The organism is Paracoccus panacisoli (genome assembly GCF_042435015.1).
Classification (GTDB): Bacteria; Pseudomonadota; Alphaproteobacteria; order Rhodobacterales; family Rhodobacteraceae; genus Paracoccus; species Paracoccus panacisoli.
In genome coordinates, this window is the sequence record NZ_JBHMQU010000015.1 from 1 (window position 1) to 55,106 (window position 55,106).

General features: G+C 70.9%; 54 protein-coding genes (1 of these 54 running past the window's edge). 19 read left to right on the forward strand and 35 right to left on the reverse strand.

Annotated features, from left to right (window positions below; translation table 11 throughout):
* Nucleotides 1-1,189, reverse strand: a 1,189-nt coding sequence (locus ACFHYO_RS03505) for a prolipoprotein diacylglyceryl transferase (protein ID WP_512700645.1), incomplete at its 3' end; no start/stop codon positions are given.
* Between the two features lie 224 nt (nucleotides 1,190-1,413).
* Here ACFHYO_RS03505 and ACFHYO_RS03510 point away from each other — a divergent pair.
* Nucleotides 1,414-2,217, forward strand: coding sequence for an SIMPL domain-containing protein (locus tag ACFHYO_RS03510; protein WP_394318422.1), 804 nt, complete (start codon nucleotides 1,414-1,416; stop codon nucleotides 2,215-2,217).
* Nucleotides 2,218-2,287: 70 nt separating this feature from the next.
* On the opposite strand, the gene ACFHYO_RS03515 is transcribed toward ACFHYO_RS03510, so the two are convergent.
* A complete protein-coding gene (locus ACFHYO_RS03515) occupies nucleotides 2,288-3,592 on the reverse strand; it encodes an O-acetylhomoserine aminocarboxypropyltransferase/cysteine synthase family protein (RefSeq protein ID WP_394318424.1) in 1,305 nt (434 codons plus the stop codon).
* A 337-nt stretch (nucleotides 3,593-3,929) separates the two neighbouring features.
* Here ACFHYO_RS03515 and ACFHYO_RS03520 point away from each other — a divergent pair, with 337 nt between their 5' ends.
* The 3 genes from ACFHYO_RS03520 (at nucleotide 3,930) to ACFHYO_RS03530 (ending at nucleotide 8,128) form a co-directional block, all read left to right on the forward strand.
* Nucleotides 3,930-4,994, forward strand: a complete 1,065-nt coding sequence (locus tag ACFHYO_RS03520) for an alkane 1-monooxygenase (RefSeq protein ID WP_394318426.1) — start codon at nucleotides 3,930-3,932, stop codon at nucleotides 4,992-4,994.
* 103 nt (nucleotides 4,995-5,097) lie between these two features.
* Nucleotides 5,098-6,918, forward strand: coding sequence for a M3 family oligoendopeptidase (locus ACFHYO_RS03525; protein ID WP_394318428.1), 1,821 nt, complete (start codon nucleotides 5,098-5,100; stop codon nucleotides 6,916-6,918).
* A gap of 4 nt (nucleotides 6,919-6,922) precedes the next feature.
* A complete protein-coding gene (locus ACFHYO_RS03530; RefSeq protein WP_394318430.1) occupies nucleotides 6,923-8,128 on the forward strand; it encodes a dipeptidase in 1,206 nt (401 codons plus the stop codon).
* A 63-nt stretch (nucleotides 8,129-8,191) separates the two neighbouring features.
* Here ACFHYO_RS03530 and ACFHYO_RS03535 read toward each other — a convergent pair whose 3' ends face one another.
* From ACFHYO_RS03535 to ACFHYO_RS03545, 3 genes are all read right to left on the reverse strand, one after another.
* Entirely contained in the window at nucleotides 8,192-9,253 is a 1,062-nt protein-coding gene (locus ACFHYO_RS03535; RefSeq protein WP_394318432.1) for a 5-(carboxyamino)imidazole ribonucleotide synthase, read from the reverse strand.
* Nucleotides 9,246-9,731, reverse strand: coding sequence for a 5-(carboxyamino)imidazole ribonucleotide mutase (gene purE / locus ACFHYO_RS03540; protein ID WP_036711395.1), 486 nt, complete (start codon nucleotides 9,729-9,731; stop codon nucleotides 9,246-9,248). Before purE ends, ACFHYO_RS03535 begins: the two co-directional genes overlap by 8 nt.
* 93 nt (nucleotides 9,732-9,824) lie before the next feature.
* Nucleotides 9,825-10,043 (reverse strand): YdcH family protein, encoded by a 219-nt coding sequence (locus ACFHYO_RS03545; RefSeq protein ID WP_036703390.1) that lies wholly within the window; start codon nucleotides 10,041-10,043, stop codon nucleotides 9,825-9,827.
* A 184-nt stretch (nucleotides 10,044-10,227) separates the two neighbouring features.
* On the opposite strand from ACFHYO_RS03545, the gene ACFHYO_RS03550 reads away from it, so the two are divergent.
* Complete coding sequence (locus tag ACFHYO_RS03550; RefSeq protein ID WP_036703389.1) at nucleotides 10,228-10,638, forward strand: Hsp20 family protein; 411 nt, start codon at nucleotides 10,228-10,230, stop codon at nucleotides 10,636-10,638.
* 15 nt (nucleotides 10,639-10,653) lie between these two features.
* Complete coding sequence (locus tag ACFHYO_RS03555) at nucleotides 10,654-10,881, forward strand: DUF1150 family protein (protein ID WP_036703387.1); 228 nt, start codon at nucleotides 10,654-10,656, stop codon at nucleotides 10,879-10,881.
* Here ACFHYO_RS03555 and ACFHYO_RS03560 read toward each other — a convergent pair.
* The 4 genes from ACFHYO_RS03560 to trxB all read right to left on the reverse strand — a co-directional run bounded on the left by ACFHYO_RS03560 (nucleotide 10,868) and on the right by trxB (nucleotide 15,680).
* A complete protein-coding gene (locus ACFHYO_RS03560; RefSeq protein ID WP_394318435.1) occupies nucleotides 10,868-11,824 on the reverse strand; it encodes a glycosyltransferase family 8 protein in 957 nt (318 codons plus the stop codon). The genes ACFHYO_RS03555 and ACFHYO_RS03560 overlap by 14 nt on opposite strands.
* Complete coding sequence (locus ACFHYO_RS03565) at nucleotides 11,821-12,621, reverse strand: hypothetical protein (protein WP_394318437.1); 801 nt, start codon at nucleotides 12,619-12,621, stop codon at nucleotides 11,821-11,823. The genes ACFHYO_RS03560 and ACFHYO_RS03565 overlap by 4 nt, the downstream gene beginning before the upstream one ends.
* Nucleotides 12,622-12,758: 137 nt before the next feature.
* Entirely contained in the window at nucleotides 12,759-14,477 is a 1,719-nt protein-coding gene (locus tag ACFHYO_RS03570; RefSeq protein WP_036735178.1) for a bifunctional sulfate adenylyltransferase/adenylylsulfate kinase, read from the reverse strand.
* Nucleotides 14,478-14,645: 168 nt separating this feature from the next.
* The gene (trxB, locus tag ACFHYO_RS03575) at nucleotides 14,646-15,680 is read right to left on the reverse strand and encodes a thioredoxin-disulfide reductase (RefSeq protein ID WP_394318439.1); all 1,035 of its coding nucleotides are present in this window, start codon (nucleotides 15,678-15,680) and stop codon (nucleotides 14,646-14,648) included.
* Between the two features lie 184 nt (nucleotides 15,681-15,864).
* On the opposite strand from trxB, the gene ACFHYO_RS03580 reads away from it, so the two are divergent.
* Complete coding sequence (locus ACFHYO_RS03580; RefSeq protein WP_394318441.1) at nucleotides 15,865-16,356, forward strand: Lrp/AsnC family transcriptional regulator; 492 nt, start codon at nucleotides 15,865-15,867, stop codon at nucleotides 16,354-16,356.
* A 6-nt stretch (nucleotides 16,357-16,362) separates the two neighbouring features.
* Here ACFHYO_RS03580 and pgeF read toward each other — a convergent pair whose 3' ends face one another.
* From pgeF to lgt, 3 genes are all read right to left on the reverse strand, one after another.
* Nucleotides 16,363-17,121, reverse strand: a complete 759-nt coding sequence (gene pgeF / locus ACFHYO_RS03585; protein WP_394318443.1) for a peptidoglycan editing factor PgeF — start codon at nucleotides 17,119-17,121, stop codon at nucleotides 16,363-16,365.
* Between the two features lie 95 nt (nucleotides 17,122-17,216).
* On the reverse strand, nucleotides 17,217-18,299 hold the full coding sequence (locus ACFHYO_RS03590; protein WP_394318577.1) for a class I SAM-dependent methyltransferase: 1,083 nt from the start codon (nucleotides 18,297-18,299) through the stop codon (nucleotides 17,217-17,219).
* 8 nt (nucleotides 18,300-18,307) lie between these two features.
* Nucleotides 18,308-19,195, reverse strand: coding sequence for a prolipoprotein diacylglyceryl transferase (gene lgt / locus ACFHYO_RS03595; protein ID WP_394318445.1), 888 nt, complete (start codon nucleotides 19,193-19,195; stop codon nucleotides 18,308-18,310).
* Between the two features lie 187 nt (nucleotides 19,196-19,382).
* Here lgt and ACFHYO_RS03600 point away from each other — a divergent pair, with 187 nt between their 5' ends.
* Nucleotides 19,383-19,709: an accessory factor UbiK family protein gene (locus tag ACFHYO_RS03600; protein WP_168782260.1), complete on the forward strand. Its 327-nt coding sequence runs from the start codon at nucleotides 19,383-19,385 to the stop codon at nucleotides 19,707-19,709.
* Between the two features lie 823 nt (nucleotides 19,710-20,532).
* Here ACFHYO_RS03600 and rpoH read toward each other — a convergent pair.
* Both rpoH and ACFHYO_RS03610 read right to left on the reverse strand, forming a co-directional pair.
* Nucleotides 20,533-21,435, reverse strand: coding sequence for an RNA polymerase sigma factor RpoH (rpoH, locus tag ACFHYO_RS03605; protein WP_036707169.1), 903 nt, complete (start codon nucleotides 21,433-21,435; stop codon nucleotides 20,533-20,535).
* Nucleotides 21,436-21,541: 106 nt separating this feature from the next.
* A complete protein-coding gene (locus ACFHYO_RS03610; protein ID WP_394318447.1) occupies nucleotides 21,542-22,609 on the reverse strand; it encodes an RluA family pseudouridine synthase in 1,068 nt (355 codons plus the stop codon).
* On the opposite strand from ACFHYO_RS03610, the gene ACFHYO_RS03615 reads away from it, so the two are divergent.
* From ACFHYO_RS03615 to ACFHYO_RS03625, 3 genes are all read left to right on the forward strand, one after another.
* On the forward strand, nucleotides 22,608-22,913 hold the full coding sequence (locus tag ACFHYO_RS03615; protein ID WP_394318449.1) for a DUF6476 family protein: 306 nt from the start codon (nucleotides 22,608-22,610) through the stop codon (nucleotides 22,911-22,913). The genes ACFHYO_RS03610 and ACFHYO_RS03615 overlap by 2 nt on opposite strands.
* 164 nt (nucleotides 22,914-23,077) lie before the next feature.
* Complete coding sequence (gene hemE, locus ACFHYO_RS03620; protein WP_394318451.1) at nucleotides 23,078-24,142, forward strand: uroporphyrinogen decarboxylase; 1,065 nt, start codon at nucleotides 23,078-23,080, stop codon at nucleotides 24,140-24,142.
* 3 nt (nucleotides 24,143-24,145) lie between these two features.
* Entirely contained in the window at nucleotides 24,146-25,012 is an 867-nt protein-coding gene (locus ACFHYO_RS03625; protein WP_394318453.1) for an EamA family transporter, read from the forward strand.
* Between the two features lie 14 nt (nucleotides 25,013-25,026).
* On the opposite strand, the gene hemF is transcribed toward ACFHYO_RS03625, so the two are convergent.
* A complete protein-coding gene (gene hemF / locus ACFHYO_RS03630) occupies nucleotides 25,027-25,881 on the reverse strand; it encodes an oxygen-dependent coproporphyrinogen oxidase (RefSeq protein ID WP_394318579.1) in 855 nt (284 codons plus the stop codon).
* Nucleotides 25,882-25,997: 116 nt separating this feature from the next.
* On the opposite strand from hemF, the gene ACFHYO_RS03635 reads away from it, so the two are divergent.
* Entirely contained in the window at nucleotides 25,998-26,420 is a 423-nt protein-coding gene (locus ACFHYO_RS03635) for a hypothetical protein (RefSeq protein WP_394318455.1), read from the forward strand.
* Between the two features lie 3 nt (nucleotides 26,421-26,423).
* Here the strand turns inward: ACFHYO_RS03635 and ACFHYO_RS03640 are convergent, their stop codons facing one another.
* Together ACFHYO_RS03640 and clpS are read right to left on the reverse strand one after the other, a co-directional pair.
* Nucleotides 26,424-27,440, reverse strand: coding sequence for a class I SAM-dependent methyltransferase (locus ACFHYO_RS03640; RefSeq protein ID WP_394318457.1), 1,017 nt, complete (start codon nucleotides 27,438-27,440; stop codon nucleotides 26,424-26,426).
* Nucleotide 27,441: 1 nt separating this feature from the next.
* A complete protein-coding gene (gene clpS / locus ACFHYO_RS03645) occupies nucleotides 27,442-27,789 on the reverse strand; it encodes an ATP-dependent Clp protease adapter ClpS (protein WP_394318459.1) in 348 nt (115 codons plus the stop codon).
* A gap of 216 nt (nucleotides 27,790-28,005) precedes the next feature.
* Here clpS and ACFHYO_RS03650 point away from each other — a divergent pair, with 216 nt between their 5' ends.
* Entirely contained in the window at nucleotides 28,006-29,709 is a 1,704-nt protein-coding gene (locus ACFHYO_RS03650) for a D-alanyl-D-alanine carboxypeptidase family protein (protein WP_394318461.1), read from the forward strand.
* An 838-nt stretch (nucleotides 29,710-30,547) separates the two neighbouring features.
* On the opposite strand, the gene ccoS is transcribed toward ACFHYO_RS03650, so the two are convergent.
* From ccoS to ccoN, 8 genes are all read right to left on the reverse strand, one after another.
* The gene (ccoS, locus tag ACFHYO_RS03655) at nucleotides 30,548-30,706 is read right to left on the reverse strand and encodes a cbb3-type cytochrome oxidase assembly protein CcoS (RefSeq protein ID WP_036699659.1); all 159 of its coding nucleotides are present in this window, start codon (nucleotides 30,704-30,706) and stop codon (nucleotides 30,548-30,550) included.
* Nucleotides 30,706-32,889 carry a heavy metal translocating P-type ATPase gene (locus ACFHYO_RS03660; protein ID WP_394318463.1) on the reverse strand — a complete coding sequence of 728 codons (2,184 nt, stop codon included), beginning with the start codon at nucleotides 32,887-32,889 and terminating at the stop codon, nucleotides 30,706-30,708. Before ACFHYO_RS03660 ends, ccoS begins: the two co-directional genes overlap by 1 nt.
* Complete coding sequence (locus ACFHYO_RS03665; RefSeq protein WP_081962493.1) at nucleotides 32,889-33,440, reverse strand: FixH family protein; 552 nt, start codon at nucleotides 33,438-33,440, stop codon at nucleotides 32,889-32,891. Before ACFHYO_RS03665 ends, ACFHYO_RS03660 begins: the two co-directional genes overlap by 1 nt.
* The gene (ccoG, locus tag ACFHYO_RS03670; RefSeq protein WP_394318465.1) at nucleotides 33,440-34,900 is read right to left on the reverse strand and encodes a cytochrome c oxidase accessory protein CcoG; all 1,461 of its coding nucleotides are present in this window, start codon (nucleotides 34,898-34,900) and stop codon (nucleotides 33,440-33,442) included. The genes ACFHYO_RS03665 and ccoG overlap by 1 nt, the downstream gene beginning before the upstream one ends.
* A gap of 444 nt (nucleotides 34,901-35,344) precedes the next feature.
* Entirely contained in the window at nucleotides 35,345-36,202 is an 858-nt protein-coding gene (gene ccoP / locus ACFHYO_RS03675; RefSeq protein ID WP_036731054.1) for a cytochrome-c oxidase, cbb3-type subunit III, read from the reverse strand.
* Nucleotides 36,203-36,456: 254 nt separating this feature from the next.
* Entirely contained in the window at nucleotides 36,457-36,654 is a 198-nt protein-coding gene (locus ACFHYO_RS03680) for a CcoQ/FixQ family Cbb3-type cytochrome c oxidase assembly chaperone (RefSeq protein WP_036699651.1), read from the reverse strand.
* 13 nt (nucleotides 36,655-36,667) lie between these two features.
* Nucleotides 36,668-37,393: a cytochrome-c oxidase, cbb3-type subunit II gene (gene ccoO, locus ACFHYO_RS03685; RefSeq protein ID WP_036699648.1), complete on the reverse strand. Its 726-nt coding sequence runs from the start codon at nucleotides 37,391-37,393 to the stop codon at nucleotides 36,668-36,670.
* 11 nt (nucleotides 37,394-37,404) lie between these two features.
* Complete coding sequence (ccoN, locus tag ACFHYO_RS03690; RefSeq protein WP_036707156.1) at nucleotides 37,405-39,021, reverse strand: cytochrome-c oxidase, cbb3-type subunit I; 1,617 nt, start codon at nucleotides 39,019-39,021, stop codon at nucleotides 37,405-37,407.
* Between the two features lie 178 nt (nucleotides 39,022-39,199).
* Between ccoN and ACFHYO_RS03695 the strand changes: the two genes are divergently transcribed.
* Complete coding sequence (locus ACFHYO_RS03695; protein ID WP_036699642.1) at nucleotides 39,200-40,039, forward strand: universal stress protein; 840 nt, start codon at nucleotides 39,200-39,202, stop codon at nucleotides 40,037-40,039.
* Nucleotides 40,040-40,111: 72 nt separating this feature from the next.
* Here ACFHYO_RS03695 and fnrL read toward each other — a convergent pair whose 3' ends face one another.
* Entirely contained in the window at nucleotides 40,112-40,858 is a 747-nt protein-coding gene (fnrL, locus tag ACFHYO_RS03700) for a transcriptional regulator FnrL (RefSeq protein ID WP_052171611.1), read from the reverse strand.
* 54 nt (nucleotides 40,859-40,912) lie between these two features.
* Between fnrL and hemN the strand changes: the two genes are divergently transcribed.
* On the forward strand, nucleotides 40,913-42,268 hold the full coding sequence (gene hemN, locus ACFHYO_RS03705) for an oxygen-independent coproporphyrinogen III oxidase (protein ID WP_394318468.1): 1,356 nt from the start codon (nucleotides 40,913-40,915) through the stop codon (nucleotides 42,266-42,268).
* A 135-nt stretch (nucleotides 42,269-42,403) separates the two neighbouring features.
* Here hemN and ACFHYO_RS03710 read toward each other — a convergent pair whose 3' ends face one another.
* Complete coding sequence (locus ACFHYO_RS03710) at nucleotides 42,404-43,222, reverse strand: sulfotransferase family protein (protein ID WP_394318470.1); 819 nt, start codon at nucleotides 43,220-43,222, stop codon at nucleotides 42,404-42,406.
* 154 nt (nucleotides 43,223-43,376) lie between these two features.
* Between ACFHYO_RS03710 and ACFHYO_RS03715 the strand changes: the two genes are divergently transcribed.
* From ACFHYO_RS03715 to ACFHYO_RS03725, 3 genes are read left to right on the forward strand one after another with little or no spacing between them, the layout of a single operon-like run.
* Complete coding sequence (locus ACFHYO_RS03715; RefSeq protein ID WP_394318472.1) at nucleotides 43,377-44,954, forward strand: DUF5928 domain-containing protein; 1,578 nt, start codon at nucleotides 43,377-43,379, stop codon at nucleotides 44,952-44,954.
* Between the two features lie 49 nt (nucleotides 44,955-45,003).
* Entirely contained in the window at nucleotides 45,004-45,378 is a 375-nt protein-coding gene (locus ACFHYO_RS03720; protein WP_036707188.1) for an HIT domain-containing protein, read from the forward strand.
* Nucleotides 45,379-45,412: 34 nt separating this feature from the next.
* Entirely contained in the window at nucleotides 45,413-46,372 is a 960-nt protein-coding gene (locus tag ACFHYO_RS03725; RefSeq protein ID WP_036699633.1) for a magnesium transporter CorA family protein, read from the forward strand.
* On the opposite strand, the gene ACFHYO_RS03730 is transcribed toward ACFHYO_RS03725, so the two are convergent.
* Nucleotides 46,369-47,319: an ABC transporter ATP-binding protein gene (locus ACFHYO_RS03730; RefSeq protein WP_036731024.1), complete on the reverse strand. Its 951-nt coding sequence runs from the start codon at nucleotides 47,317-47,319 to the stop codon at nucleotides 46,369-46,371. The two genes, ACFHYO_RS03725 and ACFHYO_RS03730, sit on opposite strands and share 4 nt — an antisense overlap.
* 129 nt (nucleotides 47,320-47,448) lie before the next feature.
* Between ACFHYO_RS03730 and ACFHYO_RS03735 the strand changes: the two genes are divergently transcribed.
* Nucleotides 47,449-47,691 (forward strand): zinc-finger domain-containing protein, encoded by a 243-nt coding sequence (locus ACFHYO_RS03735; protein ID WP_081962491.1) that lies wholly within the window; start codon nucleotides 47,449-47,451, stop codon nucleotides 47,689-47,691.
* 10 nt (nucleotides 47,692-47,701) lie between these two features.
* On the opposite strand, the gene ACFHYO_RS03740 is transcribed toward ACFHYO_RS03735, so the two are convergent.
* The 7 genes in view from ACFHYO_RS03740 to nuoL are tightly spaced (at most 10 nt apart) and all read right to left on the reverse strand, a layout consistent with a single transcriptional unit that may run on beyond the window.
* The gene (locus tag ACFHYO_RS03740) at nucleotides 47,702-48,499 is read right to left on the reverse strand and encodes a hypothetical protein (RefSeq protein ID WP_394318475.1); all 798 of its coding nucleotides are present in this window, start codon (nucleotides 48,497-48,499) and stop codon (nucleotides 47,702-47,704) included.
* A complete protein-coding gene (locus ACFHYO_RS03745; RefSeq protein ID WP_036707144.1) occupies nucleotides 48,499-50,172 on the reverse strand; it encodes a ribonuclease J in 1,674 nt (557 codons plus the stop codon). The genes ACFHYO_RS03740 and ACFHYO_RS03745 overlap by 1 nt, the downstream gene beginning before the upstream one ends.
* A complete protein-coding gene (locus ACFHYO_RS03750; RefSeq protein WP_036699624.1) occupies nucleotides 50,165-50,944 on the reverse strand; it encodes a type III pantothenate kinase in 780 nt (259 codons plus the stop codon). The genes ACFHYO_RS03745 and ACFHYO_RS03750 overlap by 8 nt, the downstream gene beginning before the upstream one ends.
* A complete protein-coding gene (locus tag ACFHYO_RS03755; protein ID WP_394318477.1) occupies nucleotides 50,944-51,747 on the reverse strand; it encodes a biotin--[acetyl-CoA-carboxylase] ligase in 804 nt (267 codons plus the stop codon). Before ACFHYO_RS03755 ends, ACFHYO_RS03750 begins: the two co-directional genes overlap by 1 nt.
* A complete protein-coding gene (nuoN, locus tag ACFHYO_RS03760; RefSeq protein ID WP_394318479.1) occupies nucleotides 51,740-53,239 on the reverse strand; it encodes an NADH-quinone oxidoreductase subunit NuoN in 1,500 nt (499 codons plus the stop codon). The genes ACFHYO_RS03755 and nuoN overlap by 8 nt, the downstream gene beginning before the upstream one ends.
* 10 nt (nucleotides 53,240-53,249) lie before the next feature.
* Nucleotides 53,250-54,812 (reverse strand): NADH-quinone oxidoreductase subunit M, encoded by a 1,563-nt coding sequence (locus tag ACFHYO_RS03765; RefSeq protein WP_036731019.1) that lies wholly within the window; start codon nucleotides 54,810-54,812, stop codon nucleotides 53,250-53,252.
* Between the two features lies 1 nt (nucleotide 54,813).
* Nucleotides 54,814-55,106, reverse strand: partial view of an NADH-quinone oxidoreductase subunit L gene (gene nuoL / locus ACFHYO_RS03770; RefSeq protein WP_394318481.1) — the end only. Its footprint extends 2,029 nt past the window's final position; 293 of the gene's 2,322 nt are visible here — the last part of the coding sequence; the start codon falls outside the window, past its right edge; it ends in the stop codon at nucleotides 54,814-54,816.

Here is a 55,106-nt window from a genome sequence, read left to right on the forward strand (position 1 = left end):
CCGGCAGCGGCACCGGCTCGCGCGCCGGCGTCGGCGCGTCGGAGGCGTCGATGAGATCCGAGGGCGGGGCCACCACCTCGACCGGCGCCGCGACCGCCGAGGGCGGCAGGTCGGCGGGCAGGAAGTCGGTGACCCGCGACCCGGCGGCGGGCGCGGCGCCCGCCGTGGCGATCAGCGTCGGGCCCGCAACGGCGGCGGCGGTGGACGCGGGGGCAGGCTGGCCGTCGCTGTTAGGCGCGCTGTCGGCCTTGGCCGGGGCGGCGTCGGACTTGGCGGCAGAACCATCCCCGGCGCGGCTGGCCTCGGGGGCGGTGTCGGTGGGCTTCGTCGTCGCAGGCTCGTCCGCCTGCGGCTTTACCGTCGCCGAGGCGCCCTCGTCAGTCTTGGGTGCGGTCGTCTCGGGCTCTTCCGGCTTCGGCGCCACGGCCGCCGGGGCGCTGGACGCAACTTCGGCGGTGTCGTTGGCCCCCGGTTCCCCTGCGCTGGCGGACGCGCCCGCCGCAGAAACCGCAGCAGCCGCCGCGGAGTCTGCCGCCACAGTGGCCGTCGAAGGCGCCTCATCCGACGTCGCCGGCGCGGTCACCTCGGACGCGTCGGCCTCGTTCCCGCCCTCTGCCGAAGCGGCCGTCTCGCCCGCGCGCTCGGGGGCGTCGCCGGGCAGGTCGTGGTCCTGCGCCGCCTTGGCCTCGGCCGAGAAGCGGGGCGCCTCGGGGAACAGGCCCTCGGCCGGATCGGCCTCGAAGCCGTCCGCCGCGAACCCGTGCCGGCGGGCGAAATCCTCGGCCTCGCGCAGCGTCTGGCGCGCCACCGCGGCCACCCGCACGTCGCGCCCCTCGGCGGCGCCCGTCACCGGGCGCCAGTCCCAGGCGAGGTCCGCGACCGGATAGGGCGTCAGCCCGTCGAGCGCCCGGCCGAGGCCCGCCGCCACGTCATCCTCGGCCGCCACCGGCAGCGAGGTATAGAGGATCTGGTCGTCCGGGATGATCAGCGCGACCCGCGCGTCGGGGCCGTTCGCCACCAGCCGCCTCAGCCGCGCCATCTCGGACCGGAAGTCCGGCGCGTCGAACGGCGCCGAGGCGCGCTCGTGCCAGCGGACCGCGGGGGCGGCGCTGGCATCCGATCTTTCCATCAGGTGAACGGCGTCGCTGCTGAACGACAGGGCGTATTCGGGCGCGGGGCTCGTGCTCATGTGCCGGTCTTTTCTTGTTCGTGGCCGGCTCGTCGTTCGTGCGCGATCCGGTCCGTTGCTGCTCAGTTCCATGGATACCGCATCCATCCCCCCAAGCAAAGCAAAACACCGCTTCGTGACGGAGCCTGCGCGCCCTGCGCGGCGTTCGGCCGGCACCCCCCGCGGGGCGCGGCTCGGCCGTGCGCCCGCGCCGGGGTGCCGATGACGTCTCGAAAGGACATTGCATGACCCGTTCCGTCCTCTCCCCCCGCAGCCTGCGCCCGGCGCTGGGTGGCGGGCTGGCGCTGGCCCTGATGGCCGCGCCGCTCTTGGCCCAGACCGCGCCGCCCGCGCCCCCCATGCCCATGCCCCCGATCGAGGGTCACGTCATGCCGACGCACGCCCCCGCCCCGGCCACCGTCACTGTCACGGGCGAGGGTCAGGTCGGCATCGCACCCGACCTCGCCACCGTGGCGCTGGGGGTGACGACACAGGCCGAGACGGCGGCGAAGGCGCTGGCCGACAACGCCACCCGGCAGGGCGACGTGATCGCCGCGCTCAAGGCGCAGGGGATTGCGCCCGAGGATCTGCAGACCCAGGGGCTGAACCTGTCGCCGATGGCGGACTATCCGCAGCAGGGCAAGCCGCCGGTCATCACCGGCTACCAGGCGCAGAACATCGTCAGCGCCCGGGTGCGCGATCTGGCAAAGCTTGGACCGCTGCTCGACGCGATGGTGGCGGCCGGGGCGACCGACGTGCAGGGGATCGCCTTCTCGCGCGAGGATGACGCGGCCCCGCTGGACGAGGCCCGCGGCAAGGCCGTGGCCGAGGCGCAGCGGCGCGCCGAGACGATGGCCGCGGCAGCCGGAATGGCGCTCGGGCCGCTCGTCTCGCTGACCGAGGGCGGGGCGGCGAGCCCGCCGATGCCGATGGCCATGGCCTCGATGGCCCGCGACGCGGGCGGCGCAGCCACCCAGGTCGAGACGGGCCGGCTGATGCTGACCGTGCAGGTCACCGGCATCTGGACGCTGGTGCCGAAGGGCGAGTGACCCGGCGGCCGCAGGCTTGGACGTCAGGGGCGGTGGCGAGGCAACCGCCCCGCCACCGCCTGAATCGTGTTCAGCCCAGCGCCTGATCGAGGTCGGCGATGATGTCGGCGGGGTCCTCGATCCCGATCGACAGCCGCACGAGGTCGGGCCCGGCGCCGGCCGCGACCTGCTGCTCTTCGGTGAGCTGCCGGTGGGTGGTCGAGGCCGAGTGGATCGCCAGCGTCCGCGCATCGCCGAGGTTGGCGACGTGGCTGATCAGCTTGAGCCGCCCGATCATCGCCACGCAGGCCTCGTACCCGCCCTTGAGCCGGATCGTGAAGAGCGCGCCCGCCCCCTTGGGATAGAGCCGTTCGACCCGCTCGTGCCACGGGCTCGAGGGGAGGCCGGCGTAGCTGACCGCCTCGACCCGGTCGTCGGCGGCGAGCCATTCGGCGACCGTCACCGCGTTCTCGACGTGGCGCGCCATGCGCAGGCCCAGCGTCTCGATCCCCATCAGCGTGTAATGCGCAGCCTGCGGGTTCAGCGTCATGCCGAGGTCGCGCAGCCCGATGGCGATGCCGTGGAAGGTGAAGGCGGCGGCGCCGAAGGTCTCGTGGAACTTCAGCCCGTGATAGGCCGGCTCGGGCGCCGAGAGCGAGGGGAACTTGTCGCTGGCCGACCAGTCGAACTTGCCAGAGTCGATCACCGCGCCGCCGGTCACCGTGCCGTTGCCGGTCAGGTACTTGGTCAGGCTGTGGACGACCAGCGTCGCCCCCATCTCGATCGGGCGGCAGAGGAAGGGCGAGGCGAGGGTGTTGTCCACGATCAGCGGGATGCCCGCGTCATCCGCGATGGCGGCGATGGCCGGGATGTCGGTGACGTAGCCGCCGGGGTTCGAGATCGATTCGACGAAGATCGCGCGGGTGTCGTCGTCAATCGCCGCGCGTACCGCATCGGTGTCGTCGAGGTCGACGAAGCGGCAGGACCAGCCGAAGCGGCGGATGGTCTGGCTGAACTGCGTCATCGTGCCGCCGTAAAGCCGGTTCGACGCGACGAGGTTGCGCCCCGGTCCCATCAGCGGGAACAGCGCCATGATCTGCGCCGCGTGCCCCGACGAGCAGGCGACCGCCCCGGCCCCGCCCTCGAGCGCGGCGAGCCGCGCCTGCAGCGCGCTGACCGTCGGGTTGGTCAGGCGCGAGTAGATGTAGCCGACCTCCTGCAGGTTGAAGAGCGCGGCGGCGTGGTCGGCGTCCCGGAACTGGTAGGCGGTGGTCTGGTAGATCGGCACCTGCCGCGCGCCGGTGGCCGGATCGGGCGCGGCGCCGGCGTGGATGGCGATGGTGTCGAAACCCTGCGCCTTGGCGACGGTCGGGCGCGGGTCGGTCTGGTCGGTCATGGTCGTCCCCCGTTTGCGTGTTCGCCAGACCCTAGGTCGGCCGCGCAGACGAGGCAATCGGCGCCGCTGGCAAGGACGTTTCGTCCCGGCGCTGACGGGTGCGGCGGATCGTTGTCCTCGGGTGCGGGCGGGGTCCGGGCGCGGGGTCCGGCGTTCCCGCCGCGCGCCGGTCCGGCGTTCTGCCCGGCGGCGCGGCCGGCTGCCTCCGGCGGGGATATTTTGGCAAGAAAGAAGGGGATGCGCTTGGGGTGCCTTGCGTAGGGAGCGTAGGGCCGCGCCGGGGAGGCCGGGGTGGGGAGCAGTTCCCTCGGCGCGGCACGCACACTAGGATCGCGCCATGAAGACGCTCTCGCGCCCCGCCCCGGTCATCGCCTATGCCGCCGCCGCGCTGTTCCCGGCGCTGGTGCTCGCGGCGGGGGCGCTCTGGGGTGGCGCGTGGGTCTGGGTCGGGTTCCTGTGGGTGGCGGGCGTCAGCCAGTCGATCGACACGCTTGCCGCCCGCGCCCTGCCTGACCCGCCCGAGGGTGCCGCGCATCCGGGTGCGGACGCCGTCTCGCTGGGGCTCGTCGCCGCCCATCTCGTGCTGCTGGCGCTGGCGCTGCGGGCGCTGGCGGGGGCCGGGCCGCCACTCTCGGGCGTCGCACACGCCGCGCTGTTTCTCGGGACCGGGATGTTCATGGGACAGGTCTCGAACGCCAACGCCCATGAGCTGATCCACCGCGGCAGCCGGCTGCTGTTCCGGGCCGGGGCGCTGGTCTATGTCACCCTGCTCTTCGGCCACCACGTCTCGGCCCACCGCCTCGTCCACCACCGCCATGTGGCGACCGACGCCGACCCGAACTCGGCCCGCGCGGGCGAGAGCTTCTGGCGCTTCTTCCCGCGCGCCTGGGCGGGGTCGTTCCGCGCCGGGCTCGCCGCCGAAAAGGCGCTCGCAGCCCGGCAGCCGGGGCGGGTGAACCCGTATCTGTGGTGGGTCGGGGGCGGCGTTGCTTGCGTCGCGCTGGTGGCGCTGACGCTCGGGCCGCTGGCGGCGCTGATCTACCTCGGGCTCTGCCTTTACGCGCAGCTGCAGCTGATGCTGTCGGATTACGTCCAGCACTACGGGCTGCGCCGGGCGCGCCGCGCCGATGGGCGGCCCGAGCCGGTGGACGCGCGCCACAGCTGGGACGCGCCGCATCTTCTGTCCTCGCTGATGCTGGTCAACGCGCCCCAGCACTCGGACCACCATGCCCATCCCGCCCGCCCCTGGCCGGCGCTGCGGCTGGACCGGGCGGCGCAGCCGCGGCCGCTGCTGCCGTGGTCGCTGCCGGTGATGGCGGCCATCGCCCTGATCCCGCCGCTCTGGCGGCGGGTGATGGACCGGCGCGTGGCGCGGATGCAGGCGCTGCCGCCCGCGCCGTGACCCGAGGGGGCACCGGCGCCGCACCGCCCATCCCCCGCGCCACGCCTTGAACCGCGCGCCGCGAAGGGTCAGATGGAACCGCATGACGCCAAGGAGACCGCAGATGACCCGCAGCCGCCATTTCGATGCCGAACAGCCCGGCGCCGCCGCACTCGACCTCGGGCCGCTGCCGGAGTGGGATCTGTCGGACCTCTACACCGCCCCCGACGCGCCCGAGATCAAGGCCGACCTCGCCCGGCTGGAAGAGGCGACCGCCAGCTTCGCGGCCGATTACGAGGGGCGGCTGGCCGATCTGTCGCCCGCCGAGATGCTGGACTGCATCGAGCGCTATCAGACCATCGACCTGATCGCCGGGCGGCTGATGTCCTATGCGGGCCTGCGCTACTACCAGAACACCACCGATGCGGGCCGGGCCAAGGCGATGGGCGACCTGCAGGCGAAGATCACCGACATGACCACGCCGCTGGTGTTCTTCAGCCTCGAGTTCAACCGGATCCCGGATGCGACCTACGAGGCCGTCTTTGCCGCCACGGACGGGCCGGCGCGCTACAAGCCGGTGTTCGACCGGATGCGGGCGATGCGGCCGCACCAGCTCTCGGACGAGCTGGAAAAATTCCTGCACGACAACTCGGTGGTCGGCGCCGCCGCCTGGAACCGGCTCTTCGACGAGACGACCGCCGCGCTGACCTTCGACGTGGACGGCGAGACGCTGGGGCTCGAGGCCACGCTGAACCTTCTGACCGACCACGACCGGACCCGGCGTGAGGTCGGGGCGCGGGCGCTGGCGCGGGTCTTCACCGACAACGTCAAGCTGTTCGCGCGCATCCACAACACGCTCGCCAAGGAAAAGGCGATCGAGGACAAGTGGCGCAAGATGCCCACGCCCCAGCACGGGCGACACCTGTCGAACCACGTCGAGCCCGAGGTCGTGCAGGCGCTGCGCGATGCGGTGGTGGCGGCCTATCCGCGCCTCTCGCACCGCTACTACCGGCTCAAGGCGCGCTGGCTGGGGCTGGACAAGCTGCAGGTCTGGGACCGCAACGCCCCGCTGCCGCAGGAAACCCCGCGGCTGATCGGCTGGGACGAGGCGCGCACCACCGTGCTGGACGCCTATGCGGGCTTCGACCCGGAACTCGCCAAGCTGGCCGAGCCGTTTTTCGACCGCGGCTGGATCGACGCCGCCGTGAAGCCCGGCAAGGCGCCCGGCGCCTTTGCCCACCCGACCGTCACCGACGCGCATCCCTTCGTGCTCTTGAACTACCTCGGCAAGCCGCGCGACGTGATGACGCTGGCGCATGAGCTCGGCCACGGCGTCCACCAGCGGCTGGCCGCGGCGCAGGGCGAACTGCTCGCCTCGACCCCGCTGACGCTGGCCGAGACGGCGTCGGTGTTCGGCGAGATGCTGACCTTCCGGGCGCTGCTCGCCAAGACCACCGACCCCGCCCAGCGCAAGGCGCTGCTCGCTGGCAAGGTCGAGGACATGATCAACACAGTCGTCCGCCAGATCGCCTTCTACGACTTCGAGTCGCGCCTGCACGCGGCCCGGGCCGAGGGGGAACTCACCCCCGACGACATCAACGCGATCTGGATGACCGTCCAGCACGAAAGCCTCGGCGACGCCTTCGACTACATGGAGGGGTATGAGACCTTCTGGGCCTATATCCCGCATTTCATCCACTCGCCCTTCTACGTCTATGCCTATGCCTTCGGCGACGGGCTGGTGAACGCGCTCTACGCCGCCTACGAGGCCGCGCCCGAGGGCTTCCCGGCGCGCTACTTCGACCTGCTGAAGGCGGGCGGGTCGCAGCATCACTCGACGCTGCTTCAGCCCTTCGGGCTCGACGCCGCGGACCCGGCGTTCTGGGACAAGGGGCTGTCGATGATCGAGGGCTTCATCGACGAGCTCGAGGCGATGGAGGGCTGAGCGGGTGGCCCGCGACCCCTTCGGCCGCGCGAAGCCCCGCCGCCTGCGCCGCGTCCTGCTGGCTGCCGCCGCCGTGGTGGCGCTGGCGGCAGCCGCGGTGCCGGTCTTCGGGCCGCGGATCGTCGCGGACCGGCTGAACCCGGTGACGGCGGCGCAGCCGTGGCACGTTTCGGACGCGGCAGCGGCGCTGCACGCACGGCTTTCCATCGCCGACCTGCACGCCGACCCGCTGCTCTGGGACCGTGACCTCGCCAGCGAGCGGCCCGAGGGCCATGTGGACCTGCCCCGGCTCGACCGGGGCAACGTGGCGGTGCAGGTCTTCACCACCGTCACCAAGTCGCCGCGCGGCCAGAACTACGCCACCAACACCGCCGAGGCGCCCGACAACATCACGCCGCTGGTGATCGGCCAGCTTCGCCCGGTGCAGAGCTGGTTTAGCCTCAAGGAGCGCGCGCTCGACCAGGCCGCCCGCCTGCGCCGGCTGGCCGAGCGCCACCCCGAGGCGGTGCGGCTGATCCGCTCGCGCGCCGACCTCGACGGGGTGCTGGCCGACCGCGCCGCGGGCAAGCGGGTCATCGGCGCGATCCTCGGGATGGAGGGGGCGCATCCGCTCGAGGGGCAGATCGCCAACCTCGGCGTGATGGAGGCGGCCGGCTTCCGCCTCGTCGGCATCACCCATTTCTTCGACAACGAACTCGGCGGGTCGCTGCACGGCACCTCGCAGGCCGGGCTGACGCCCTTCGGGCGCGAGGTGGTCGAGGGGCTGGTGGCGCGCAACATGGTGATCGACCTCGCCCATGCCTCGCCCGCCATCGTCCGCGAGGTGCTGGCGATCCCCGGCGCCCGGCCGATCCTGTCGCACACCGGCATCCGCAGCGCCTGCGACACGCCGCGCAACCTGCCCGACGATCTCGTCCGGCAGATCGCGGCGAAGGGCGGGATTATCGGCATCGGCTTCTGGGCCGACGTGACCTGCGACGGCACGCCTGCGGGGATCGCCCGGGCGATCCGCGCCGCCATCGACCTCGTGGGCGAGGATGCGGTCGGGCTGGGGTCGGACTGGGACGGCTCGGTGGGGGTGCCGTTCGACGCCGCCGGCCTGCCGGCGCTGACCCAGGCGCTGATCGATCAGGGGCTGACCGAGGGCCAGATCGCCAAGGTCATGGGCGGCAACACCATCCGCTACCTGCGCGAGACGCTGCCGCGCTAGATCGCCTGCGGCGCGGGTGTTCGGGCCAGAAAGACACGGCGTCCTTCTGGCCCAGATAGCCGTTCAGCGGCGCAGGATGCGGTTCGCGTGCCCCATCTTGCGCCCCGGCTTCACGTCGGCCTTGCCATAGAGGTGGAGCTGCGTGTCCGGTGCCGCCAGCAGCGCGGGCACCCGGTCCATGTCGTCGCCGATCAGGTTCTCCATCACCACATCGGCGTGGCGCTGGCCGTCGCCGAGCGGCAAGCCCGCCACGGCGCGGATGTGCTGCTCGAACTGGTCCACGGCGCAGCCGGCCTGCGTCCAGTGGCCGGAGTTGTGGACCCGCGGGGCGATCTCGTTGACCACCAGACCGCGCGGGGTGACGAAGAGCTCGACCCCCATCACGCCGACATAGTCGAGCGCCGTGACGATGCGGCTGGCGATCAGCACCGCCTCGGGGATCAGGCGGCCGGGCACGCCCGCGGGCACGGTCGTGGTGCGCAGGATGCCGCCCTCGTGGACGTTGAGACCGGGGTCATAGGCCGCCACCGCCCCGTCCGCGCCGCGCGCGACGATGACGCTGATCTCGGCGGTGAAGTCCACGAACCCCTCGAGCACCGCGGGGGCGTTCACCTCGGCCCAGGCCGCGGCGGGATCGTCGCCGGATTTGAGGCGAAGCTGCCCCTTGCCGTCATAGCCGAAGCGGCGGGTCTTGAGGATGGCGCGGTCCTGACCGGCGAGCGCGGCGGCGAGATCCTCGGCGCTGTCCACGGCGGCATAGGGCGCGACGGCGAGGCCAAGGCCGGAGAGGAAATCCTTCTCCGTCAGCCGGTCCTGGCTCACCGCCAGCGCGCGGCGGTTGGGGCGGATCGGCACGAGGCTCTCGATCAGGTCGAGCGCCGCGGCAGGCACGTTCTCGAACTCATAGGTCACCACATCGACCGACGCGGCGAAGGCGCGCAGCGCCGCCTCGTCCTCGTAGGGGGCGGTGGTCAGGCGAAAGGCCACGTCGCCCGCGGGCGCGGCGCCCGGCTCGTAGATGTGGCAACGATAGCCGAGCCGGCTGGCCGCGACCGAGAGCATCCGGCCCAGCTGGCCGCCGCCGAGGATGCCGATCACGGCGCCGGGGGCGAGCGGGTCATTCATCGCGCGGCTCCTCGGGGATCGAGGCCGAGAGCGCCGCCCGCCAGGCGTCGAGCCGCTCGGCCAGCGCGGCGTCCGACAGCGCGAGGATGCCGGCGGCCATCAGCCCGGCATTGGCCGCCCCCGCCGAACCGATCGCCATGGTGGCAACCGGATAGCCCTTGGGCATCTGGACGATGGAATAAAGCGAATCGACGCCGTTCAGCGCCCGCGTCTGAACCGGCACGCCGATCACCGGCACCCGCGTCTTCGACGCCATCATGCCGGGCAGATGCGCGGCCCCGCCGGCACCCGCGATGATCACCTTGAGCCCCCGCCCCGCCGCCGCGCGGCCATAGTCCCAGAGCCGGTCGGGGGTGCGGTGGGCGCTGACGATCCGCGCCTCGTAGCCCACGCCGAGCTCGTCGAGGATCGCCGCCGCCTCGCGCATCGTCGGCCAGTCCGACTGGCTGCCCATGATGATGCCGACCGGCTTGTCCATGCCCGACCCCCAGATTTTGCGTCGGCGCGCATCATAGGGGCGCGCCGGGCGGACGCAACGCGCCCCGAACGGCCGCGCCGCGCGGACGCGGTGTCAAGCGATGATGTCGGGGGTCAGCTCGTCCTCAAGCCGCGCGATCTGGTCCTTGAGGACCAGCTTTTCCTTCTTCAGCCGCCCCAGCGTCAGGCTGCACACGACGCCGCCGGCGCTCATCCCCGAGACCTGCTCGTCCAGTTCGCGGTGCTGGCGGCGCATCACCTCGAGCCGGGTGCGGATGATCTCTTCGTGGGTCATCTCGTGGTCGGCGTTCATCGGTGCGGCCCTTGAAAAGACGGCGGAATCGGATGGCTGCGACCATACCGCCGCGGCCCCCGTCTTGATAAGCGAAACTTGCGCCCATCTTGCACCAACGCTGCGGCGCGCACATATCTCGGGGGACCGGGTCGCCGCCTGAGGGGCCCGGGCCAACGCAGTCGCTTGTGGACCGAGGACGCCGATGACGAAGATGACCCTGGGGACGCACCCCTACCTGTTGGGGTTCGACCAGCTCGAACGACTGGCCGAGCGCGCCGCCAAGGGCGCCGACGCCTACCCACCCTACAACATCGAGCAGTCGGGCGCGGACGGGTTCCGCATCACGCTTGCCGTGGCGGGGTTTGCCGAGGCGGACCTGTCGCTCACCATCGAGGACCGCCAGCTCATCATCCGCGGCCGCCAGTCCGAGGCGGCCGAGGACCGGGTGTTCCTGCACCGCGGCATCGCCGCCCGCGCCTTTCAGCGCAGCTTCGTGCTGGCCGAGGGGATCGAGGTCGAGGGTGCCGCGCTCGAGAACGGGCTCCTCCACGTCGACCTGCGCCGCATCACGCCGCAGAGCGTCGTCCGCACCATACCGATCAGCCGCACCTAGAAGGGGATCGCCAAGATGAACATGAAACACGATTTTCCGCAGATGGCCGACGGCAATGTCGTCTATGTCCGCCGGGTGGCGATGGACAGCCTGCCCGACGAGGTGCGCGAGCAGGCGCCGGGCCTCGACGCGCTCTACGCCGTGCACGGCATCGACGGAGAGCGCCTGGCGCTCGTCCGCGACCGGCACATGGCCTTCATGCTGGCCCGCCAGAACGAGCTGAACCCGGTCAGCGTCCACTGACCGGCCGGCCCGCGACCTGCGCAAGGTGGCGGGCCGCCACCCGCCGCATGGTGGCGCGGACCTGCCGCTGGGTGCGGTATTTCCCCCGCCCGGCGGCCAAGCCCATCCAAAGTTTCCGCTGGCGGTTGAATGCCGAAAGCCGACTGCCGAGCGACGCCGCGGGCAGCGGCGGCATCTGCGCGGCGATCAGGCCGGCGTGGTGGTGCCAGACGTCGCCCATCATCACCCCCCGCGCCGCCCACGGCTTGTGGCCGACGACGTAGTGGATCACCGCCGGATCGGCCGGAACGGCTGCGGCGCCCGGATAGGCGGCAGGGTCGGCATAGACGTTGTAGCGCGCGGGCAGCGGCAGGATACGCCCCGCGGCCGCGATGTTGAGCGCCGACTGATCCTCGGACATGAGCGGCCGCGCCGGGTCGGACAGCAGCGCGAGGCAACGCTCGGCGACCCCCTCGGCCCGCCACACGGGCAGGTTCATCACCAGCAGCCCGGCGTTGACATAGGCGCCGCGCGCCACCCCGGTCGAGGCCAGCTCGGCCGCGTCGGGGCTCGGGTCCGGCACCGCCGCCACCACCGCATCGCCCAGCGGCAGCGCGGCCAGCGGTGACAGGTCGTCCGTCACCACCATGTCGCAGTCCATGTAGAGCACCCGCTCGGCCTCGGGCAGCAGCTGCGGGATCAGCAGCCGCAGATAGGTGCTGCGGGTCAGGTGCCCGCGCCGCACCGGCAGGTCGGCGAAGGCCTCGGCGCCGATCTCGATCCGCGCCAGCGGCACCCCGAGCCGCGCGCCCAGCGCGTCGATGCGGGCGCGGTTTGCGGCCGAGATGCCGTTGTCGAGCACCGTCACCCGCAGGTCGGGGGTGTGGAACGCCGCCGAGGCGATGAGCACCAGCACCCCCGCCGCGTAGTTGTCGTCCGACCCGGTGACGAGATGCAGGGTCACGCGCGGCCTCCGGCTTCAGGGCCGTCGCCGTCCCACGCCGCGCGCAGCCAGTCGATGTTGCCGATCCGGCGATACCAGCGCCCGCCCCGGCCGGCGAGGACGTCGGCCATCTTGGGGCTGCCGGCGAACAGCACGATCCGCGCGCCGGGTGGTGCGTCGGGGTCGCCGCACCAGCTCGCCAGCCCCCGCCCCACGCAGTCGTTCTTGAAGCTGACACACCAGCCCGGCGGCCAGTAGGACAGCGCCCCCTGCCGGTCCAGCACGTCGCTGACGAGCTGCTGCTCATGCTCATAGCGCGCCGCCGCGGCGGCCGGATCGTCGAGATAGGCGCGCACCACCTGCGGGTGGGCGCCGACCCGGTAGCGGAACACCGAGGTGTTGCCGACCATGTGCAGGAAGCGGTCGCGGGCCGGGTTCAGCCGGCGCAGCGGCTTGGCGCGGAACAGGTCGTCGTCGCGCAGGATCACCACCTCGCCCGGCACCTCGAAGAACGGGTCGAGCGGCCCGACGATCACCAGGTCGAGGTCGAGAAAAAGTGCCGTTCCCTCCAGCCCCAGGGCGGGGTTGAAGAGCGCGAGCTTGCGCCAGCGCGTGTCCCCCGACCCCGGCGGCAGGTCGAGCGCCGGCAGCGGGCGCGCCTCGATCCCTTGGTCGAGGCCGGTCGCGTCGTCGGTGAAGCAGATGAACCGGTGCGGCCGCGCCAGGTGCCGCGCCACGCCGCGGGCGAGCGCGTTCACGTCCCGCGCGCCATAGAGCGTGCCCCATTTCATGCACAGGATCAGGACCGGCTCGGTCATCGGCGCGCCTTTTCGATCATCCGGCCGGGGGTGGACCGCAGGACCGGCCTTGTCAACCGCCGCCCCCTCGGCCGGAAACGCAAACACCCCCCGGACCGGCCGGGGGGTGCGCTGACATCTCGCGGTGGGACGGGCGATCAGGACAGGCCGATCAGCCCCATCTGCTCAAGTTTCAAGAGCACCTGCTGGGCGGCGTAATCCACGTCCACGCCCTCGGTCTGGACGCGCAGCTCGGGGTTCGCGGGCTCCTCGTAGGGGTCCGAGATCCCGGTGAACTCCTTGATCTTGCCCTCGCGGGCCAGCTTGTAGAGCCCCTTGCGGTCGCGGCGCTCGCACTCCTCGAGGCTGGTCGCGACATGGACCTCGACGAAGGCGCCGACCGCCTCGACCATCTCGCGCACCGCCCGGCGGGTCGCGGTGTAGGGCGCGATGGGCGCGCAGATGGCGATGCCGCCGTTCTTGGTGATCTCGGACGCGACATAGCCGATGCGCTTGATGTTGATGTCGCGGTGCTCCTTCGAGAACCCGAGCTCGGACGACAGGTGCTTGCGCACCACGTCGCCGTCGAGCAGCGTCACCGGACGACCGCCCATCTCCATCAGCTTGACCATCAGCGCGTTGGCGATGGTGGACTTGCCCGAGCCGGACAGCCCGGTGAAGAACACCGTGAAGCCCTGCTTGTCGCGCGCGGGCGAGGTCCGGCGCAGCTGGGCCACGACCTCGGGGAAGCTGAACCACTCGGGGATCTCGAGCCCCTCGCGGAGGCGGCGGCGCAGCTCGGTCCCCGAGATGTCGAGGATCGTGGCGCCCTCTTCCACCTCGTCGCGCGGCTCGTATTGCGCGCGCTCCTGCACGTAGACCATCTGCTTGAAGTCGACCATCTCGATGCCGATGTCGGCCTGATGCTCGCGGAACAGCTCCTGCGCGGCATAGGGGTCGTAGAAGTCCTGGCCCTGGCTGTTCTTGCCCGGCCCCGCGTGGTCGCGGCCGACGATCATGTGGGTCAGGCCGTGGTTGCGGCGGATGATGCCGTGCCACACCGCCTCACGCGGGCCGGCCATGCGCATGGCGAGGTTCAGAAGCGACAGGTGGGTGGTCGCCTGCGGGTATTTGTCCAGCACCGCCTCGTAGCAGCGGACGCGGGTGAAGTGGTCCACGTCGCCGGGCTTGGTCATGCCCACGACCGGGTGGATCAGCAGGTTGGCCTGCGCCTCGCGGGCGGCGCGGAAGGTCAGTTCCTGGTGCGCGCGGTGCAGCGGGTTGCGGGTCTGGAACGCGACGATCCGGCGCCAGCCCATCTTGCGGAAGAAGGCGCGCAGTTCGTTCGGGGTATCGCGGCGGGCGCGGAAATCATAGTGCGTCGGCGCCTGGATGCCGGTGATCGGCCCGCCCAGATAGACCGGGCCGGCGACGTTGTGCAGATAGTTGATCGCCGGGTGGGCCAGATCGTCGGTGCCGTTGCCGAAGACCTTTTCGGCCTCGCGGGTCTTGTTCGGGGTCCATTTGTCGGTGACCGACATGATGGCGAGGATCACGCCCTCCTGATCGCGCAGCGCGATGTCGGTGCCGGGCTCGATGCCGTCGGCAAAGGCCTGGCTCACGTCCAGCGTCACCGGGATCGGCCACAGGTCGCCGGTGGACAGGCGCATGTTCTCGACCACGCCGTCATAGTCGGCCTCGGTCAGGAAGCCCCGCAGCGGGTGGAAGCCGCCGTTCATCAGCAGCTCGACGTCGCAGAGCTGGCGCGGGGTCAGATCCCACGAGGGCATCGTCCCGGCGTCGGCCTTGAGCTTCTGGGCCGAGTCGGCGTTGACGTAGAGTTCCGGGATCGGCGCGAGGTTCGGCTGCTGGATCATCTGCACACTCGGGTTGAACGAAAACGACGCAAGCCCGGCTGACGCAAACAAAAAGGGGGCGTGCGTCGCCCCCTTAGCCCCGGGGGGCGCGCTTCGCAACCGAGCCGCCACGGCAAATCCGCCCCGCGCCCCCGGCATGGCTGGGCCGAAAGGCGGGGCGGCAGGCGCTCAGGCGACCTCGGTCGCCTGCGCGGGGACGGCGGTGCCCTCGGCCAGCCCCTCGGCGGCGAGCCAGTGCTCGGCGTCGAGCGCGGCCATGCAGCCCATCCCGGCGCTGGTCACGGCCTGCCGGTAGACGTCGTCGGTCAGGTCGCCCGCGGCGAACACCCCGGGGATCGAGGTGCGGGTCGAGCCCGGCTCGACCGCGACATAGCCGCCCTCTTTCAGCGTCAACTGGTCCTTGACCAGTTCGGAGGCGGGCGAGTGGCCGATCGCCACGAACACCCCGTCCGCGGCCACCGTCTGGGTCGTCCCGTCCACCGTCGAGCGCAGCACCGCGCCGGTGACGCCCAGCGGCGCCTCGGTCCCGGTCACCTCGACCAGTTCGGCGTTCCAGATCACCTCGACCTTCGGGTGCTTGAAGAGCCGGTCCTGCATGATCCGCTCGGCCCGCAGGCTGTCGCGGCGATGCACGAGGATCACCTTGCTGGCGAAGTTGGTCAGGAACAGCGCCTCCTCGACGGCGGTGTTGCCGCCGCCGACGACGATCACCTGACGGCCGCGGTAGAAGAACCCGTCGCAGGTCGCGCAGGCCGAGACGCCGAAGCCCTTGAACTTCTCTTCCGACGGCAGCCCGAGCCAGCGCGCCTGCGCCCCGGTGGCAAGGATCACCGCGTCGGCGGTCAGCGTCCGGCCGCTGTCGCAGGTCAGCCGGAAGGGCCGCTGCGACAGGTCCAGCGCGGTCACCGTGTCGGTCACGATCCGCGCCCCCATCGCGCGGGCGTGCGCCTCCATCCGCACCATCAGGTCGGGGCCCATCACCTGCGTGTCGCCGGGCCAGTTCTCGACCTCGGTGGTGATGGTGAGCTGCCCGCCGGGCTGCATCCCCTGGATCAGCACCGGGGTCAGCATCGCGCGGGCGGCATAGACCGCCGCGGTGTAGCCCGCCGGGCCCGAGCCGATGATGACGAGGCGCTGGTGCGGCTCGATCGGGGCGGCAGAGGCCGGGGCGGGTGCATCGGTCAGGGGGACGGCATCGGACATCGGCGGGGCCTTTCGGGCGTGCGGCAGGGGCAGTTGCGCCCTGACCTAAGCCCTGCACCCGCCGCGATCAACCAAGCCCGCCGCCAAGCCCGCCGCCGCGTCCGCAATGCTGCCGGCGCGAAACAATCTTGCGGATCGGGGGCGTGAAAGATAATCAAGCTGCGATTTCCCGACCGGAGGCCTCATGGCTGGCGCCCGACTAGACGACATCGACCGCCAGATCCTTGCGGAATTGCAGGCCGACGGACGGATGACGAATGTCGAACTGGCGCGCCGCGTCGGAATCTCGGCCCCGCCCTGCCTGCGCCGGGTCCGGACGCTGGAAGAGCAGGGGTACATCCGCGGCTACCACGCCGAGGTGGACGCCCGCGAGCTCGGCTTCGAGGTGCAGGTCTTCGCCATGGTGCGCCTCGTCAGCCAGTCCGAGCGCGACCTCTCGGCCTTCGAGGACCGCGCCCGCAGCTGGTCGCTGGTGCGCGAGTGCCACATGCTCAACGGCGAGATCGACTTCATCCTGAAATGCGTGGCGCCCGACCTGCCCACCTTCCAGCGCTTCCTGACGCAGGAGCTGACGGCCGCCGACAACGTGGCGAGCGTCAAGACCAGCCTCGTGATCCGCGGCGCCAAGGACGAGCCGGGGGTGCCCTTCGACGCGATGCCGCTGGCCCGCGCCTGAGCGGCGTCAGAGCCGGATCGCCGAGATCAGCCGCCCGTAATCCGCCGCCCCCTCGTGGGTCGCCCGACGGTAGCTGAAGAAGCGCTCGGGGTCGGAATAGGTGCAGTGCCCGGTCCAGTCGGCGTCGACCCCCAGATCGCGCAGCCGGGCGAGGCCGAAGCCCGGCAGGTTGAACATCGGCCGCCCGTTCGGCCCGCCCGAGAAGAACCGCCCGGACTCGGGCGCCTCGGCGAGGAAGCGGTCCATGAACTCCTCGCCCACCTCATAGGCGCGCAGGCTGATGGTCGGGCCGATGACGGCGCGGATGCGGGTGGCCCCGGCCTCGCGCATGGCCGCCACCGTCGCCTCGAGGATACCGTCGAGCGCCCCCTTCCACCCCGCATGGGCCGCGCCGATGACGCCCGCCTCGGGGTCGGCCAGCAGCACCGGCTGGCAGTCGGCGGTCAGCACCGCGATGGCGACGCCGGGGGTGGCGGTGACGATCGCGTCAGCCTCGACCCCCGCCAGCGCCGCCGGGTCGTCGCCTTCGGCCAGCCGCGCGACGCGGGTCGAATGGGTCTGGTGGACGGTGGCGAGGCGGTCCGGCGCGACCCCCATCGCCTCGGCCACGCGGGCGCGGTTCACCGCCACGATCCCCTGCTGGTCGCTCGAGCCGCGCCCGCAGTTGAGCCCGCGGAACAGCCCCGACGAGGCCCCGCCCTGCCGGGTGAAGAACCCGTGCCGGAGCGGCGCGAGGGTCGGATGGGTGATTATCTCGAGGCTCATCGGCAGGGTCCGGGTGGTTCGGGTCTCGGGTCGGCGCGGTGTGGCGGGTCGGGTGGCGGCTCTGGTGGCGGGGCGCGCCCTGAAGCGGGCGCGGGTCAGCGGCCGGCCGGCAGACCGGCGGGCGCGGGGTCGGCCGCGGCGGGAAGGGCGGTAAACCCCGGCGGCGGCGGGCTGTGGCGCGGATAGATCGCCATCGCCTTGAACAACTGTCCCATCGCGGCGGGCGCGGTCAAGCGCTCCATCGCCGCGGCGGCCCCGGCGTCGCCCGCCGCCGCCAGCCGGGCCGCCCGCTGCGCCAGCCCCAGCGACAGGAGCCACTCCCCCTGCGGCACCGGGCACGAGGCCACGGCGCCAGCCGCCAGCGCCGTCCCGGCCAGCGGGGCGAAATCGACGTGCGCCGTCAGGTCGGCCTCGCCGGGGTGGGCGAGGATGTCGTCGGGCGCGTGGCGGCGCAGCGCCTGCAGGCTGTCGCCCTGCCCGTCCCAGGTGCCGTAGTCGATCACGATCGCGGCGCCGCCGTGGCGGGCGATGCGGCCGGCGACCTCGGCCACGACCGGGATCGCCTCGGCGCAGACCTCGCGGATCTCGCCCGGCGCGCCGGGGCGGGCGGCGTCCGCGGGGGGGCCGAGCGCCAGCGCCAGCGCGCCGTCGCGCAGGCTCACCATCCGCTCGCGCCAGCCGTCGGGGTGGCGCTCGAACTGGCGGATCGGCAGGGCGTCGAAGAACTCGTTGGCGACAAGGAACAGCGGCGCCTCGGGGAGGCCCTCGGCGCGGTCACGGTGGGTGACCTCGCCCAGACGCGCGCGCTGGACGCCGCGCAGATGCGCCGAGGCCTCGACCAGCTCGACCCGCGCCGCGGCGCGGAAGCCGGGCACCCGGGCGGTGGCGCGCAGGATGTCGGCCATCAGCGTACCCCGCCCCGGCCCCAGCTCGGCCAGCGTGAAGGGCGCGGGGCTGCCCTGGTCCAGCCACGCCTGCGCGAGCGCGAGGCCCACCAGCTCACCGAACATCTGGCTGATCTCGGGCGCGGTGGTGAAGTCGCCCTGCGCGCCGAACGGGTCGCGGGTGGCGTAATACCCATGCGCCGGATGCAGCAGGCAGAGCCGCATGTAGTCGTCGAGCCGCATCGGCCCCTCGACCGCGATCCGCTGCGCGATCAGCCGCGCGAGCGGGGTCACGGGCGGGGTCACGGGCGGGGGCCCGGGGGCGGCCTGCGCCGGGCGGCGAGGATGAAGCCCAGCCCGATGAGCAGCATCGGCAGCGAGAGCAGCTGCCCCATCGTCAGCCCCCAGACCGGCCCGCCGAGGACATGGCCCCAGGGGTTGTCGGGGGTGACGAACTGCGCGTCGGCCTGGCGGAAGAACTCGACCACGAAGCGCGCCAGCCCGTAGCCGGCCAGGAACACCCCGAGCGCCAGCCCCGGCCGGCGCAGGCCGCCGCGGCGGACGAGGAGGAAGAGGATCAGCCCGAGCAGCAGCCCCTCGAGCCCGGCCTCGTACAGCTGGCTCGGGTGGCGCGCGCAGGGGCCGACGACGCCAGGACAGTCCTGCGCGGCGGCGCCGGGGAAGATCACCCCCCAGGGCGCGTCGGTCGGGCGGCCCCAGAGCTCGGCGTTGATGAAGTTGGCGATCCGGCCGAGCAGCAACCCGGCCGGCGCCGCGACCGCCAGCGCGTCCGCGAGCCGCAGGGGCGGGATGCCGTTCCGGCGCGCGAACAGCGCGGCGGCGATCACCACGCCCAGGAAGCCGCCGTGGAAGGACATGCCCCCCTGCCAGACCTTCACGATCTCGGCCGGATTGGCGAGGTAATAGGCGGGCTCATAGAAAAGCACGAACCCGAGCCGGCCGCCAAGGATCACGCCGGCCACGATCCAGGTCAGCAGCTCCTCGACCTGGCCCGCGCGCATCGGCGCGGTGCCGCCCCAGAGCGCCGGGCGGCGCATCAGCGCGGCGATGATCCACCAGCCGAGCAGCAGCCCGACGAGATAGGCCATCGCGTACCACCGCAGCGCGAACTCGCGCCCCGCGAGGGTGATGGTGAAGATGTCGGGCGAGATGTCGGGAAAGGGGATCATGGGACCTCGGGCGCGCGACGCAGGGCGGGGACGGGCGCGCCGGTCGGGGCGCGCGCCACCGGGGCTGCTTGGCCCCGCCGCCGCGGGGTGTCAACCGCGGCGGATTGAACGCAGGCCCCGCCCCCGCCATATTGCCCCCGGATGAGGCGCCCGGACCGGCGCGCCCCTTGGCAACAGGATGACGCGCATGACCACCCAGAAACCCGGCAGCGGCGGCCTTTTCGACGACATGTCGCGGCTGATGAGCAACGCGATGGGCGTGGCGCAGGGCGCCCGCGACGAGGCCGAGACGGCGATGAAGGGCTGGGTGGACCGCTGGCTCGCCGACCGCAACCTCGTCACCCGCGACGAGTTCGAGGCGGTGCGCGAGATGGCGATCAAGGCGCGGACGGAGAACGCCGAGCTGCGGGCAATGATCGAGACGCTGCGGGGTGAGGCTGCGGGTGGTGCTGGCAGCAGCGTCGCGGGCAGCGCCGGCGCGGCGGGCGGTGCTGGCGACGCGCAGGGTAGGTAAGACCGGCCGTGCCGCAGGCGAGGCGATGTCGTGCTGGGGGGCTCGCGGAGTGCCTCTCGCGGCGCCCTCGAGATGCATTAGCAGCCGGCGCGGGTTGGATCGCGAGCGCAAGAAACCGCGCCGGTGTCGCTCAAATGACGTTAGCGGACGCAGACGGGCGGTTTGGCTGTCGAGAGCGACGATCCTACTCTGAAGCCGACGGCCTCGCGTTTGCCTAGAAGGCGAAGACGAAAGACGCGCAACTGCGGTCGGAGCTGAGCTGGGAGCTGGGGCCGCGCAGCTTGCGTCGCCAGAATCGAATTGGCCCGCCGCGAGCGGAACGCGAGCAATCGCGGCAGGCGGTCCGCTGGGAGTTCGGCCAATTCCATAGCCTCACACCAACAACTATCGAGCGTGGCCAGTCGGGAGCTATGCCGGTCTACCAATTACCCTCGGTTTAAGACAATTGTGCGCGCCTGACACGGTTTGTGCGGATAGCGAATATCTAGCGGCAGTGCAGGTCAGCCTGACGCGAAACTGCGCTTATCGGCCCAGTCGGGGACGCTCACAGCCGCTAGCCACATTGACGAAGTGGACCACGATGGCTCCACATCGAGGTGCATCACGCTAGTCGCACGTCATCACCAATTCGCAGAACACTGCCCGCGTCGTGTGGATATGGCCGTCAAAGGGCTGGTCTTGCCATCGCCTCACGACTGAGCACCAGCCATAATTGAGCACCAACCATAAAGCCGTTGGCCATCCGGGGCGGCACGCCTTCTCCGCGAAGGGCGGCAGGACTTCCTGCCCAGCGGGGCCGCAACCTGCCACGCCCCTAGCCCCCTTACTCCTCTCCCATCTCCATGCCGCGCTCGCCGGCCAGGCGGCGCATCCGCTCCTGCAGCTTCTCAAACGCCCGGACCTCGATCTGCCGGATGCGCTCACGCGAGACGCCGTAGCGCCCCGACAGGTCCTCGAGCGTCACCGGGTCGTCGCGCAGACGGCGCTCGGTGAGGATGTCGCGCTCGCGGTCGTTCAGCACGTCCATCGCCGCGGTCAGCATAGACCGGCGGGTGTCGAGCTCGTCCGCCTCGGCATAGGCCTCGGCCTGGTTGGCGGTATCGTCCTCGAGCCAGTCCTGCCACTGCGCCGTCGAATCGCCGTCGGCGCTGCCGACCGTGGCGTTCAGCGAGGCGTCGCCGCCCGACAGGCGGCGGTTCATGTCCACCACCTCCTGCTCGGTCACGTTCAGGTCGTGGGCGATCCGGGCCACGTTCTCGGGCCGCAGGTCGCCCTCTTCCAGCGCGCCCAGCTTGGCCTTGGCCTTGCGCAGGTTGAAGAACAGCTTCTTCTGCGCCGAGGTGGTGCCCATCTTCACCAGGCTCCACGACCGCAGGATGTATTCCTGGATCGAGGCGCGGATCCACCACATCGCGTAGGTGGCAAGGCGGAAGCCCTTCTCAGGATCGAAGCGCTTGACCGCCTGCATCAGGCCCACGTTCGCTTCCGAAATTACCTCGGCCTGCGGCAGGCCGTAGCCGCGATAGCCCATGGCGATCTTGGCCGCGAGACGCAGGTGCGAGGTCACGAGCTTGTGCGCGGCCGCGCTGTCCTCGTGATCCACCCAAGCCTTGGCGAGCATGTACTCTTCTTCCGGTTCCAGCAGCGGGAACTTGCGGATTTCCTGAAGATAGCGGTTCATCCCCTGTTCGGGGCTGGGGGCCGGAAGGTTGGTGTAGCTGGCCATCGGTGTCCTGCAATGTGGCCGCATCGGGCATCGGCGCGGGCAATCTAGCGGGTGTCGGGTTAACCGAGTGGAAACGCCAGTCGGGGACTTCGGGTTCCTGAGCGTTTCACTTCGCCGCCGTGGCGTCACCGGCCCCGCGCAGCGCGTCGAGCAGCGCCGCCATGTCGGGCGGCAGCGGGCTGTCGAAGGCCAGCCAGCGGCCGTCGTCGGGGTGGGCAAAGCCCAGATGCGCGGCGTGCAGCGCCTGGCGCGGGAAGGCCGCCACCTCGGCCGCCGCCGCGCCCAGCGCCCGGGTCGAGGCGCGACGGGCGCCGCCATAGACCGGGTCGCCGATCAGCCCGAGGCCGCAATAGGCGAGATGCACGCGGATCTGGTGGGTGCGCCCGGTCTCGAGCCGGCATTCGACCAGCATCGCCGCGGGCGGGGTGCCGAAGGCCTCGCGCATCACCGCCCGCGTCACGGCGTGGCGGCCGCGCTCATGGCTCACCGCCTGGCGCTGGCGGTCGGTGGGGTGGCGGCCGAGGCGTGTGGCGATCCTGAGCACGTTGCCCGGCTCGAAGCTGACCCCGGCAAGGCCGCGCAGCCGCGGGTCGGCCGGGTCGATGACGCCGTGGGCGAGGGCGAGATAGCGGCGGGCGGCCGAGTGATCCTCGAACTGGCGGGCGAGCGACTGGTGGGCGCGGTCGGTCTTGGCGACGACCAGCAGGCCCGAGGTGTCCTTGTCGATGCGGTGGACGATCCCCGGCCGCGCCGCGCCGCCGATCCCCGACAGGCTGCCTGCGCAATGAGCGAGCAGCGCGTTCACCAGCGTGCCGTCGGGCGTCCCCGGCGCCGGGTGGACGACCATGCCCGCGGGCTTGTCGATGACGATCAGCGCGTCATCCTCATACGCGATGTTCAGCGCGATGGCCTGCGCCTCGGCCGCGATCGGGCGCGGCGGGTCGAGGCGGATGCTGTAGGCGCCGGGCAGCGCGCGGGCCTTGCCGTCGGTGACTTGTCCGGCGGGCCCCGCGACGGCGCCCTCGGCGATCAGCCGGGCGAGGCGCGAGCGTGACAGCGCGGCCGACGCTGGCGCGGCGGCGGCCAGCGCCTTATCAACGCGGTCGGGTATCTCGCCAGTCTCGGCGAGGGTGATGACGAGAGCGGCGTCAGGGTCAGAGGTAAGATCGGGCATGGCAGGCGATGATAGGGGCACGGCCGGGGCGGCGAAAGTCCCCGAACTGGCCTGGCTGCGCCGGGTGGTGACGGGGCTCGCGCTGGCGATGGGCGTCGGCATCCTGTCGCTGGTGGCGATCCTGTGGCTGCGGCTGTCGCAACCGCCGCTGCCGGTGCTGCCCGAGGGGGTCGCGCTGCCCGCGGGGGCGCGGGCCGCGGCAGTGACCTTTGCCCGCGACTGGACGGTGGTGGTGACCGAGGCGGGCGAGGTGCTGGTCTATGACCGCGCCGGGCAGTTGCGGCAGCAGGTGGCGGTGGAATAGGCCCCCTGGCCCAGCGCGCCGCTTGGGTGGCAGCGCCGAGGGGTCTTTGGGCCAGAAAGAAGTGGTGTGCGGACGCGAAGGCTCCAGGACCCCAACCCCCGCGGCAATCCGCGCACGCCCGCGCCGCTTGCGCTGCGCCGTGCGGCTTGCGACAAGGGCGCACCATGACCGACGCCCCCTCCCCCGCCGCCCCGGCCCCGACCAAGACCATCCTGCGCGCGCTGGCGGGGGAACGCCTGCCCACGCCGCCGATCTGGATGATGCGGCAGGCCGGGCGCTACCTGCCCGAATACCGCGCGACCCGCGCGCAGGCCGGGGACTTCCTGTCGCTCTGCTACAATCCCGACCTCGCCGCTGAGGTCACGCTGCAGCCGATCCGCCGCTACGGGTTCGACGCAGCGATCCTGTTCGCCGACATCCTGTTGGTCCCGCAGGCGCTCGGCTCCGACCTGTGGTTCGTCACCGGCGAGGGGCCGCGGCTCTCGACCACCACCACCCCGGCCGAGTTCGCGGCGCTCAAACCCGCCGGCGCGGTCCACGAGACCCTCGCGCCGGTTTACGAGACGATCCGCATCCTGCGCCGCGAGTTGCCCGCCGAGACGACGCTGATCGGCTTTGCCGGGGCGCCGTGGACGGTCGCCACCTACATGATCGCCGGGCGCGGGTCCAAGGACCAGGGCGCGGCGCACGCGCTCAAGGCCGCTGACCGGGCGACCTTTGCGGCGATCATCGACCGGCTGACCGAGGCGACGATCGAGTATCTCTCGGCCCAGATCGAGGCCGGGGCCGAGGTCGTGAAGCTGTTCGACAGCTGGGCCGGCAGCCTCGAAGGCCAGGATTTCGACGATTTCTGCCGCGCGCCGATCGCCCGGATCATCGCCGCGCTGAAAGCGCGTCACCCCAGCGTGCCGATCATCGCCTTCCCGCGCGAGGCGGGGGCGCGCTACGTCGGCTTCGCCCGGGCGACGGGGGCGGATGCGGTGGCGCTCGACAACTCGGTCGCGGCCGAGTGGGCGGCGGCGAACGTGCAGGTGGACGGCTGCGTGCAGGGGAACCTCGCGCCCGGGCACATGGTCACCGGCGGTCCGGCGCTGGTCGACGAGACGCGGCGGATCGTGCGGGCGTTTGCGGGCGGGCCGCATATCTTCAACCTCGGGCACGGGATCACCCCCGACGCCGACCCCGAGAACGTCGCGCTGATGGTCGAGACGGTGCGCGCCGGGGCCTGACCCATGTGGATCGCGGCCACGCTGATCGCCGCGCTGGCCCAGACCGGGCGCAACGCGGCGCAGGCGGGGCTGACCGCGCGCATCGGGACGCTGGGCGCGACCGGAGTGCGGTTCCTCTTCGGCCTGCCCTTCGCGGCGCTGTTCCTTGTCGCCGTGGCGCAGGTCGCGCCGCTGCCGGCGCTGACGGCGCCCGCTGCGGGCTGGGCGCTCGTCGGCGCTCTGGCCCAGATCGCCGCCACCGCGCTGATGCTGTCGGCCATGCAGCGGCGCGGCTTTGCCGTGGCCACGGCGCTGGTCAAGACCGAGCCGCTGACGCTCGCGCTGATGGGCGCGGCCGTGCTCGCCGAGCCGCTGGGGCCGGCGCGGCTCGGCGCCATCGCCACCGCCACGCTGGGGGTGCTGCTGCTTTCGGGCGGCGGCTGGCAGCGCGCGGGCGGGCGCCCGGTCGCGCTGGCGGTGGCGGCCGGGGCGCTGTTCGGGTTGTCGGCGCTGGGGTTCCGGGCGGCGATCCTCGCCCTCGGCGACGGCCCGAGCGTCGCGCGGGCGAGCGTCGTGCTGGTGCTCGCGCTGGCGATCCAGACGCTGCTGATCGGCGGCTGGCTTGCCGCCCGCGACCGACGCGCCCTGCGCGGGATGACGTCGGCGTGGCGCGAGTCGCTCGGCGCCGGGTTGCTCGGCGCGCTCGCCTCGCAGTTCTGGTTCATCGGCTTCGCGCTGGCCCCGGCGGCGGACGTCCGCACCCTCGCGCTGGTCGAGGTCGTCTTTGCCGCCGCCGTCTCGCGCCGCCGCCGCGAGGCGATGGGGCGGCGCGAGCTGGCCGGGATGGCGCTGGTCGTGGCCGGGGTCGCGTGGCTCCTGCGCGCCGCCTGAGGTTCAGCGGGCCGTCAGACCCATTTCGCCAGCGGCGGCAAGCTCATGAGCACCGCATCGGCGTTGTGCCCGGTCTCGAGCCCGAACTTCGTCCCCCGGTCATAGACGAGGTTGTATTCGGCATAGAGCCCGCGGTGGATCAGCTGCACGTCGCGGTCGGCGGCGTCGAAGGGCGTTTCCATGCGCCGCTCGGCCAGCGGCAGGAAGGCGGGCAGGAACGCCTCGCCCACCGCGCGGGTGAAGGCAAAGTCCGCCTGCCAGTCGGCGGTGTTCAGGTCGTCGTAGAAGATCCCGCCCACGCCCCGCGCCCGGCCGCGGTGGGGGATGAAGAAATACTCGTCCGCCCAGGCCTTGAAGCGGTCGTAATAGTCGCTGCCGTGCGGCAGGCAGGCGGCGCGCAGCGTGTCGTGGAAATGCCGCGTGTCCTCGGCATATTCGAGGCAGGGGTTGAGGTCGGACCCGCCGCCGAACCACCAGGCGCCGGGGGTCCAGAACATCCGGGTGTTCATGTGCACGGCCGGCGCGTGCGGGTTCTGCATATGCGCAACGAGGCTGATGCCCGAGGCCCAGAACCGCGGGTCCTCGGCCATTCCCGGCACCCCGCGGGCGGCCATCGCAGCCTGCGCGCGGGGGGCGAGCGTGCCGTGCACCTCGGACCAGTTCACGCCCACCTTCTCGAACACCCGGCCGCCGCGCATCACCGACATGATCCCGCCGCCGCCATCCCCGGCCCGCGCCGTCGGCGTCACCTCGAACCGCCCCGCGGGCGCCGTCCCGCCCGCGCGATCCTCGAGCGCCTCGAACGCCGCCACGATGCGGTCCCGCAGCGCGTGGAACCAGCGCGCGGCCTCGGCCCGTTCGGCGGTCATCTCGGACGCCAGCCCGCCAACCCTCTCGGATGCCCTGTCCATCGCCGGTCCTTTCGTGATTTGCCGCCCGGTGCGGGCTGGGGCTACTCTTGCCCATCTGCTTAGAGGCGCGCCCGATGACCCGCAACCTGACCCTGTCCCTGACGGCCGTGCTGGCCGGATCGCTGATGCTCTCGGCCTGCGGCACCCCGCAGGAGCAATGCGTCGCCCGCAATACCCGCGAGTATCGCGTCGTCTCGAACCTGCTGGCCGAGGTCGAGGGCAACCTCGCCCGCGGCTACGCCTGGCAAGAACGCGAGATTACCCGGACCGAGTGGCGCGACTGCCCGGTGGTGGTGCGCGACCGCGACGGCAACCCGCAGTGGCGCACCCGCCCTTGTCTGCGCGACGTCTCGGACACCGAGCGCTACCGCGTCGCCATCGACCCCGCGGCCGAACGCCGCAAGGCCGAGAACCTGCGCCAGAGGCAGGCGGCGCTGCGCAGCCATGCCGAGGCCGCGGTCCGCGCCTGCCGCGAGGCCTTCCCCGAGCCGCGCTAAGCTTCAGCGCCGGCCCTTGGTGCGTCCCGCGGCAGGGCGGCCGGCGCCCGATCGACGCTGCCCGGCGCCGGTCGCGCTCAGCAGCTTGAAGCGGGAATCGCCGCCGATCTCGGCCACCTCGGCGAAGCTCTCGGCCAGCACCGGCTCATACGGCAGCTGACGGTTGGCGACCATCCACAGCCGCCCCGCCCCGGTCAGCAGCCCGGCCGCGGCGCGGATGAACTGCGCGCCCAGCTGCGGATCGGCGGCCCGCCCGGCATGGAACGGCGGGTTCATCACCACCCCGTTCACCGGCGCGGGCAGGCGGAAGCGGGTGGCATCGGCCCAGTGGAACTGCGCCCGCGGATCACTGACGTTCCCCCGCGCGCAGTCGAGCGCCGTGTGGTCGGCCTCGACCAGATGCACCACCTGCACCCCCGGCCGGGCCAGCACCTGCGCCGCAAGCCAGCCCCAGCCAGCGCCGAGATCGACGACGCGCGACGGCATCCGCTCGGGCAGATGCGCGGCGAGCAGGACCGATGCCGGGTCGGCGCCATCGGCCGAGAACACGCCCGGCCGCGTCACGAACCCGTCCACCACCGTCTCGCGCGCGGCCCAGCCGGCCGGCAGCCAGTCGCCCTCGGGGACCGTGAGGCGAAAGATCTTGCCGTGCGCGCGGGACTGCACGTCCTCAACCGGGACCAGCGCCCTGAGGTCGCGCAGCATCGCGTCGATTCCGTCGGTCTTCTGCCCGTCGATCCAGAGCGGCGCGCCCACAGGCAGCACCGCGGCCGCCGCCGCGACCCGCGCCCGCGCCTCGGCCCGCGCCCGCGGCATCACCACCACGGCCGCCTCGGCCGGGCCGGTGATGCCCGGCGCCACCGTGAAGCCGGCCGCGGCGAGCGCGTCGTGATCGGGCCGGAACCCCTGCGCGATCATCACCCGCGCGGGGTCCAGCCCCGCCACGTCGCCCGGCCGCCCGCCGACGACGAGCAGCCGTCCCGCGGGCGGGTCGATCAGGTCGAGCCGCGAGCCTGCCACGCTATTCCTTTTCCATCGTGCATTGCAGCGGGTGCTGCTGGCGGCGCGCCAGCTCCATCACCTGCGCGACCTTGGTCTCGGCGACCTCGTGCGAGAAGACGCCGACGACCGCGATCCCCTTGCGGTGGACGGTCAGCATGATCTCGATCGCCTGGGCGTGGGTCATGCCGAAGAGCCGCTCGAGGATGTGGACCACGAACTCCATCGGGGTGAAATCGTCGTTGAGCAGCAGGACCTTGTACATCGGCGGCCGTTGCGTCTTCGGGCGCGTCTTGACCGCCAGATCCTCGTCCCCATCGGTCCGGGTCGGCGGCTTGCCAAGGGTGATGGGGGTCGCGAAGCTTCGCACGGCACGTCGTCCTGCAGGGATGGGGTCCGGGGGCAATATAGGGATCGGCGCGGGCATGAAAAGTCCACAGCCGCCGGCGGGTGGCCGCTGGTCGGGGTTCACGCGGCAAAAATCGGACAAATACGCGGTTTCCGCATCCGAGACCCCGTGCTATTGTCGGATCATTAACAAAGGGCGTGCAAGAAGAACGCGTCCGCGAGCAGAGAGACCGGGGCAGTGAACAGACTTTACAAGACCCTCGTTGCGGGGTGGCTGGTGCTGATCGGCGCGATGATGCCAGCAGCGCTGTCCGCCGCACCCTTTGCAGCCTTCGTCATGGACGGGCGAACGGGCAAGGAAATCTATTCCCAGAATGCGGATGCGCGGCTGCACCCGGCCTCGCTGACCAAGATGATGACGCTCTACATGGCCTTCACGGCCATCGAGCGCGGCCAGGTCCGGCTCGACTCGCGCTTTACCGTCTCGACCCACGCCGCAAGCCAGCCGCCGTCGCGGCTGGGCCTGCGCCCGGGCCAGCAGATCGAGCTGCGCTACCTGATCCGCGCCGCGGCGGTCAAATCCGCCAACGATGCGGCGACCGTGATCGGCGAGGGGCTGGCCGGGTCCGAGGCGCAGTTCGGCGCCCAGATGACCCAGATGGCCCGCGCGCTGGGGATGCGGAACTCGAACTTCCGCAACGCCAACGGGCTGACGCAGGAGGGGCATTACTCGAGCGCCCGCGATCTCAGCATCCTCGGGCGGCGGTTGTTCTATGATTTCCCGCAGTATTACTCGATCTTCTCGCGCCGCACCGCCGATGCGGGCGTGGCCACGGTCGCCAGCACGAACAAGCGGTTCCTCGACAGCTATGCGGGCGCGGACGGGATCAAGACCGGCTACACGCGCGCGGCGGGTTTCAACCTGACGGCGTCGGCGCAGCGCGGGTCCAAGCGGATCATCGCCACGGTGCTGGGCGGTCAGTCGACGGCGCAGCGCAACGCGGTGATGGCGCAATTGCTGGATGCCGGCTTCGGCCGGGCGCCGGCGCAGGTCCGCGAGATCCGGCCCGAGGCGCCGGCCTATCTGGCCGACAAGAAGCGCGTGGTGAAGGTCGCGCGCGCCGCCCCCGAGACGCAGCCGCCGGTCGCAACCGCCCGCCCGGTGCGCGGCTCGACGGTGGCGCTGGCGGCCGTCCCGGTCGCGGTGCCTGCGCAGCCCAAGGCTGCCGCCCGCGTCGCCGCGGCGCCGGCCGCCGACACGCAGGCCGAAGCGGTGGCGGGCGCCGTCGCTGCCGGTCGTGTGGCCGGCGCGCGCCCCTCGCGCCGTCCCGACGAAGCCCCCGCGGCAGTGAAGGTGGCCGAGGCCCCTGCCCCCGCCGACCCCAAACCCGCGGCCGAGGCCGAAGCGCCCCGCGTCGCCAGCGTCTCGGCCGACCGTCCCACCCGTGCGCCGCGGAAGGGCGCCGACGCCTCGACCGACGCCCCCCCTGCGGCGACCGGCAAGGCGGCCAAGGCCAAGGCGCCCCGCACCCCCGGCTCGACCTTCGCGGCCGAGGCGGCGCGGGCGCCTGCGGCGGACACGAAGCTCGCCCGGTCGGCCAAGCCGGTCCGCAAGTCCGACACGGTGATCCTCGCCGCGATGGAGGAGGAAGAGGGCGACCGCTCCGAGCCCGAAGCGACCGAGATCGTCTCGCGCCCCTCGACCGGTCGCGGCAAGTTCGCGATCAACGTCGGGCGCTTCAAGACCAAGGCCGAGGCCGAGCAGTTGCTGCTGCGCCTGGCCCTTCAGGAGAGCGCGGTGCTCGACAGCGCGACGCGGCGCGTCGGCAACACCCCGAAAGGGTGGGAGGCGACCTTCACCGGCCTCTCGCGCGACAGCGCCCGGCTGGCCTGCGACAAGCTCGCCGCCCGCTCGCAGCGGTGCCGGGTGCTGGGGAACTGAGCGCACCACCAGGGTGACGAGTGTGAGGCCCGGACGTGTTGTCCGGGCCTTTTGCTTTTGGGGGATGAGAGGCGCGGGGAGGCTGAGTTGCGGAAAGGGCCGCATTTGCATCGTGCGGGCCGCCGGAGGGCAGCCGGAAAGCAGGTCCACGGGGTGCGCAGACGCCATCGGTTGGGCCGGACGACCTGTGGATCACGCGCAGAGGAGCGACGGCGTCCTTGGGCGCCGTCGCCGCTGGCGGTAAGCCGTGACGGGTTGGGGCGGTAGGTGCCGCCTACACCGGGCGGGAGGGGACACGACGTTCATTCCGGAGAAACCTGCTTCATGGCGCTGGCCAAGCCGAGGGAGCGCCGGGCTGAACCGCGCTTGCCAGTTTATTGTAGCAATCCGGTGGCAACCCGGCAGAAAAGCGCAGGCCGCGCTCGGATCCTTCACCGCCTGACCAGCGAGTTCCGCCCATTGCTCCGCGCGACGATCCGGCATAAAGACGTACGGGTTCTCTCGAAGAACCGTGTCCATCAGAACGTTACCTCTCCCAACAACGGCAGGGGTGCGCGGATGATGCCGTCAGAGAAAGGCAAGGCCGCAGACGTTGCGGTACGCCATCGCGCGACCACCCCTAAAAATGCTAGGGCGCTTATCACGGGACAGGATAAGCCAAGCCGCGCCGGACCATCTGCCTTTTGCCCGTCCGCTACTCCGCACACTCCCGGTCGTCTAACCCGTGTCTATCAAAGCAAGGAAGGCCGTCGGCGGCTTTGCCTACCTGCCTGGTGCACGGCGAGCGGGTGGAGGGCGCACCGTACTTGGTCCGCCATCCCAACACTGCCCCCTGCCCTCACGGCTTCGGCTTGTCGTCCCACTCGCTGCTGAGGATGCGCGCCGCATCACCCTTGGGGTCCTCATACTGTCGGTTCCTCAAGGACCACAGGAAGGCCGCGAGGCCGAGCGCACCAAGGCCCAGCGACGCGGGGATGAGGAAGATCAGCACGTCCATCAGCGCACCCTCAAGGCGTTCAGCGTCACGCTGATCGAGCTCAGCGACATCGCCAGCGCCGCCAGCAGCGGCGTCGCGAGGCCGGCCACGGCCACGGGCACCGCGACGATGTTGTAGAGGATCGACAGGGCAAAGTTCTCACGGATCCGCAGCGCCGCCGAGCGGGCGACGTGCACCGCCTCGGCCACCGGCCCGAGCGCGCTGCCCATCAGCACCATGTCGGAGGCCACCCGCGCGGCATCGAGCGCGCTCGCCGGCGAGATCGAGGCGTGCGCCCCCGCCAGCGCGGCGGTGTCGTTCAGCCCGTCGCCGACCATCAGCACCTTGTGCCCCTCGGCCGCGAGCGCCGCGACCGCCGCCGCCTTGTCCTGCGGCGTCATCCCGGCGCGCCAGTCGTCGATCCCGAGCTCCTCCGCGATGGCGCCCGCCGCCCCGGCGGCATCGCCCGAGAGCATCATCACCCCCAGCCCCTGCTTGCGCAGCGACGCGATGGTGGCCGCGGCGCCCGGCCGCAGGCTGTCGGCAAAATCGATCCGCCACACACGCTCGCCGATCCGCAGCCAGCTTGCCGCGCCCTGGGCGTCCTCGCCCCTCCCGGCCCAGTCGGCGCGGCCGAGCCGGACCGTCTCGCCGTTCCAGCGCGCCTCGACGCCGTAGCCGGGCCACTCGCGCAGCTCGTCCAGCCGCGCCGGCGCGACATCGAGCGCCCCGGCCAGAGCGCGCGACAGCGGATGCGCCGAACCGCCCGCCAGCGCCGCGGCCACCGCCTGCGCTTCGGGCGGCAGCGCCGCCGCCACGACCCGCGGCGTGCCCATCGTCAGCGTGCCGGTCTTGTCGAAGACCACCGTATCGACCTCGGCCAGCCGCTCGAGCGCGGTGCCGTCCTTGATCAGCAGCCCGCGCCGGAACAGTCGCCCCGAGGCCGCCGTCACCACCGCCGGCACCGCGAGCCCGAGCGCACAGGGGCAGGTGATGATCAGCACCGCCGCCGCCACGTTCAGCGCCACCCGCGCGTCGCGGGTGATCCAGAGCCAGCCGAGGAAGCTCGACAGCGCCATGAGGTGGACAACCGGCGCATAGGCGCGGCTCGCGCGGTCGGCGACCGAGGTATAGCGGCCCCGCGCCGACTCCGCCGCAGCAACCAGCGCCGTGAGCCGCGCCAGCGAGCTGTCGCGGCCCGCGGCCGTGACGCGCAGGGTCAGCGGGCCGGTCAGGTTGACCTCGCCTGCCGAGAGCTCGGCCCCGGGCCGCGCGGCCACGGGGGCCGACTCGCCCGTCAACAGCGAGCGGTCGATCTCGGACGCTCCCTCGGTCACCACCCCGTCAGCCGCCACCCGCGCCCCGGGGCGCACGAGGATCAGGTCTCCCGGCACGAGGTCGGCCACCCGCACCTCGACCGGCGCGCCATCCTCGAGCCGCAGCGCACGCGGCACCTCGAGCGCGGTCAGCTCTTCGGCGGCCGAGCGCGCGACGGCCCGGGTGCGATAGTCGAGATAGCGCCCGACGAGCAGGAAGAAGCACAGCATCACCGCCGCGTCGAAATAGGCGTGATGCCCCGAATGCAGCGTCTCGAAGACCGAAATCGCGCTGGCGAGGATCAGCGCCAGCGAGATCGGCACGTCCATCCCCAGCCGCCCGGCCCGTAGCGCCCGCCAGGCGCTCGAGAAGAACGGCTGCCCGGCAAAGGCCACGGTCGGCAGCGCGATGGCGCCGGAAATGAAGTGGAACATGTCCCGCGTCGCGTCGTCGGCCCCGGACCAGACGGCGACGGACAGGATCATAATGTTCATCATGGCAAAGCCCGACACCCCGATCCGCATCAGGATGTCGCGCCCCTGCCGGTCGGCGGCGGTCGCGGTCAGGGCGGCGGGATCGAGCTCGAAGGCCTCATAGCCGATCCGGTCGAGCGCCGGGATCAGGTCGGCGGCCGCCACCCCCGCTTCGGCATCCACCACCACGCGGCGCAGCGACAGGTTCACGCGCGCGGCGTGGACGCCGGGCTGGGCCGTCAGCACCCGCTCGACATCGGTGATGCAGGTCGCGCAATGGACGGCGGGGACCGACAGCATGATGTCGCCGCGCACCGGGTCGGGACGCCCGATCCGGCCCGCGAGCGGCGCCACGTCACAGGCGGGGCAGGCGCTCAGCCGCGCCTCGTACCCTTGAGCGGCGGCATCCGTCATCACTTCACCTCGGCGCCGGCATAATGGTCGATCCGCTGCCGGAATACGGTCCCGTCCCCGGCTTCCGCGGTGATATGGATGTTCCACAGCCCCGGCGCCAGCGTCAGCGGCGCCCGGAACACGCCGCCGTCGTAGGTGAAGACCGGGGTCTGGTCGTCGCGGACATGGGTGGGGCGGCCCACCGTGGCGCTGAGCGTCCGCACCCGCGCCGGGTGGCCGTCGCGGTCGCGGATGGCCAGCGTCAGCTCGTGCCCGTCATAGTCCGGCGTCACCGTCCAGCCGAGCTTGTCCTGCGCCGCCCGCTCGCGGTCGAAGCGCTGCGAGGCGACATAGGAGTTCGTCGTCTCGAGCCCCGGGAAGGTCTGGACCGCCTGCGTGGCGAGCCAGATGTTGATGCCGATGATGACCCCGAACATGCCCACGGCAAAGCCGAGCATGTGCCGGCCGGTGAAGTTCCGGCTGAGCGAGAACAGCAGGAACGGCAGCCCGAAGATCGCCGCGACCCCGAGGATGAGGCCGTAGGGGCCGACGGTGGAGAGCACGGCACCCATCAGCGGTCGGTCCCGTGGAAGACGGTGCCCACGGTGGCCCGGCGGTGCGAGGTGGTGTCCTCGATCCACATGGTCACCGGCGTCTGTCCGCCCGTCGCCAACGCCGAGGCGGGCTCGGCGGTCAGGTAGACGCGCTGCTCGAAGGTGGCGTCCTGGTTGACCGTCACGGTCCCCGGCTCGCCCTCGAGCGTCACCGCCAGCCCCGGGATCGGCGCGCCGTTGGCGTCGCCCGCCCCGATGGCGAAGGTCTTGACCTCGCCCTGCTTGTTGCGCAGCCGCATCTCGTAGGTGTTGCGGATCGAGCCGTCCGACATGGTGACGAAGAGCGGGCTGCGCACCGGCGAGACGTTGAGGTCATAGGGCGAGCGCATGAACAGCGCCACGATCAGCCCCACCCCGATCGCCCCCCAGAGCGTGAAGTAGAGCAGCGTCCTCGGCCGCAGCACGTGGCGCCAGAGCGAGGCGCCCTCGTGCCCGGTCTTCTCGGCGCTTTCGTCCTCGAGCGCCATGTAGTCGATCAGCCCGCGCGGCTTGCCGATCTTGGCCATGATGTCGTCGCAGGCGTCAATGCAGAGCGCGCAGGTGATGCATTCAAGCTGCTGGCCGTCGCGGATGTCGATGCCCATCGGGCACACGTTCACGCAGGCATAGCAGTCGATGCAGTCGCCCTTTTCGCCGGGCGGCACGTCGGACTTGGTGCGCTCGTCCTTGCGGATCTTGCCGCGCGGCTCGCCCCGCCACTCGCGGTAGGCGACGGTCAGCGTGTCCTCGTCCATCATCGCGCCCTGGATGCGCGGCCAGGGGCAGGCGTAGATGCAGATCTGCTCGCGCGCGAAGCCCCCGAAGAAGAAGGTGGTCGCGGTCATGATGGCGATGGTGGTGTAGGCGACCGGGTGCGCGTGGCCGGTCACGAGGTCGCGCAGCAGCGTTGGCGCGTCGGCGAAGTAGAATACCCACGCCCCGCCGGTCAGCAGGCCGATCAGCAGCCAGAGCGTCCATTTGGTCACCCTGAGCCGCGCCTTCCGGGCGTCCCACGGCTGGTTGTAGAGGCGGATGCGGGCGTTGCGGTCGCCCTCGACCCAGCGCTCGACGAGGATGAAGAGGTCGGTCCACACGGTCTGCGGGCAGGCGTAGCCGCACCAGACCCGACCCAGCGCCGAGGTGAAGAGGAAGAGCCCGAGCCCGGCCATGATCAAGAGGCCCGCGACGAAGTAGAACTCGTGCGGCCAGATCTCGATCCAGAAGAAGAAGAAGCGCCGGTTGGCGAGGTCCACGAGCACCGCCTGGTCAGGCAAGCCCGGGCCGCGGTCCCACCTGATCCAGGGCGTGATGTAGTAGATGCCGAGGGTGAGTGCCATCAGCACCCATTTCAGGTTGCGGAACGTCCCCGAGACGCGGCGCGGAAAGATCGGCTCGCGCGCGGCGTAGAGCCGCGGGGGTTCATTTTCGACACTCGACATGGACTTCTCCTGCCCGGCGTGGGCCGATCCTGGGTGGCGCGGACGGACCCGCCAGCGAACGGGCCAGAGCAGGCCCGGCGTTCATATAAGCCATCCGCGATGCGTCTGAGAGGGACGGTTTGTCGCACATGGGATGCCCGGTCTTCTTGCGCGGCCGCGCGTGGGTGGCGCGGGTCGCGGCAAGTCTGCCATGCGGGCGGTGGTGGGGAAAGCGTTAAAGCGGCGTTTCCGGGGCGGGTGATGGCGCGAGGGTCAGCGAGACGCGCCGCGCTCTGGCCACCGCACCGTAAGGGCAAGGACTTGGCTGAAAACGGTGAGCGACGATCCCGGAGCGACGTTAGTACGCCGTCTCAGGCGGCGAAGGCGACCTCGTGGAAAGAAAAAGACGGCGGCTGCAGGCCGCCGCAGGCAAGGGGGGACCGGCGGGACCGGTCCCCCGAAGGATCACTCGCCGCCGCCGAGGCCGTGGACATAGGCGGCAACCGCCCTGATGTCCGCCTCGCTCAGGCGCTTGGACCAGGCAGGCATCACGCCGAACGGGCCGTCGTGGATGATCCGGCGGATGGTCGCCTCGTCCGGGGCGCCGCCCTTGTTGTAGAGCCACACCGCGTTGGTGAGGTTCGGCGCACCCTGGGCCCGGTCGCCGGTACCGTCCTCGCCGTGGCAGGCGACGCAGTTCTCGGCGAAGACCGGCTGGCCAGCGGTCGCCTTGGCGGCGTCATGCGGCAGGCCGCTCATCGACATGACATAGTTCGTCACGTCGTCGATCTGGGTCGCGTCGAGCAGACCGTCCACACCGAAGCGCGGCATCTCCGAGTAGCGGGTGTCCGGGTCGTCCGGGCTGCGGATGCCGTGCAGGATCGTCGTGTGGATGTCGTCGATCGTGCCGCCCCACAGCCAGTCGTCGTCCACCAGCGAGGGATAGCCGTTCGCGCCGGCGCCGCCGGCCTGGTGGCACTGGACGCACCAGGTGCTGAAGACCGCGCGACCGGCGTTGTTGGTGTAGTTCACCAGCTCGGGGTCGTTGCGGATCTCGGCCAGATCGACCGAGGCCAGCTTCTGCTGGATCGGCGCGTTGGCGTCGGCGAAGCGCTGGATGTCGACCGCCACCTCGTCGCGCGGTGTGGTGCCGATGAAGCCCTGGGTCGAGCCGTTGATCAGCGGGATCGCCGGATAGGCCAGCACATAGCCCACCGCCCAGATGATCGTGGCGTAGAAGGTCCAGAGCCACCAGCGCGGCAGCGGGTTGTCGTATTCCTCGATCCCGTCCCAGCTGTGGCCGGTGGACTGGACCTCGACCACGTTCTTGCCGACGCGGCGGCGCTGGGTGTTGCGGGCCTGCGGCCGCGCCCCGGGCTTCGCGCCGACGATCGTCTCGGGGGCGTTTTCGAGGATCTGCTGCGCGTTCTCGGCGTCGGCCGCACGGCGGTCCACCGAGATGCGGTTGTCGGGGTTGGCCGGGCTCTCGTGCGCGTCGGACGCATCGGCGCCGACGTTGCGGGCCACCTGCTCGTCGCGCGGGGTCGGCTTGGGGGTGTCGTCAGTCGGATCGGCCATCACTTGACCTCCTTGCTGCCCGGTTCGGGGTCCGTCGCGGGTCTCGTCTCGTTTCGAAAGATGCTCTCGGCGGCGTCCTGCTGGACCTTGCGCGACCCGGGCCTGAAGGCGAACAGGATCACCCCCAGGAAGATCAGGGTCAGGACCAGCAGGACCCAGCTGTCGGCGAGGTGGCGCAGGAAGGAATAGCGCTCCATCCCGTGCGCCCCGTCAGCGATGCCGCTCGGGCTGGAAGGTCGAGAAGTCGACCATCGTGCCCAGCACCTGCAGATAGGCGATCAGCGCGTCCATCTCGGACACCCCCGCCTGGCGGTCGAAGTTCCGCTGCTGGGCGCCGGGGTAGCGCGCCTGCAGCCCCGAGGCGTCCGCGTTCGGGTCCGCCTGCGCCAGCCAGTCGGCGCGCGCCTCGGCCAGCATCTCGTCGCTGTAGGGCACGCCCACGCGGCGGTCGGCGGTGATCCGGGCGTCGATGTGGGTCGGCTCGATCAGCCGCTGCCGCAGGAAGCCGTACGAGGGCATGATCGATTCCGGCACCACCGCCTGCGGGTGGGTCAGGTGGTCGATGTGCCATTCGTCCGAATAGCGCCCGCCCACCCGGGCCAGGTCCGGCCCGGTCCGCTTGGAGCCCCACTGGAAGGGGTGGTCGTACATCGACTCGGCCGCGAGGCTGTAGTGGCCGTAACGCTCGACCTCGTCGCGCATCGGGCGGATCATCTGGCTGTGGCAGACGTAGCAGCCCTCGCGGACGTAGATGTCGCGCCCGGTCAGCTCGAGCGGGGTGTAGGGACGCACCCCCTCGACCTTCTCGATGGTGTTCTCGAGGTAGAACAGCGGCGTGAGCTGGACGATCCCGCCGATGGTGACGATCAGGAACGAGAACACCAGAAGCAGCGTCGCGTTCTTCTCGAGGATCTTGTGGTGGTCAAGGATTGCCATCGGTCAGATCCTCATTCGGCCGGCACGGCGACGCGGGTGTCCGCGACGCGGGGCTGGCGGGCCACGGTGGCCCACAGGTTGTAGCACATGATGATCGCACCGCTGAGGAAGAACACCCCGCCCAGCGTCCGCACCACCAGCATCGGGTACTTGGCGACCACGGTGTCGGCGAAGGCGTTGACCAGGAAGCCCTGGCTGTCAACCTCGCGCCACATCAGGCCTTCCATGATGCCAGAGACCCACATCGAGGACGCGTAGAGCACCAGGCCGATGGTCGCGAGCCAGAAGTGCCACGACACCAGCGTGTTGGAATAGAGCCGCTCACGCCCCCAGAGCCGCGGGGTCAGGTAGTAGAGCGCCCCGAAGGTGATCATCCCGTTCCAGCCGAGCGCACCCGAGTGGACGTGACCGATGGTCCAGTCCGTGTAGTGCGACAGCGAGTTCACGGCCTTGATCGACATCATCGGCCCTTCGAAGGTCGCCATCCCGTAGAAGCCCACGGCGACGACCATCATCCGGATGATGGGGTCGGTGCGCAGCTTGTCCCAGGCGCCCGACAGGGTCATCAGGCCATTGATCATGCCGCCCCACGAGGGCATCCACAGCATCACCGAGAACACCATCCCGAGGGTCGAGGCCCACTGCGGCAGCGCGGTGTAGTGCAGGTGGTGCGGACCGGCCCAGATGTACATGAAGATCAGGGCCCAAAAGTGGATGATCGACAGCTTGTAGCTGTAGACCGGACGCTCGGCCTGCTTCGGAATGAAGTAGTACATCATCCCGAGGAAGCCCGCGGTCAGGAAGAAGCCCACCGCGTTGTGGCCGTACCACCACTGCGTCATCGCGTCCTGCACGCCCGAGAAGAGCTGCACCGACTTCGACCCGAAGACCGAGACCGGCAGCGACAGGTTATTGACCACGTGCAGCATCGCGATGGTCACGATGAAGGACAGGTAGAACCAGTTGGCGACGTAGATGTGCGGCTCGCGCCGCTTCATAATCGTGCCCAGGTAGACGGCGAGGTAGACGACCCAGACGGTGGTCAGCCACCAGTCCACGTACCATTCGGGCTCGGCGTATTCCTTGGACTGGGTGGCGCCGAGGATATAGCCGGTCGCGGCGAGCACGATCATCAGCTGGTAGCCCCAGAACACGAACCAGGCCGCGTTTCCGCCCCACAGCCGCGTCGCGCAGGACCGCTGGACGACGTAGAACGACGTGCAGATCAGCGCGTTGCCCCCGAAGGCGAAGATCACCGCGCTGGTGTGCAGCGGGCGCAGCTTGCCGAAGTTCAGGTAGCCGTGGGCCAGATCCGAAAGGTTCAGCGACGGCCACGCCAGCTGGGCGGCGATCACCACGCCGACCAGGAAGCCGATGACCCCCCAGAAGGCGGTGGCGATCACGCCGGCCCGGATCACGCCATCCATATACTCGGATTCGATCCCCACGCGGCTGGCCGCGCGGCGCGGATCGTCCATGCTGCGCAGCTGCCACAGGAAGGTGAGGCCTGCAGCCAGCATCACCGTCAGCGCGTTCACCATATAGGCCAGATCATGCGCGTAGTTGGCGCCTATCGCGGCGAACACCGCGATGACGCCAAGCACGATCAGCTTGATGACATCCCACATTGTCGTCTTGTCCCTTGTCCCTGTGCGGTTTTGACCGAATCGCGCAACTTCGCGATCGGTCTTTCCCGCCGTGGCACCGTGTCTATGGGCCATAGGTTGACCAAACATTGATCTGGGTCAACAAATCGCGGGCGTTCCGCGGCGTATGGTCGCTGTGGATGACCTCAGGAGCACAGGCATGGGCTACAAGACCATTCTCACCGTCGTCACCCGGCAGGGGCAGACCGCGCAACTCGAGGCCGCGATCGCGCTGGCGCGGCGCGAGGACGCCCATCTCGACGTGTTCTGCCTGGGCGTCGATCACACCCAGACCGGCTACTACTACGCCGGCGCCTCGGCCTATGTCTTCCAGGAGGCGATCGACCGGGCCATGGCCTCGGCCGAGGCGCTCGAGACCGAGGTCAAGGCGCAGCTCGCGCCCGAAGACATCCGCTGGTCCACCGAAAGCGCCGTGGCGCAGATGGGCGGCGTCTCGGCGCTGATCGCGCAGCGGGCGCGGTTCTCGGACCTCGTGGTGCTGAGCCAGCCCTACGGCGAGGGCGCGGCGCCCGACGCCGAGGCGGTGCTCGAGGCGGCGCTCTTCGAGGGCAGCTGCCCGGTGCTGGTGCTGCCGCACGGGTTCACCGACGTGGCGGGGCTGGGCCGGCGGGTGCTGATCGCCTGGAACCAGTCCGACGAGGCGCTGGTCGCGGTGCGCCGCGCGATGCCGATCCTGCGCGCGGCGGAAGCGGTCGAGATCGCGGTCGTGGACCCCTCGCCGCACTCGCCCGAGGGCTCAGACCCGGGGGGCGCGCTGTGCCAGAAGCTGACCCGGCACGGGGTCAAGGCCGACATCGCGGTGCTGGCCAAGACGCTGCCCACGGTCAGCGAGGTGCTGAACCGCCGCGCCGCCGAGACCGGCGCCGACCTCGTGGTGATGGGCGCCTACAGCCACTCGCGGCTGCGCGAGGCGATCCTCGGCGGGGCCACCCGACACATGCTCGAGCGGGCGCCGCTGCCGATCCTGATGGCACGCTGAGGGGTCAGTCGGCGGTCACTGGCGGGCCGGGGGACCGGCTCGCCCCCCCCTGCCCCGCCGCCCTCACGCGGGTCAGCAGGGCAGGCCGCCGTCCGAATCGTCGCCGCTTTCGGCCGCAAGGCGGTGAAAGTCGGGGATCACCACCCGGCGGCTGCCCTCGAGCGCAATGACGCCCTCGCGCCGCAGGGCCGAGATCTGCCGGCTCACCGTCTCAAGCGTCAGCCCGAGATAGTCGGCCATCGCCTCGCGCCCCAGCGGCAGGTCGACCACCGTGCCGCCGGTCGGCAGGCTCTGGCGCAGCACCGCCTCGCGCCGGGCGAGGATGGTGAGAAACGAGGCGATCTTCTCGCGCGCCGACTTGCGTCCCAGCAGCAGCAGCCAGTCCCGCGCCGCGTCGAGTTCGTCGAGCGTCATGTCGAGCAGCCGCGCCGCCACCCGGGGGCTCGAGTGCAGCAGCCCCTCGAACGGCCGGCGCCGGAAGCAGCAAAGCAGCAGTTCGGAGAGTGCCGTCACGTCATAGGGCGAGCGGTCGCGGCCGGGCCGGCCGAGGAAATCCGACGGCAGCAGCAGGCCCACCATCTGGGTGCGGCCGTCCTCCATCGTCTGGCTGAGGCCGGCCACGCCCGAGACGACCGAGGCCACGAAGTCCATCCGCTCGCCGGCCAGCCCGATCACCTGCCCCGCCTCGTAGCGGCGATAGTACTTGCTGCCCTCGAGCGCGGTCAGTTCCGACGGCTCGCAGGTCGCGCAGACCGCCCGATAGCGGATCGGGCAATCCTCGCAGGGAACCTGCAGCGGGTGGCAGCCCGCGGGTGATATGGACTTGACCTGTGTCAATGCTGGCCTGTGTGATGCTTGTATCTGACTAGGCGCATGGAACAGGAATCGCAACTCACCCGGCTGGGACTGTTTGACGCGCGCGTGCCGCGCTATACGTCCTATCCCACCGCGCCGCATTTCAAGCCCACGATCGGGGCCGGGGACTTCACCCGCTGGGTCGAGGCGATCCCGCCCGGCGCGGCGATCTCGCTTTACATGCACGTCCCGTTCTGCCGCCGGCTGTGCTGGTTCTGCGCCTGCCGGACGCAGGGCACGCAGTCGGACGCCCCGGTGCGCGCCTATGCCGACGTGCTGATTCAGGAGCTTGCGCTGCTCAAGGCGCATCTCGCGCCCGGCGTGACGCTGTCACGGTTGCACTGGGGCGGGGGCACGCCGACGCTGATGCCGCCGGACATGATGCGGCGCGTGGCGGGGGCGGTGTTCGACGCCTTCCCGCTGGCGCCGGGGGCCGAGTTCTCGGTCGAGATCGATCCCAACGAGATCGACGAGGCGCGCATGGACGCGCTGGCCGAGGCGGGGCTGACCCGCGCCTCGATCGGCATCCAGGACTTCGACCCGGCGATCCAGGCCACCATCGGCCGCGACCAGAGCTTCGAGGTCACCGCCGAGGCGGTCCGCATGATCCGCGCCCGGGGGATCGAGAGCCTGAACGCCGATATCCTCTACGGCCTGCCCCACCAGACCCCGCAACGGATCGCGGATTCGATCCAGAAGCTGATGGCGCTCTCGCCGGACCGGATCGCGCTCTACGGCTATGCCCATGTGCCGTGGATGGCCAAGCGGCAGGTGATGATCCCGGACGCGGCGCTGCCCGACCCGCAGGCGCGGCTGGCGCTGTTCGAGGTGGCCCGGCGGCTGCTGGTCGCGGACGGCTATGACGAGATCGGCATAGACCACTTCGCCCGCCCCGGCGACGGGCTGGCGGTCGCGCAGCGGGCGGGGATGCTCAGGCGCAACTTCCAGGGCTACACCGACGATCAGGCGACGGCGCTGGTGGGGATGGGCGCCTCGTCCATCTCGCGCTTCCCGCAGGGCTACGCGCAGAACGCGCCCGCGACCGGTGCCCACGTCAAGGCCATCCGCGAGGGGCGGTTCTCGACCACCCGCGGCCATGCGTTCACCCCCGAGGACATCTGGCGCGCCCGCATGATCGAGGCGCTGATGTGCGACTTCGAGATCCGCGCCGACGAGTTCATCCGCGACCACGGCTTCACGGCCCCCCGCCTCGCGGCGCTGTTCGCCCCGATCAAGGCGCAGTTCGGCGAGATGGTGACGGTGAATGCCGCCGGGCTGTCGATCCCCTTCGAGGGGCGCCCGCTCACCCGGATGATCGCCCGGATGCTCGACGGCTACGAGATGGAGGCCAAGGGCCACAGCCCGGCGATCTGAGCGGGTCGTCGGTGCCGGACCGGGGCGCTGCCCCGGACCCCGGGATATTTGGGTCCAGCCCGAGGTGGGGCGGGCCGGGCGACGCGAGCCCTGCGGCTTCGTTCTGGCCCAGATACGCCCGCCGGAGGCGGCTGCTCAGCGGCCGAGCTTGGCGTGCACCTCGTCCAGATCGACCTCGCCCTTCGGCAGCTTGTTGTCGGGGTCGTCGAAGTCGTAGCGGAAGAGCTGGAAGTCTTTCTTGTAGATCTCCCACACGAGGTGCCGCGACAGGTCGTCGAAGTAGTCGCTGACCTTGTGCAGCCGCTTCGGCCCGTGCCCCTCGCTCTCGTTGAAGCGCGGCACCGTGGTCACGTCGAGCTTCACCGGCGTGTCGGCGGCGTCGAGCACCCGCTGCATCCCCTCGTTGAACTTCTCGGTGAAGAAGATCTGGTCGTAGCGCCCGCCGTTCACGATGAAGGTGGCGATGTGGCCGGACATGGCCGACCAGTGGATGTCCGGCTCCATCGGGCGGCGCCAGCGGATGGTGTCGCGGGCGAAGAGCAGGAAGCGGCGGAAGCTCGCGATCTGGTCGAAGGCGAAGTCGTTCTCGGGCGAGCCGACGTCGACGCCGTAGCGCTGCATGAGCTGCGGGATCAGGTTGCCGCGGTAGCGCTTGCCGTTGCGCTGGATGCCGGCGATCTTGTCGAAGAACGACGACAGCACCCGCGCATAGGGGTTGCGCACGCAGGTGAAGCTGACCGGCTTGCGCGCCGTGACCGCGCGCTCGATCGGCTCATGGCTGTGGTCCTGGTTCCACTTGTGCAGGCCGGTGGTGGAATCGTGGATGTCACCGTCGAAGTAGCGGCCGTGGTCCGAGTAGAACATGATCTGCCCGATGGTCGAGCAGGCGCATTTCGGCACCACGCGATAGGCGATGCTCTCGCTTTCGGTCATCCACGTTCCGGGGAAACCCATGACGCATGTTCCTTTCCGCCGCGGCTTTCGGCCGGGTTGCCCAAGCCCATAAAATCGTTATGGACGCAAAGCAACGCGCCCGTTGGCAATTTCCTGTCCGAGCCGCCGCGCCGGGTCCGAAAGGGCGGCGCGGCGTCGGTTTGAGTCGAGTTCCATGGCCCGCATCGCCTTTATCCTGCTCTGCCACAAGGACCCCAAGGGGGTCATTGCGCAGGCCCGGCGGCTGACCGGCTCGGGCGACTATGTCTCGATCCATTTCGACGCCCGCGCCAGCGCCGCGGATTTCGACCTGATCCGTACGGCGCTGGCCGACAACCCCGGCGTGACCTTCGCGGCACGGCGGCTGAAATGCGGCTGGGGCGAGTGGTCGCTGGTCGCAGCCACGCTCGAGGCGGTGCGCGCCGCGGTCGCGGCGTTCCCCGCCGCCACGCATTTCTACATGCTCTCGGGCGACTGCATGCCGGTCAAGTCGGCGGCCTATGCCCACGACTACCTCGACGCCCACGACCTCGACTACATCGAGAGTTTCGACTTCTTCGCCAGCGACTGGATCAAGACCGGCTTCAAGGAAGAGCGGCTGATCTATCGGCATTTCTTCAACGAGCGCACGCAGGCGCGGCTGTTCTACGGCAGCTACGAGCTGCAGCGCCGGCTTGGCCTGACCCGGCCGGTGCCCGCCGACCTGCAGGTGATGATCGGCTCGCAATGGTGGTGCCTCAGGCGGCAGACGATCGAGAAGGTGCTCGCCTTCTGCGACGAACGCCGCGACGTGATGCGGTTCTTCGCCACGACCTGGATCCCGGACGAGACGTTCTTCCAGACCGTGGTGCCGCACGTGGTCGCCCGGCGCGAGATCCGGTCGCGGACGCTCACCTTCCTGATGTTCACCGACTACGGGATGCCGGTCACCTTCTACAACGACCACTACGACCTGCTGCTCGGGCAGGACTTCCTCTTCGCCCGCAAGATCAGCCCCGAGGCCATCGACCTGCGCGAGCGGCTGGGCGCGCTGTGGCAGGCGCCCGACCTCGACTTCCCGATCTCGAACGAGGCGGCCGGCCTCTACCGCTTCCTCACCCAGCGCGGCCGGGTCGGTCGCCGCATGGGCCAGCGCTTCTGGGAGGCCGAGGGCAGCCTCGGCCGCGGGCGCACGCTGCTGCTGATCGTCTGCAAGAAATGGCACGTCGCCAAGCGGCTGACCGACGCCATCCGCACCCACACCGAGATCCCCGCCGTCAACTACCTCTTCAACGAGACCGACGCCGCCCTGCCCGACATGGGCGGGATCGAGACGACCGTGGACAAGCGCCAGCGTCACCGGCGGGCGCTGGTGCGGATGCTCTTCGACCAGTTCGAGGCGAAGAAGCTCGCCATCTGCCTAGACCCCTCGGCGCTGGGGCTGATCCAGGATTTCGTCGAGGACAAGGCCGACACCCGCGTCCTGCTGATCGATTCGGACTTTGACGACGACTATGTGCGCGGCCACATCGCGCGCGTGGGGCTGGCCGGGCCGAACAGCCCGCCAGGGTTCGTCGGCCACCTGATAGGTGCGGTGCGCAGCGATCTCGAGCACGAGACCGAGCGGCTGCGCGACCTCGACCTAGAGGGGTTCGAGGTGATCGCGGCCCGCCATGACCCGGACCGCGATGCCGCGGCCCTCGCGCGGTTCCTCGGCGTCGAGCCCGAGCTTGCCTTGACGCTGGCCCGCACGGATCATCTGTTCGACGACTGAGACGATGCCCGCCGAGGGCCCCGACACGACGCCCAGGAAGGACCGCCCGATGACCTATGACGACAGCAACATCTTCGCCCGCATGCTGCGCGGCGAGATCCCGAACGACACCGTGGCCGAGAACGCCCACGCGCTCGCCTTCCGCGACATCCGGCCGCAGGCGCCGGTGCACATCCTCGTCATCCCGCGCGGCCGCTACGTCAGCTACGACGACTTCGCCGCCAACGCCTCGGACGACGAGATCGTCGGCTTCAACCGGCTGGTGGCCGAGGTGGCGCGGGCCGAGGGGCTGAGCCTCGCGGACGGCGGCGACGGCTTCCGCGCCATCACCAACGCCGGCGCGCATGGCGTGCAGGAGGTGCCGCATTTCCACCTGCACCTGCTCGGCGGCCGGCCGATGGGCCGGATGGTGTCGCGCGACTGAGCGCTGAGCGTCACGGTCCCCGGCAGGTCGCCCCATGCTCCACGCCTTCGCACCGCATCTGGGCGGCCTCGCCCCCCTGCCCCCGGGCGAGCAGATCGCCCGCGCCCGCTGGGTCGATCTCTACCGCCCCCTCGACGCGCAGGTGCGGCAGGTCAAGGCGCTCGGCATCGACGTGCCGACCCTTGAGGACATGGAGGAGATCGAGATCTCGAACCGCCTCTACCGCGAGGGGGACGCGATCTACATGACCGCCGTGCTGCCGGGTGAGTTGCCCGACGGCAAGCCCGTGGCGATGCCGGTGACCTTCATCCTGTCGCCCGACCGGCTGGTGACCGTCCGCCACCACGCACCGCGGCCCTTCACCACCTTTCCGACCCGGGCCGAGCGCTCGGCCTCGGGCGTCGGCAGCCCCGACCGCATCTTCCTTGGCCTGATGGAGGAGATCGTCGCCCGCCTCGCCGACATCCTCGAGGGGGTGGGCCGGGTACTCGACCAGACCGGGGCGCTGGTCTTCGACAGCAACGCCAACGCCCGCGACGCCGAGCTGCGCGCCGCCCTGCTCAGGATCGGCGGCCAGTCCGAGCTGATGGCGCGGGTCCGGCTCGGGCTTCTGTCGGTCGAGCGGGTGCTGAGCTTCTACACCAGCTGGACCGAGGCGCACCCGGACGCCGACCGGCTGCGGGCGCTGGCGAAGTCGATCAACCGCGACGTCCAGGCGCTCGAGGTGCACGCCGATTTCCTCGGCACCCGGCTGGGGATGACCGTGGACGCGACGCTGGGCCTCATCAACCTGCAGCAGAACAACACTGTGCGGGTGCTGTCGGTGGTCGCGGCGCTGTTCCTGCCGCCGACGATGATCGCCTCGATCTACGGGATGAACTTCGACGTGATGCCGGAACTGCACTGGCGCTACGGCTACCCGATGGCGCTGGCCGCGATGGTGCTGTCGGCGCTGCTGATCTATCTGCTTGCGCGCTGGAAGCGCTGGCTCTAGCGGCCGCCGGTGAGCGACAGGAACACGTCCTGCAGGTCCGGCTGCTCGGTCGAGAGGTCCGCCATCGGCACCCCGCCCGCGCGCAGCGCATCGACGATTTGCTCGGCCGGCACCCGCTCGGGCGCGTAGCTGAGCGCCAGCCGCCCGTCGGCGCGGCGCTCGGCCGCGACCCCCTCGGGCAGCGGCGGCAGGGCGCCGGCCCACGGCCCGGGGTCCACCACCAGCGTCTTGGTCTCGGCCCGGGCGAGCAGGCGCTCGGTGCGGTCCTGGATGATCTTCTGCCCGCGGTCGATGATGGCGATCTCGTCGCACATCGCCTGCGCCTCTTCGAGGTAATGCGTGGTCAGGATCACCGTCATCCCCTGCGCATTGAGGCGGCGGACGTTTTCCCACAGCATCTCGCGCAGCGCGATGTCCACGCCCGCGGTCGGCTCGTCGAGGACGAGGATGCGCGGGCGGTGGACCAGCGCCTTGGCCAGAAGCAGCCGCCGCTTCATCCCGCCCGAAAGCTGGCGGGTGTAGCTTTCCGCCTGCGCGGTCAGCCCGACCAGCGCCAGGATCTCGTCGGTCCAGCGGTCGGCCTTCGGCACGCCGTAAAGCCCCGCCTGCACCTCGAGGCTGGCGCGCGGGGTGAAGAACGGGTCGATGTTGAGTTCCTGCGGCATCACCCCGATGGCCGCGCGCGACTGGCGCGGGTTCACGTCCTGGTCGAAGCCCCAGATCTCGACCTGCCCTGCGGATTTGTTCACCAGCCCGGCGAGGATGTTGATCAGCGTCGATTTCCCCGCCCCGTTCGGCCCCAGAAGCCCGAAGATCGAGCCGCGCGGGATGGTCAGGTCGACGCCCTTCAGCGCCTCTTTCGCGGGGACGCGGCCGACCGCGGCATAGGTCTTGCGCAGGCCCGTCAGGCGGATCGCAGGCGCGGCAGAGGGGTCGGGATCGGGCATCGGGCGGTCCGCCTGTGGCTGGGCGACACCCCCGCCCCGCGAACCGCGACGGGTTGCGGCCGGGGATGGGGCGGCTAGAATGGCCGGGCCGTTAAACCGGCGTTTCACCGCCAGCACAAGAGAGCCTCGATGCGCGCGCCCCAGACCGAAAACCCGCTCTCCACCGATCAGGACACCGCCCTGCCGCTGCATCCGGCGCCCGTGACCGAGGTGGTGGCGGCGTGGAAGGTGGCCTGTTCGGGCGACGAGGCACTGGGGCTCGGGCATCCGCGGGTGTGGCTGTCGATTGCCGAGCCGACCGGCTGGGTGGACTGCCCCTATTGCGACAAGCGCTTCGTGATCGACCGCGCCCACGCGCAGGCCGGCCACTGAGGCGCGGCGCCTAGCGCCGGACCCGCGCCTGCCGGGCCATGACCAGCGCCAGCGCCGGGGCATACATCAGCACGCCATAGAGCGCCGCCGCCAGCGGCGCGGCGCTCAGGCCCCCGGCGAGGCCGGCAAGCATCGGCACGGCCACGTTCCGCATCGGCAGCAGCAGCGCCGCCGTCACCGGCACACCGTCGCCACCGGCGACGGGGGCGAGACCCCGACCGACGGCATGGCCCAGCACGGTCAGCGCCCCCGCAAGCATCAGCACCGCCCCGGCCAGCGGCCAGATCGTCGCCCCCGCCCGGCCGAGGATCAGCCCGGCCAGCACCATCGCGGCCAGCGCCAGCCCCGCGACGATCGGCGCCAACCGCTGGACGCCGGGCGAGACCCGCAGACGCAGCGCCCGCCCCAGCCACATCGGCAATGCGGCGGCCAGCAGCAGCGGCAGCACCACCGAGCCCGTCGCGCCCAACAGCACCGCCACCACCGCCACGACGGCGACGGCAGCGAGTGCCCCCACCGCCATGACGCCGTTCGCCAGCACGATCCGCCCGCCGGCCAGCGCCACCAGCGGATTGACCGCCACGGTCGCCGGCGAGGCGCCGAGCAGCGCAAGCGCCGCAGTCTCGGCCGGGGTCATCGCCAGCAGCCAGCCGATCCCCCAGCCAAGCAGCGCCCCGCCAAGGATCTGCAGCCCCGCCAGCACCAGCGCGCCCGGCGCAGGACCACCCGCCCCCTCGCGCGCGGGAACCGTCGCCAATCCCGCAGCCAGGCAGACGATCGCGCAGCCGAGGGCGGCCGCCAGCAGCATCACTCGGCAGCCAGCCGCGAGATGACGATCTTGACCTCGGGCTTCTTGCCGATCTCCTCCATCGTCGCCTGGCGGACGATGCGCCGCAGCCCCTCGTCCAGTTTCTTGTCGTCGGTGGCGGTGGTCTGGTCGACCCGCTCGAGATACTCGCCGAGCTCGCTCTCCACATGGCGGGCAAGCGGCACGCCCGCGCGGCCCTGCGCGGCCAAACCCATCGTCTCGACCCAGGCATCGGGCAGCGGCTCGTCGTTCTCGTCGATGATGACCGAGACCGTCGCGTGGCCGTTCAGCGCCATGCGGATGCGGTCGCGCACGACGCCGTCCATCGCCCCGATCAGCACCGTCCCGTCGAGGTAGATGCGGCCCGTCGGCACATCATCCACCTGCCGCAGCGTGTCGCCCGACAGGTCCATCATCATCCCGTTGGTGACGATCTCGGACGCCATGCCCTTGGCCCGGCCGAGGTTCATGTGCTCGCGCAGATGCATGTGCTCGCCGTGCATCGGGATCAGCATCTGCGGCTTCAATAGGTCATGGATCGCCTCGAGGTCGGGGCGGTTGGCGTGGCCCGAGACGTGATACATCCCGTCGTCGGGGTCATAGACATCGACCCCCAGCCGGCTGAGGTTGTTCATGATGCGGATCACCGGGCGCTCGTTGCCGGGGATCGTGCGGCTCGAGAACAGGAAGCTGTCCCCTTCCTTGAGCTGGATGCCGAGATACTTGCCCATCGAGAGCTGCATCGAGGCTGCGCGCCGCTCACCCTGGCTGCCGGTGACGATCAGCATCACCTTGTTGCGCGGCAGGTCGGCGGCCTCGTCCGGGCCGATGACCTTGGGGAAGTCCTTGAGCACCCCGGTCTCGATCGCCGCCGTCACCATCTTGCGCATGGCCCGGCCCAGCAGGCAGACCTTGCGTCCCGAGGCGACGCCGGCCTCGGCCAGCGTCTTCAGCCGCGCGACGTTCGAGGCGAAGGTCGTGGCCACCACCATCTGCTTCTGCGCCATGACGAAGTCGAGCAGCGGGTTCGCCAGCAGTGCCTCGGACCGGCCGGGGTTGGGGCTGAACACATTGGTGGAATCGCAGGCGAGCGCCTTGATCGGCTGTTCCTGCGCGATGTCGTGCCAGAGGATCGGGTCGAACGCCTCGCCCACCACGGGCGTCCCGTCGAGCTTGAAGTCGCCGGTGTGCGCCACCCGCCCGGCGGGCGTGTCGATGATCAGCGCGGCGCTTTCCGGGATCGAGTGGCTGACCGGCACGAACTGGACCTTGAAGGGTCCGACCTCGACCACCTCGGGGCGCGGGGCCACGATGCGCAGCCGGTCGGTCGGCTGGCCGGCCTCTTCCAGCTTCATCCGGGCCAGCGTGCCGGTGAACTTGCGCGCATAGACCGGCACCCGCAGGCGGCTGTAGAGCAGCCCCAGCGCGCCCACGTGATCCTCGTGCGCGTGGGTGATGAACACCCCCTCCAGCCGGTCGCGGTTGTCCTCGAGCCAGCGCAGGTCCGGCATGATGAGGTCGATGCCCGGCGCGCTGTCCATGTCGCCGAAGGTCACGCCGAGGTCGACGAGGATCAGCCGCTCGCGCCCCGCCGGGCCGTAGCCGTAGACATAGGCGTTCATGCCGATTTCGCCCGCGCCGCCCAGCGGCAGATAGATCAGGCGCTCAGACATTGCCCGCCTCCCTGTTGTAATCGTGGATGAGCCGCAGCCCGTGCATGGTCAGATCGTCGTCCCAGCTGTCGAACAGGTCCTGGGTCTGGTCGAACAACGCAGCCAAGCCTCCGGTTGCGATGATCTTCATCTTCCGGCCGCGCTCGGCAGCGATGCGCTGGCAGATCTCGCGGACGAGTCCGACATAGCCCCAGAACACACCCGACTGGATGCAGGCAACCGTATTCGTGCCGATGACCTGCGCGGGCTTGGTGATATCGACGTGCGGCAGCGAGGCCGCGCCCATGTGCAGCGCCTCGAGCGACAGGTTCACGCCCGGCGCGATCACCCCGCCCACATAGGCCCCGTCCGTGTCCACCACGTCGAAGGTCGTGGCGGTGCCGAAGTCCACCACCGTCAGATCGGGGCCGTAGCGGTCGAACGCGGCCCAGGTGTTCACGATCCGGTCAGGGCCGACCACAGCCCCCGGGTCCACCCGCGGCGGCGCCGGCAGCAGCGTGTCGGGCTTGCCCACCACCAGCGGGCGGGTGTCGAAGTATCGGTTGCAGAGCACCCGCAGGTTGAACACCACCCGCGGCACGGTCGAAGAAATGATGCAGTGGTCGATCGTCACCTCGAGCCCGTGCAGCGAGATGAGCGAGCGCAGCCAGACGAAATACTCGTCCGCGGTGCGACGGTGGTCGGTGGCGATGCGCCACTGGCTCAGGAACCGCGCGCCGTCCCAGATGGCGAAGACGGTGTTGGTGTTGCCGGTGTCGATGCAGAGCAGCATCAGGGGGCCTCGTGGAAATAGATGTCGGCGGCGGGGATCACCTCACGGCCCTGCGCGGTGATGAGGATCAGCGCGCCGGTGGCGTCGATCCCCTCGAAGGTGCCGGTGCGGCTGTGGCTGCCGGTGCGGGCGGTGATGGTCTGGCCCAGCCGCGCGGCCCGGGCGAGCCAGGCCGTGCGGATCGGGGCGAAACCCCAGGTGGTGAGCTGGGCCTGCCAGCGGGCGAAGGCCGGGGCGAGAAGGTCGAGGAACTCGGTCGGGGCGAGGGCGTGGCCGGTCGCCTCGCACACCGAGACGGCGGGGGTGGCCTCGGGCTCGAGCGTGTCGGCCGGGGGGGCGGCGGCGAGGTTGACGCCGATCCCGACGGCGAGCGCGCTGACCTGCCCGCCCTGCCCCGCGCTTTCCAGCAGGATGCCCGCGACCTTGCCGCCGTTCAGCAGCACGTCGTTCGGCCATTTGATCGCCAGCCGCGCCGTGGGACCGCAGACCAGCGCCAGCGCCTCGTGCAAAGCGAGCACGGCGACGAAGCTGTAGAGCGAGGCCTCGGCCGGCCCGCCCGCCGGGCGCAGCACCAGCGTAGCGGCGAAGTTGCCGGCGGGCATCTGCCAGACCCGCCCGCGTCGTCCCCGCCCGGCGAACTGGTCCAGCGTCAGCACCCAGGCCGGGCCCGAGAGTGCGGGGGCCAGCCGCAGCGCCTCGGCGTTGGTGCTGGCGCAGCGCGGCAGGATGTGGCGGCCGACGCCCTCGGGCCAGCCGTCAGCGGCGGCGGAGGGGTCCGCCGCGGACCGTGCGGGGTCAGTCAACGGGGCGGGTGGCCACCGCCACAGGCTCCGCCACCGCGGCCTGCGCCACGACCAGCGACGCCGCCGCCCGCTCGGCGGCCCGGTCGGCCCCGAACATCGTGAAGGCCCCGATCACCATCGCCGCCGCTGCGCCGACCAGCGCCAACCAGGTGGCCGCGCCGCCGTGCATCTGCACCGGCTCGTCGCGCTCGGCGCCGAAGTAGAGGTAATAGGCCATGCGCAGGTAGTAGAAGGCCCCGATCACCGAGGCGATCACGCCCAGCACCGCAAGCCAGCCCATGCCCGCATCCACCGCGGCCTTGAGCACCCCGAACTTGGCGAAGAAGCCCAGCATCGGCGGCACCCCGGCGAGGCTGAAGAGCAGCACCAGCATGGCCAGCGCCCTGAGCGGCTCGGTCCGCGCCAGCAGGTTCAGGTCGTCCAGCGCGGTGACCGGACGCCCCCCACGCTCCATCGACAGGATGAAGGCGAAGGTGCCGACGTTCATCACGACATAGATCGCCATGTACATCAGCATCGCCTGAACCCCGTAGACGGTCCCGGCGGCGAGGCCGATGAGCGCAAAGCCCATGTGCGCGATCGAGGAATAAGCCATCAGCCGCTTGATGTCAAGCTGCCCGATGCCGGCGATCGAGCCGAGAAACATCGACAGGAGCGCGAGCACCGCGATGATCTGCCCCCAGTCGCCCGGCACCTGCCCGAACGCGCCCCACATCAGCCGCGCGATCAGCGCCATCGCGGCGACCTTGGGCGCGGTGGCGAAGAAGGCGGTGATCGGCGTCGGAGAGCCCTCGTAGACGTCAGGCGTCCACATGTGGAACGGCACCGCCGAGACCTTGAAGGCCAGCCCGACAAGCAGGAACACCATCCCGAACAGAAGCCCCATCGGCAGCTGCTCGGCGGTGACCGCCTGCATCACCCCGGCGAGGTTGGTGGTCCCGGCAAAGCCGTAGACCAGCGAGATCCCGTAGAGCAGCATCCCCGAGCTGAGCGAGCCGAGGACGAAATACTTGAGCCCGGCTTCCGACGAACGCACGCTGTCGCGCCGCATGGCGGCCACGACATAGAGCGCCAGCGACTGCAGTTCGAGCCCCATGTAGAGCGTCAGCAGGTCGCCGGCCGAGACCATGACCATCATGCCGACGACGGCGAGCACGATCAGGATCGGCAGCTCGAACCTCAGCAGCCCCTGCCGGTCGAGATAGCCCGCGCTCATCGCCAGCACCGCGGCCGCGGCGGCCAGCGCCGTGACCTTGGCGAAGCGCGCGAAGGCGTCGTCGATGAACATCCCCCAGAAGGACTGCCCGTCCACGCGGTCGCCCCAGCCCACGAACAGCGCCGCCAGCAGCAGTGCTGCGACCGAGAGCCACAGCACCGTCCCGGCCAGCCGGTCCTTGCCGAAGAACGCCCCCAGCATCAGCGCGGCCATGGCGAACAGCGCCAGCGCGATCTCGGGCAGGATGAGCGAGAAGTTCATGTCGATTGCGGTCATCGCGGCCCCCTCAGTGGCTTGCCGCGGGCGCAGCGGCGACATCGGTGGTCGCGGGGGCTGCGGGCAGGCTGGCGTGGTAATCATGCACGAGCGCGGCGACGGCCGGGCCGGTGATGTCGGTGACGGCGCGCGGATAGACCCCGAGCAGCAGCGTCATGGCGATCAGCGGGACGAAGATCCAGCGCTCGCGCGGGGTCATGTCGGTGATGGTGCGCAGGCTCTCCTTCACCAGCGCGCCCAGCGTCACCCGGCGGTAGAGCCAGAGCGCATAGGCGGCCGACAGGATCACCCCGGTGGTGGCGACCAGCGCCACCCAGGTGTTGACCTGGAACACGCCGAGCAGGGTCAGGAACTCACCCACGAAGCCCGAGGTGCCCGGCAGGCCCACGTTCGCCATGGTGAAGAACATGAAGATCAGCGCGTAGATCGGCATCCGGTTCACGAGACCGCCGTAAGCGTCGATCTCACGCGTGTGCATCCGGTCGTAGATCACGCCGACGAGCAGGAACAGCGCGCCCGAGACGAAGCCGTGCGACAGCATCTGGAAGATGGCGCCCTCGACCCCGACCTGGTTGGCCGCGAAGGTGCCGAGCGTGACATAGCCCATGTGCGCGACCGACGAATAGGCGATCAGCTTCTTCATGTCGGACTGCGCCAGCGCGACGAGGCTGGTGTAGACGATGGCGATGGCCGAGAGCCAGAACACCGCGGGCTGGGCGATGGCCGAGGCCTCGGGGAACATCGGCAGCGAGAAGCGCAGGAAGCCGTAGCCGCCCATCTTCAGAAGCACCGCCGCCAGCAGGACCGAGGCCGCGGTCGGCGCCTGCACGTGGGCGTCGGGCAACCAGGTGTGGACCGGCCACATCGGCATCTTGACCGCGAAGCTGGCGAAGAACGCGAGGAACAGCAGCATCTGCGTCCCGCCCAGCAGCGTGGTACCGAACACCGGGATCGGCGTCGACGGGAAGTCGAAGCCCATCAGCGTCGGAATGTCGGTGGTGCCGGCCATGTTGTACATCGACACCATCGCCACCAGCATCAGCACCGAGCCGAGGAAGGTGTAGAGGAAGAACTTGAAGGCCGCGTAGATGCGGTCCTTGCCGCCCCAGATCCCGATGATCAGGAACATCGGGATCAGCCCGGCCTCGAAGAACAGGTAGAACAGCACCAAGTCCAGCGCGACGAACACACCGATCATCAGCCCCTCGAGCACGAGGAAGGCGATCATGTAGTCCTTGGTGCGGTCCGTCACCTCCCACGTCGAGAGGATGACGAGCGGCATCAGGAACGTCGTCAGCATGACGAACAGGATCGAGATGCCGTCGACGCCCAGCTTGTAGCGCAGCCCCATGATCCAGGGCTGGTCCTCGACGAACTGGAAGCCGGTGTTCTGCGGGTCGAAGCCGGCGAGCACGAGGCAGCTGACCGCAAAGGTCGCCACGGTGGCGACCAGCGCCAGCCAGCGGGCGTTGCTGGCCGCGGCCGCGTCGTTGCCGCGCAGGAACACGGCCATGATCAGCGCCGCGACGATGGGCAGGAAGGTGATGATGGAAAGCAGCGGATAGGTCGTCATCTCAGTTCACGCTCCGCGCCATCACCCAGATCAGCAGGCCGACGAGGCCCAGGACCATGCCGAAGGCATAGTGGAACAGGTAGCCGGACTGCACCCGGCCGGCAAAGTGGGTCAGCCGCGGGATCAGCCCCATGGCGAGCCCGTTGATCGCCCCGTCGATGGTCCGCCCGTCCCCGCCCGTCCAGAGCGCGCGGCCGAGCCAGCGCGCCGGCCGGACGAAGAGGAAGTCGTAGATCTCGTCGAAATACCACTTGTTGAGCAGGAAGCGGTACAGCGGCCGCTGCATCGCGCCCA

Bases quoted from the DNA above. Each gene is read 5' to 3' on its own strand.
- ACFHYO_RS03510 (WP_394318422.1), top strand. From the start codon at position 1,414: ATGACCCGTTCCGTCCTCTCCCCCCGCAGCCTGCGCCCGGCGCTGGGT.
- ACFHYO_RS03515 (WP_394318424.1), bottom strand. From the start codon at position 3,592: ATGACCGACCAGACCGACCCGCGCCCGACCGTCGCCAAGGCGCAGGGT.
- ACFHYO_RS03520 (WP_394318426.1), top strand. From the start codon at position 3,930: ATGAAGACGCTCTCGCGCCCCGCCCCGGTCATCGCCTATGCCGCCGCC.
- ACFHYO_RS03525 (WP_394318428.1), top strand. From the start codon at position 5,098: ATGACCCGCAGCCGCCATTTCGATGCCGAACAGCCCGGCGCCGCCGCA.
- ACFHYO_RS03535 (WP_394318432.1), bottom strand. From the start codon at position 9,253: ATGAATGACCCGCTCGCCCCCGGCGCCGTGATCGGCATCCTCGGCGGC.
- purE (WP_036711395.1), bottom strand. From the start codon at position 9,731: ATGGACAAGCCGGTCGGCATCATCATGGGCAGCCAGTCGGACTGGCCG.
- ACFHYO_RS03545 (WP_036703390.1), bottom strand. From the start codon at position 10,043: ATGAACGCCGACCACGAGATGACCCACGAAGAGATCATCCGCACCCGG.
- ACFHYO_RS03550 (WP_036703389.1), top strand. From the start codon at position 10,228: ATGACGAAGATGACCCTGGGGACGCACCCCTACCTGTTGGGGTTCGAC.
- ACFHYO_RS03555 (WP_036703387.1), top strand. From the start codon at position 10,654: ATGAACATGAAACACGATTTTCCGCAGATGGCCGACGGCAATGTCGTC.
- ACFHYO_RS03565 (WP_394318437.1), bottom strand. From the start codon at position 12,621: ATGACCGAGCCGGTCCTGATCCTGTGCATGAAATGGGGCACGCTCTAT.
- ACFHYO_RS03570 (WP_036735178.1), bottom strand. From the start codon at position 14,477: ATGATCCAGCAGCCGAACCTCGCGCCGATCCCGGAACTCTACGTCAAC.
- trxB (WP_394318439.1), bottom strand. From the start codon at position 15,680: ATGTCCGATGCCGTCCCCCTGACCGATGCACCCGCCCCGGCCTCTGCC.
- ACFHYO_RS03580 (WP_394318441.1), top strand. From the start codon at position 15,865: ATGGCTGGCGCCCGACTAGACGACATCGACCGCCAGATCCTTGCGGAA.
- pgeF (WP_394318443.1), bottom strand. From the start codon at position 17,121: ATGAGCCTCGAGATAATCACCCATCCGACCCTCGCGCCGCTCCGGCAC.
- lgt (WP_394318445.1), bottom strand. From the start codon at position 19,195: ATGATCCCCTTTCCCGACATCTCGCCCGACATCTTCACCATCACCCTC.
- ACFHYO_RS03600 (WP_168782260.1), top strand. From the start codon at position 19,383: ATGACCACCCAGAAACCCGGCAGCGGCGGCCTTTTCGACGACATGTCG.
- rpoH (WP_036707169.1), bottom strand. From the start codon at position 21,435: ATGGCCAGCTACACCAACCTTCCGGCCCCCAGCCCCGAACAGGGGATG.
- ACFHYO_RS03615 (WP_394318449.1), top strand. From the start codon at position 22,608: ATGGCAGGCGATGATAGGGGCACGGCCGGGGCGGCGAAAGTCCCCGAA.
- ACFHYO_RS03610 (WP_394318447.1), bottom strand. From the start codon at position 22,609: ATGCCCGATCTTACCTCTGACCCTGACGCCGCTCTCGTCATCACCCTC.
- hemE (WP_394318451.1), top strand. From the start codon at position 23,078: ATGACCGACGCCCCCTCCCCCGCCGCCCCGGCCCCGACCAAGACCATC.
- ACFHYO_RS03625 (WP_394318453.1), top strand. From the start codon at position 24,146: ATGTGGATCGCGGCCACGCTGATCGCCGCGCTGGCCCAGACCGGGCGC.
- hemF (WP_394318579.1), bottom strand. From the start codon at position 25,881: ATGACCGCCGAACGGGCCGAGGCCGCGCGCTGGTTCCACGCGCTGCGG.
- ACFHYO_RS03635 (WP_394318455.1), top strand. From the start codon at position 25,998: ATGACCCGCAACCTGACCCTGTCCCTGACGGCCGTGCTGGCCGGATCG.
- ccoS (WP_036699659.1), bottom strand. From the start codon at position 30,706: ATGGACGTGCTGATCTTCCTCATCCCCGCGTCGCTGGGCCTTGGTGCG.
- ACFHYO_RS03660 (WP_394318463.1), bottom strand. From the start codon at position 32,889: ATGACGGATGCCGCCGCTCAAGGGTACGAGGCGCGGCTGAGCGCCTGC.
- ACFHYO_RS03665 (WP_081962493.1), bottom strand. From the start codon at position 33,440: ATGGGTGCCGTGCTCTCCACCGTCGGCCCCTACGGCCTCATCCTCGGG.
- ccoG (WP_394318465.1), bottom strand. From the start codon at position 34,900: ATGTCGAGTGTCGAAAATGAACCCCCGCGGCTCTACGCCGCGCGCGAG.
- ACFHYO_RS03680 (WP_036699651.1), bottom strand. From the start codon at position 36,654: ATGGAGCGCTATTCCTTCCTGCGCCACCTCGCCGACAGCTGGGTCCTG.
- ccoO (WP_036699648.1), bottom strand. From the start codon at position 37,393: ATGGCAATCCTTGACCACCACAAGATCCTCGAGAAGAACGCGACGCTG.
- ccoN (WP_036707156.1), bottom strand. From the start codon at position 39,021: ATGTGGGATGTCATCAAGCTGATCGTGCTTGGCGTCATCGCGGTGTTC.
- ACFHYO_RS03695 (WP_036699642.1), top strand. From the start codon at position 39,200: ATGGGCTACAAGACCATTCTCACCGTCGTCACCCGGCAGGGGCAGACC.
- hemN (WP_394318468.1), top strand. From the start codon at position 40,913: ATGGAACAGGAATCGCAACTCACCCGGCTGGGACTGTTTGACGCGCGC.
- ACFHYO_RS03710 (WP_394318470.1), bottom strand. From the start codon at position 43,222: ATGGGTTTCCCCGGAACGTGGATGACCGAAAGCGAGAGCATCGCCTAT.
- ACFHYO_RS03715 (WP_394318472.1), top strand. From the start codon at position 43,377: ATGGCCCGCATCGCCTTTATCCTGCTCTGCCACAAGGACCCCAAGGGG.
- ACFHYO_RS03720 (WP_036707188.1), top strand. From the start codon at position 45,004: ATGACCTATGACGACAGCAACATCTTCGCCCGCATGCTGCGCGGCGAG.
- ACFHYO_RS03725 (WP_036699633.1), top strand. From the start codon at position 45,413: ATGCTCCACGCCTTCGCACCGCATCTGGGCGGCCTCGCCCCCCTGCCC.
- ACFHYO_RS03730 (WP_036731024.1), bottom strand. From the start codon at position 47,319: ATGCCCGATCCCGACCCCTCTGCCGCGCCTGCGATCCGCCTGACGGGC.
- ACFHYO_RS03735 (WP_081962491.1), top strand. From the start codon at position 47,449: ATGCGCGCGCCCCAGACCGAAAACCCGCTCTCCACCGATCAGGACACC.
- ACFHYO_RS03740 (WP_394318475.1), bottom strand. From the start codon at position 48,499: ATGCTGCTGGCGGCCGCCCTCGGCTGCGCGATCGTCTGCCTGGCTGCG.
- ACFHYO_RS03745 (WP_036707144.1), bottom strand. From the start codon at position 50,172: ATGTCTGAGCGCCTGATCTATCTGCCGCTGGGCGGCGCGGGCGAAATC.
- ACFHYO_RS03750 (WP_036699624.1), bottom strand. From the start codon at position 50,944: ATGCTGCTCTGCATCGACACCGGCAACACCAACACCGTCTTCGCCATC.
- nuoN (WP_394318479.1), bottom strand. From the start codon at position 53,239: ATGACCGCAATCGACATGAACTTCTCGCTCATCCTGCCCGAGATCGCG.
- ACFHYO_RS03765 (WP_036731019.1), bottom strand. From the start codon at position 54,812: ATGACGACCTATCCGCTGCTTTCCATCATCACCTTCCTGCCCATCGTC.